We start from the raw sequence: 56,548 nt of genomic DNA, 5'->3' as shown, positions 1-56,548 counted from the left end.
AATATCCAGCTGCAATAATAGAAAATCGCCATCATCAAAACCGATATAGTCATTTTGAACAAAATAAGGATAACCGCCAATTCTGCTATCGCTACAATAACAATCATCACTCAGTTGCTCATATTCTACTTCCGATAGCTTATTCATAAAAATTTCTCGAAATAGATCTAATGAGGAGGACATAGGCATTTCCCTTGATTTAAAATACATTTTCCCACTGTGTAAAAAAGGAAGATTCATGTTATATTCTTCACTTTCATAAGGATGTTTCTTTACTAAATGTTCCTCATTTTCTTCATAATCTTCAATGTACTTTACTAGAATAGGTTCTTCCAGACCAAACATATCATCGTTTACAACAAAAAATTGCAATAATCCCTTTTCTGGTAATTCAACTAGATTTTCAAGCTCCGCCAGATTGATTTGCGCTAAAAACAACATAGGTTTTCCAAATTCATCAGTTGGAAAATCTTTACTGCTCTTCAAATAGGGACATCCACCTAATTTACTATCCCAAGGTTTTGTTTCTTCACGCTTAAAACTTATCTCATTACTATACCTATAGGTGTCTTTGATTAGGTCTTCATGTTCTGTTAAAAATTTAGGAATTTCGTATTTGATCAATGTAAACTCCCCCATTCTGCTAAACGACTCTTTTAATTAACCGATTTAACAAATATCATTATTTGATATTTCTCGGTACCCCTCCAAATATCTAATTTATCCGCCAAAGATGTAAGGATTCTTCAGCTTTGGACGAGTACTTACACCTTTCATACAAAAACAGCTCAGCTCCTTCCTTACCTCCTTGAGATCCTTAAACTTCTTGTTTCTCACTTGGACTATAAATAATACTTTGATAACCCAATACTAAATAAAATTATTTGGATTGGTGAGCTTTTTTACGTTATTTATATACACATGAAAAGGTATCCCTATAGCCATACTAACTTTGGGAGGTAGGTTACGTATGAAATTCATCTGGTTATCAGTATTATTATTGATAGGAAGTCATAACAATCTTCCTGACAATTTAGTCGTTAGTCATGAAGGAAAAACAATTGCAAATGTTAACCGAGTTTATTTTTCAAACCCAATAATAGATATTCCTCTTATTGATCAAAAAAACTACAATGAATTTATTCAAAAACTAGATAAGACCATATATAAACCACCAGTAAACGCTTCTCTGGATAACAATGGGAATATTGTTGCTGAAAAAGTAGGGTATAAACTAGACCATGAGGCATTCACACGTTTGTTTTATACATATTTTTTCAATAAAGGCTCCTCTTACGTAGAAGCTCCCGTGCATACAATATTTCCTACCGTGGATAGCGAACTGCTCTCACATATAAGTATAAATCGAATTGGACATTATGCTACCTATTTTAATTCAAATAACAGAGAGCGCTCCCATAATATTTTACTTGCAAGTGAAGCAATCAATAACCATGTTGTTTTTCCCGGTGAGACTTTTTCCTTTAATAAAGTGGTCGGAAAACGAACGAGGGAAAAGGGCTATAAGCGGGCACCGGTTATCGTAAAGGGGGAATTGTCAGAGGACATTGGTGGTGGGATATGTCAAATTTCTTCAACATTGTACAATGCGGTAGATAAAGCGGGGTTGACTATTACAGAACGATACTCCCATAGCAAACGAGTTGGCTATGTACCTTCAGGAAGAGACGCTACTGTTAGCTGGTATGGACCGGACTTCCGCTTTACGAACAAATATAACCAGCCTATATTGATTCGATCTAATGTTTACGGTGGAACCGTTAGAATATTGGTATATTCGTCAGATGTCATTAATAATGAGCCACGGAAAATCCCTAGTGCTTCGTATAAGCTTCCAGAAGAAGTACCTCTTGGGTCAGAGGTGAATCAGAGTCATTAAGTCTTTTCGCAAAAACCGAACTAAACTAAAAACGGCCCCACCAATAGGTGAGTCCGTTTTTGATATATATTTTCAGAAAGTTAGATAATAATTAAATCCATTGCTAAGAATTTTTCCTTAAAAATGGAGATTATTTCAAAGAACCCACTAGCGTATGTAATCATACCACAACAGCAAAACGAAAGGATTAAAGAGAATTTAGATTTTGTGATCATGTACTTTTTATCCTTTCATTTATACGTGTGCTCGCAAAATGAAAGGATTGGCTCTAATAAGAGATGATATTGACTTTGATGCTCGCTCTATTCGCTCTTTAACAAAACGTTATTTTTTCACAAGGATAAATCTCTCTTCCTACTGAACAAATGGCGTGTAGGGCAAAATGAAGCTTATTTAGCAGGTAAAGAGTATTTGGATAATAACAATGTTGTATTCGATAGGGATGGTGGATCTCCAATGTGGTTAGCTTATCCAAATGAAAAACTAGCTGCTTTAATTAAAAAACATAACCTAATACATGGAATACTTCATACCTATGCTTCCCTTTTGTTTGAAACGGGAGCGAGTATATAGAAAGTTCTGGAGCGGTTAGGACATCTGGATATCCAAATGACAATGCACATCTTACACATGTTACGGACTATTTGAAAGAACAAACGGCGGAAAAATTCCAAAGGTATATTGTGATCAAAAGCTATTTTTATGCATAAAAAAGACCCCCAAACCAAGCGGTCTGAGAGCCTTGAAATGTTGATAAATTAACGTTTTGAGAACTGTGGTGCACGACGTGCGCCTTTAAGTCCGTATTTCTTACGTTCTTTCATACGTGGGTCACGAGTTAGGAGACCTGCACGTTTTAGTGGGCTACGGAATTCAGGGTCTACTTGTAGTAGTGCACGAGCGATTCCATGACGGATAGCTCCTGCTTGTCCTGTGTAACCTCCACCATTTACGTTAACTAGGATATTATAGCTTCCAAGTGTTTCAGTTGCTGCAAGTGGTTGTTTGATCACTGCACGCAATGTTTCAAATGGAATGTAGTCTTCTACTTCACGATTGTTGATTACGATTCGGCCATCGCCAGGTACTAAACGTACGCGAGCTACGGAGCTCTTACGGCGACCTGTACCATAATATTGAACTTGTGCCAATCTATTTCCCTCCCTTTATTAACCGCGAAGCTCGTAAGTTTGCGGTTGTTGTGCTTGATGTGGATGCTCAGCTCCAGCATACACATGTAGTTTTTTAAACATTTGACGTCCAAGTGTTCCTTTTGGAAGCATGCCTTTTACAGCTAGTTCCAACATTTTCTCAGGATATTTTGTACGCATTTCTAATGCAGTTCTTGTTTTTAATCCACCAGCATATCCTGTATGACGGTAGTATAGTTTATCATTTAGTTTATTACCTGTTAGTTCGATCTTTTCAGCGTTGATTAAAATAACATGGTCACCTGTATCCACATGCGGTGTAAAAGTTGGTTTATGCTTACCGCGCAAGATGGACGCAACTTCAGTAGCAAGACGACCTAGTGTTTTACCTTCGGCGTCAATCACGTACCATTTACGTTCAATCTCGCTGGCTTTAGCCATATACGTAGTACGCATTCATTACCCTCCTAAATTAAAAATTCCAAGTTCGTATTTATTTTCATCATAATAAGTTTCCGGGGCTTATCATGGAATTGAAACAATACCATAGGATATTCTATCGTTTTTTAAGCATAAAGTCAAGAAAAAAATCAATACACCTGGTTAAGTTGTTAGATATTATCCAATTTTACTGAAAACAAGCTCATCTATCCATTATACTCGACTTTCCATAAATATAGTCCTTGTGGTGGTGCTGTTTTGCCAGCAAGTTGCCGATCACAGCCTTGCAAAATTCCAAGTATATCAGAAGCATTTCTTTTTCCAGAACCAACTTCTAATAGTGTGCCGACAATGATTCTCACCATATTATGCAAAAAGCCGCTTCCTGTTATGGTAAAGATAAGTTCATCTCTCATATTTTCAAGCTTAATCTCACGTACGGTTCGTACCTTATTCAATACTTCTGCCTTTGCAGAACAAAAACTTGTAAAATCATGGGTCCCTACCAAATAATTCGCTGCAAGTTCGATTTGATCCAAATTTAGCGAAAACGGATAATGTGTTGCATAATGATAACGGAAAGGATCTCTCGTCTTTTGCGTATATATCTTATAGACGTAAGTCTTCTCAGTTGCATCAAAACGGGCATGAAAGTTTGATGCCACCTTTTCTAGATTCATAATGACAAGTTCATGAGATAGTAATGCATTTAATCCCTTTTTCCATTGCTCTACGGAAATCTGCAAAGGAGAATCAAAGTGAATAACTTGTCCCTTTGCATGAACACCTGCATCAGTCCGCCCTGAACCTACAATCTTCACTATCTCACTCTTGTGCATCTTTGCTAAGGCTTTTTCCAATTCCGCTTGGATCGTGCGTCCATTTGGCTGAATTTGAAATCCCGAAAAAGCCGATCCATCATATGAAATTACTGCTTTATATCGTTGTAACTCTGCCATCCAATATCACGACCTTATTAAGACCAATAGAATTGCTAATACAATCAAAACGATTTCGATTAAAGTGTCTCTAGTTTGCCATTTCAAGACGCGATATTTCGTTCTACCTTCCCCACCCCGATAGCCTCTTGCTTCCATCGCTGTCGCTAGCTCCTCAGCACGTTTAAAAGCACTAACAAACAAAGGAACGAGTAAGGGAATAAAGGCCTGTATTCTTTGTTTCAGAGTTCCGCTCGAAAAGTCGACCCCTCTTGCCATTTGTGCCTTCATAATTTTGTCTGTTTCATCCATTAAAGTCGGGATAAAACGTAAAGATATGGACATCATCAAAGCAAGTTCATGAACCGGGAAACGAATTTTCTTCAAAGGGTGAAGCAAGCTTTCCAGCCCATCCGTCAAACTAATCGGTGTTGTTGTTAATGTTAATAATGACGTCATTAGAACAAGTAAAAAGAAGCGCAAGGAAATAAAGATACCCTGTCTAAGTCCTTCCTCATGAATCTTAATAAAACCAAGCAAAAATAGTACATCTCCCTCTTTATTAAAAAAGAGTTGTAAAAAGAAGGTAAACACGATTAAAAATAAAATCATTTTTAACCCATTAAATAAAAACCTAAGATTAATCTGTGATAAGAGAAGGATCGCTAAGACTAGTAATAAAAGTAATCCATATGTCGCAATATTATTCGCAAGAAAGATTATACATATAAAGCCAAAAACAAATAACAATTTTGCTCTGGGATCAAGAAGATGAAGCAGTGAGTTTCCCGGAATATATCTTCCAAATATCATCTTTTCCATCATGAGGAAGCACCACGTTTCTGATATTCCTTTATAGCCTCGGCTAGCTCCTCAATAGTCAAACATGTATGATCTAGCTTTTGACCTAATCTTTGTTCAAGCAAATATTGAAACTTCACAACTTCTGGTACATCTAATCCCAATTTTAATAATGCCTGGGGATCCGAAAAGGTTGTTCTTGGATCTGCTACTTGTTCAACTCTACCATGGTTCATGATGACAATTTCATCGGCAAACTTTGAGGCATCCTCCATGCTGTGTGTTACTAAAATGGTTGATAAGTCCTTTTCTTTATGCAATCGATAAAACATATCCATAATTTCCGTTCTGCCTCTTGGATCCAACCCTGCAGTCGGTTCATCTAGAACAAGAACATCCGGTTCCATTGCAAGTACACCAGCAATAGCAACGCGTCTCATTTGCCCCCCTGATAAATCAAAGGGAGACTTCTGTAAAGTTTCTTCTGGTAGTCCAACTTCCGTAATTAAGGTTCTAGCTCGTTGCTTTGCCTCTTCTTCAGACACACCAAAATTTAATGGGCCAAAACAAATATCTTTTTCAACGGTTTCTTCAAATAATTGATGTTCTGGAAATTGAAAAACGATTCCTACTTTTTGTCTAATTGACTTCAAGTTCTTTTCCTTTTTCTCAGCATCAATCACCCGATCGCCGATTATTACTTGTCCCTTTGTTGGTTGAATAAGTGCATTAAGATGTTGTAGAATAGTAGACTTTCCGGAACCTGTATGGCCAATAATCGCGACAAAAATTCCTTGGGGAATAGACAGATTAACATCCTGAATAGCAAGACGTTCGAATGGAGTATTGATCTGATATTTATATTCTACTTCTCGAAGTGTAATGTCCATAATTCCTCCACCAATTCCGCATCTGACAAATATTTCTCTGGTAAGGTAAAGCCTTTTTGACGTAATGTCTGCGCCATTTTAATCGAAAAGGGTAAATCCAAACCTAAATCAATTAATTCTCTATCTAACTGGAAGATATCATCAGGACTACCTTCCTTATATATTTCTCCCCTATTCATTACAATCATTCGATCAGCTTTTGCTGCTTCCTCTAAATCATGTGTAATAGAAATAACCGTTAAATCTTGTTCTTCTTTCAAAAGACGAATGGTATTTAGGACTTCTTCTCGTCCAAGCGGATCAAGCATAGAAGTCGCTTCATCAAGGATAATGACTCGAGGTTGCAAAGCAACCACTCCAGCAATCGCCACTCTTTGCTTTTGTCCTCCTGAGAGATGATGTGGCTCTTGGTCAAGAAATTCCCCCATGGAAACTCGCTCCAATGCATTTTGGACCCGTTTCTTCATTTCTGAAAATGGCACTCCATTGTTTTCCAGGCCAAAAGCCACATCATCTTGAACGGTTGAACCAACAAATTGATTATCGGGATTCTGGAACACCATACCAACTTGTCTCCGGACATCCCAAATTGTGTCACCATTTAATTCATGATTACCGACAATAACCTTACCTGACTCAGGGAATTGTAAACCATTTAAAATTTTAGCAAGCGTGGATTTGCCTGACCCATTATGACCGACGATTGCAAGCCATTCCCCTTCTTTTACCGAAAAGGAAACATCTCTTAATGCATAACTCTCTTGGTCGTCATATTTAAAAGAAATATTTTGAATCGAGATCACTGTATCCTTTTCATTCTCCATTCTCTTACTCCTCTCAACTCCGCTTAAAGCTAATAATCTAAAAGCCCTATTTGCTAAGCTTTGAAGCCATTAATATTTTCAAAAAATCTGGAAATAGAAAAAAAGCCTGCACCTCACTCCAGGAAACAGGATTCTCAGTTCCCCATTCCAAATTTTGAAGCACAGGGAGGAGGCGCATGAGCTAGACAGGACAAAGGCAGTTGCTCTGCCTATCGTAACGCTCCTTTTTAGCTTTAACAATTATTCGTAATTACCATACCAAATTAGGCATGATCCGTTTCATAACGGCAATAGTGTTTTTAGCTATATTGAGCAAAGTTAGACCATCTTAAAAAAGGGAGAGGGCCTATGTCTCTCCACTTTAATAGATGTACATTAAACTAACTCAATAATAACCATTGGTGCCCCATCGCCACGACGTGGTCCAAGTTTCATGATGCGTGTATAACCGCCTTGTCGATCTGCATAACGAGGTGCAATATCAGCAAATAGCTTTTGCACAGCATCTTGTTTTGTTTCTTGATCAGCAATTTCATGACGGACATATGCAGCAGCTTGTCTGCGTGCATGTAGATCACCGCGTTTGCCAAGTGTGATCATTTTTTCAGCAACAGAGCGAAGTTCTTTTGCACGTGCTTCCGTTGTTTCAACACGCTCACTAATAATTAAATCAGTCGTTAAATCACGAAGCATAGCTTTACGTTGTGAACTAGTTCGACCTAATTTTCTATAAGCCATCTCGTTTTCCCTCCTTTGTTGAGTTCATCCTGTTAGTATAAATTGGTCTGAAAAATTGGTATAAATCGATCAATCGTCTTTACGCAAGCCGAGACCTAAATCATCCAATTTTGCTTTTACTTCTTCTAAAGATTTTCTACCTAGATTCCGAACTTTCATCATATCTTCTTCAGACTTATTGGATAATTCCTGAACAGTGTTAATCCCAGCACGCTTTAGGCAGTTATAAGAACGAACAGAAAGATCAAGCTCTTCAATCGTCATTTCTAAGACTTTCTCTTTTTGATCCTCTTCCTTTTCAACCATAATTTCTGCATTTTGGGCTTCATCTGTTAGATTTACAAAGATATTTAAATGCTCAGTCAAAATCTTTGCACCTAAAGAAATAGATTCCTTCGGTCCAATACTACCGTCTGTCCAAACATCCAAAGTTAGTTTATCATAGTTTGTCATTTGACCAACACGTGTGTTCTCAACTTGATAATTCACTCTGGAAACCGGAGTAAAGATTGAATCTATTGGAATTACGCCAATTGGTAAATCTTCGCGCTTATTTTGATCAGCCGGTGTATAACCGCGTCCGCGTTTTGCAGACATACGTAAACGGAAATTAGCATTCTTTCCAAGTGTAGCAATGTGTAAATCTGGATTCAGAATTTCTACATCACTATCATGTAAAATATCTGAAGCTTTGACAACACCCTCACCTTGAGCATCAATTTCTAATGTTTTCTCTTCATCAGAATAGACTTTCATTGCGAGTTTCTTAATGTTCAGGATGATAGAGGTCACATCCTCCACTACCCCTTCAATTGTAGAGAATTCGTGTTGTACACCTTCCACTTGGATCGATGTTACGGCAGCACCTGGGAGAGAAGATAGCAGGATACGACGCAAGGAGTTACCCAAAGTTGTACCATATCCACGCTCTAGTGGTTCTACAACAAATTTTCCATATTTGGCATCATCGCTGATCTCAATCGTTTCAATTTTCGGCTTTTCCATTTCGATCATTCAAATATACCCTCCTTCAAAACGTCGAAATTTCGAAAGGTATTTTCGAAATTCCCCATGTTACATTCCCGTTTGTGCAACAACTGGATGAAGAATTGATTCTACTAGTCTAAATTCATATAGTACCCCAGTATAACCAAGGAACACATTATTTATACAGAATCAAACACGACGACGTTTTGGTGGACGGCATCCGTTATGTGGAACAGGTGTTACATCTCTAATCGCTGTTACTTCTAGTCCTGCGGCTTGCAATGCACGAATCGCAGCTTCACGACCAGCTCCAGGTCCTTTAACTGTTACTTCAAGGGATCTCATACCATGCTCCATTGAAACTTTGGCTGCAGTTTCAGCTGCCATTTGTGCTGCAAATGGAGTAGATTTACGAGAACCTTTAAAACCAAGTGCACCAGCTGAAGACCAAGAAATAGCATTCCCCTGTGCATCTGTAATTGTAACAATTGTATTGTTAAAAGTAGAACGAATGTGAGCAATACCTGATTCTATATGCTTTTTCACACGACGTTTACGAGTGTTAGTTTTTGTTTTACGAGCCATGTTAATCTGTTACCTCCTTTACAATCAATTATTTTTTCTTACCTGCTACAGTTTTACGTGGGCCTTTACGCGTACGAGCGTTGTTCTTTGTATTTTGTCCACGAACAGGAAGACCACGACGATGACGAAGACCACGATAAGAACCAATTTCCATTAGACGTTTCACGTTAAGGGAAACTTCACGACGAAGATCTCCTTCTACTTTCAAACGATCGACGATATCACGGATTTTACCAAGTTCATCATCGGTTAAGTCACGAACACGTGTATCTTCAGAAACACCTGCTTCAGCTAGAACTTTAGAAGCTGTGCTTTTTCCAATTCCAAAAATGTAAGTTAATGCGATGACTACACGCTTTTCACGTGGAATGTCTACACCAGCAATACGTGCCATTATATACTTGCACCTCCTTGTTATCCTTGTTTTTGTTTATGCTTTGGATTTTCACAAATCACCATGACCTTGCCTTTTCTGCGAATAACTTTACATTTCTCACAGATTGGTTTGACTGATGGTCTAACTTTCATTGTTTAAAACCTCCTTATGTTCGGAGTGCATGATTTATTTAAAACGGTATGTGATTCTTCCGCGTGTCAAATCATATGGGGAAAGCTCTACAGTTACCTTATCACCAGGCAATATGCGAATATAATTCATGCGGATCTTGCCCGAAACATGTGCAAGTACCGTATGGCCATTTTCCAACTCTACCTTAAACATTGCGTTTGGCAAAGTATCAACGACAGTTCCTTCCACTTCAATTACATCTTCTTTCGCCATCAAATCCGTCTCCCTTCTCTACAACATCCAGAATCTCTTCTACAAAATTGGTAAGTGCCCATCGCAATTTCCCGTTTGTAACTCTACCCGCCTCTGTTAAGCTGTCTCGAACTTCTGAAGAAACATAGTCGTAAAGTGTTAGATGTTGGATATTCTTCTTTTTGGGACGATCAAATTTCCTTCGATCGCCATCAGCAATAAGAACAAATTTCTCATCAGCCTCATTTATGATAATCGCGAATTGTCCTGCATCTCGACCCTTGTTAATAAGTACGATTTGACCTATTCGGGGTGTCGAATCAGAGTCATTCAACCAAATCACCTGCACTCAAATTTTTGTTAAAATCTCATAACCTGTTTCTGTGATGGCAATTGTATGTTCAAAATGGGTACATAATTTGCCATCTACTGTGACGACAGTCCAGTTATCCGCCAAAGTTTTGACGTAACGGGTTCCTGCGTTTACCATTGGTTCAACACAAAATACCATTCCGGGTTTCAAACGAGGGCCTTTATTGGGTGGCCCAAAGTGAGGGATGTCTGGGTCCTCATGTAAATCTTGGCCAATTCCGTGTCCAACATATTCACGAACAATGGAATAACCTTCAGATTCTACGCATTTTTGAATGGCATGAGATATATTGGAAAGACGAACCTCTGGCTTAGCTTCATTTAAGCCCATGCTTAAAGACTTTTCTGTAACATCAAGAAGTTTCTGGGTTTCATCATCAATTTCGCCAACTGCATAGGTCCAGGCTGAATCGCCATGATAGCCATTATATCGAGCCCCAATATCAAGACTGATTATATCGCCCTTTTCTAACACCCGTTTTCCTGGTATGCCATGCACTAATTCATCATTAACAGAAGTGCAAATACTACCTGGAAATCCGTTATATCCTTTGAAAGAAGGATAGGCATCATGTTCCTTAATAAACTTCTCAGCTATTGTATCCAATTCCTTCGTCGTAACTCCTGGCTGGATATATTTCTTAAGTTCTTGGAACGTAAGTGCAACAATCTTTCCAGCATCTCGCATAATATCAAGTTCACGAGGTGTTTTGCAAATAATCATTATACCAAACCTTTAAGCAAAGAATCAATATCTGCGAAAACTTGATCAATATGCTGTTGACCATTGATATTTTTCAAATAACCTTTTTCTTGATAAAAATCAAGTAGTGGTTGTGTTTGTTGAAGATTTACTTCAAGACGGTTTTGTACAGTTTCTGCATTATCATCTGCTCTTTGATAAAGCTTTCCACCACAACGGTCACAAACACCCTCTACCGCAGGTGGATTAAACACAAGATGATAAGCAGTTCCACAATTTTCACAAATGCGACGGCCTGTAAGGCGCTCCATTAGAATTTCTTTATCCACTTGAATGTTGATCACAAAGTCGATTTTTTTCCCGATTTTATCGAGAATTGCCTCAAGGGCTTCAGCTTGTGCAACAGTTCTAGGAAATCCATCCAAAAGAAAGCCATTCTCACAGTCCGGTTTATTCAAACGCTCTTGAACAATACCAATCGTCACTTCATCTGGTACAAGTGCACCTTGATCCATAAAGGACTTGGCTTTTAATCCAAGCTCAGTGCCTTCACTTATTGCTGCACGGAACATATCTCCAGTAGAAATATGTGGTGTCCCATATTTTTCTACAATTTTATCGGCCTGAGTACCTTTACCGGCACCCGGAAGACCCATTAAAACTAAATTCATCCGTAATTGCCCCCAAGCACCTAAATGGAGACAGGAACAAAGGAAGCCTTGTTCCTAAAACCATTTCGATTATTTAATGAAGCCTTTATAGTGACGCTTCACCAGCTGGGCTTCCAATTGTTTCATTGTATCAAGTGCCACCCCTACAACAATCAATAGACTAGTTCCGCCTATTTGAACAGATTGCGGTAATCCGGCAAATTTAATAAAGAAGACTGGTAATATAGAAACTGCTGCAAGGAAAATCGAACCTACAAAAGTCAAACGATATAAGACATTTGTTAGATAGGTTTGCGTATTTCTCCCTGGCCGTATCCCTGGTATATAACCACCTTGCTTTTTCAAATTTTCGGCTACTTTTTCAGGATTTACTTGAACAAATGCATAGAAATAAGTGAACGCAATGATGAGTGCGAAAAAGATGACCATCCCTACTGGCTTTGTATGGTCAAAAATATACTGAATGGTACCAGCTGTTTTTCCGGAAGAGAAAAAAGTAGCAATAGTTTGCGGTGTAACCATAAAAGCACTGGCAAAGATGACAGGAATTACACCGGCAGCATTAACTTTTAACGGCAAATGCGTATTTTGCCCTCCGACCGGATTGCGTCCATCTACTCTTTTTGCATATTGAATAGGAATCTTACGTAACGCTTGTTGAACGAAGACAACCCCCACTACAATAGCAATAATAACTAACACAAGCAGTAATAATACGATAATTCGTAAGAAAATCTGCTCGCCAGGATTTTCAAACTGCTGTGCATAAATTTGATTTACAGAAGTCGGAATCGCTGCAACAATCCCAGCAAAGATAATAATGGAAATTCCATTCCCAACACCTTTAGCCGTGATTTCCTCACCTAGCCACATCAAAAATGCAGTCCCAGCAGTGAGAACTATTGCAATGGTTGCGTAAGTCATAATACTTGGATCCTTAATCAACTGTAAACCCGTCATTCTATTGAATCCAAATGATAACCCAACAGCTTGAATAATCGCCAGAACAATTGTGAAATAGCGCGTAAACTGAGCTAGTTTACGTCGTCCCATTTCACCCTGTTTTGACCACTCTGTGAATTTGGGTACTACATCCATTTGTAGTAATTGAACAATGATAGAAGCTGTAATATACGGCATAATTCCCATTGCAAAGATAGAGAAGTTTTGCAGAGCTCCACCACCAAAGATGTTCATGAATCCAAATAGACTTGCTTGATCCTGGAGCTTTAATACTTCTGGATCAACACCGGGAACTGGAATAAAAGCTCCTAGGCGAAATACAACTAACATAAGCAAGGTGAATAAAATTTTTCTACGAATATCACCTACACGCATAAAGTTGGAGATTGTCTGAAACATGAATTAGATCACCTCAGTTTTACCGCCTGCAGCTTCAATTGCGTTTTTGGCAGCAGAGGAAAATTTATTCGCTTTAACTGTGAGCTTTTTCTCGATGTTGCCATTAGCAAGAATTTTAATACCTGACTTTTCATTTCGAACGATTCCCGATTCAATAAGAAGTTCCGGAGTTACTTCCGTTCCATCTTCAAAACGGTTAAGTGTATCCAAGTTTACAACGGCATACTCTTTGCGGTTGATATTAGTAAAACCGCGCTTTGGCAAACGCTGGAATAATGGAGTCTGACCACCTTCAAATCCCAAGCGAACACCACCGCCTGACCGAGAATTTTGTCCTTTTTGTCCTCTACCGGAAGTCTTTCCGTTACCAGAACCAATACCTCGACCAACACGATTACGTGTTTTACGGGAACCTTCAGCAGATTTCAATTCATGAAGTTTCATAGTTGGCACCTCCTTATCTTTAAAAAATAAGATTACTGTTCTTTAACAGAAACTAGATGAGAAACTTTGTGAACCATTCCGCGAATAGTTTCATTATCATCATGTTCAACTGTTTGGTTAACTTTTTTAAGCCCTAGTGCTTTAACAGTTTCACGTTGGCTTTCTGTACGACCAATAAGACTGCGAGTAAGGGTAATTGCCAATTTATTTGCCATAATTAATCCCCCCTTAACCTAACAGTTCTTCTACTGTTTTATTACGTAATTTCGCAACGTCCTCAGCACGTTTTAAATTTTTGATTCCCTCGATTGTAGCGCGAACCATATTGATTGGTGTGCTTGAGCCAAGAGATTTAGACGTAATGTCTGCAATTCCAGCAAGTTCAAGTACCGCACGAACAGGTCCACCGGCAATAACTCCAGTACCTTCGCTACCAGGTTTAAGTAAAATCTGACCGCCACCAAAACGTCCAATGATCTCGTGTGGGATTGTAGTACCAACTAGAGGTACTTCCACCATGTTTTTCTTAGCATCTTCAATGGCCTTACGAATTGCATCAGGAACTTCCTGTGCCTTTCCAGTACCAAAGCCAACATGTCCGTTTTTGTCTCCTACAACAACAAGTGCAGTAAAACGGAAGCGACGACCACCTTTAACAACTTTAGCTACACGGTTAACTGTTACAACACGTTCTTCTAGTTCAAGTTTGTTAGCATCGAATTGACGCATCTATCATTTCCCTCCTTCTTATTAAAATTCCAAGCCGTTTTCACGAGCAGCTTCGGCTAATGCTTTGATTCTTCCGTGATATAAATATCCGCCTCGATCAAATACAACTGATTTATAGCCTTTTTCAGAAGCACGTTTAGCAATAAGTGCCCCTACTTCTTTAGCACCATCCACATTCCCTGCAGACTTCAAATTAAGTTCCTTATCAAGGGTAGATGCACTTGCTAATGTTACGCCATTTTCATCGTCAATCAATTGTGCATAGATGTTCTGATTAGAACGATATACGTTCAAACGCGGACGCATTTCAGTACCACTCAATTTTGATCTTACGCGAGCATGTCTCTTTTTACGTACTTTGTTTTTATCTTGTTTGGTGATCAATATGAGTCACTCCTTTCAGTACCTAAGCGGCATTATTTACCGGTTTTACCCTCTTTACGACGAACCATTTCACCTTCGTAACGAATTCCTTTACCTTTATAAGGCTCAGGTGGACGAACGGCACGAATGTTTGAAGCTAATGCACCCACATTTTCTTTATTGTAGCCTTTAACAATGATTTTTGTGTTGCTTGGAACTTCAATTTCAGTTCCTTCCTCAGGTTCGAACTCAACTGGATGAGAGTAACCAACATTCAAAACAAGTTTGTTGCCTTGTTTTTGAGCACGGTAACCAACACCAACAAGCTCCAAGCTTTTTTCAAACCCTTTAGAAACACCATCAACCATGTTCGCAACTAAAGAACGAGTTGTTCCGTGCATAGAGCGGTGCTCTTTGGATTCAGATGGGCGAGTTACGTTAATAACATTACCATCAATATTAATATTAATATCTGAATTAAATGTGTTTGTTAATTCACCTTTTGGCCCTTTAACAATTAAAGTTTCTCCGTTCTGTTCAACTGTTACGCCAGAAGGAATTTCGATTGGTTTTTTCCCTATACGAGACATATTGTTGTCGCACCTCCGTTCTTCAGAAGATTATTACCATACATACGCAAGTATTTCTCCGCCTACTTGCTTAGCTCTTGCTTCTTTATCCGTTAAAACGCCCTGAGAAGTAGAGACTAATGCGATACCAAGACCATTAAGTACTTTTGGTACTTCATTCGCCTTTGCATAAACCCGTAGTCCAGGCTTACTAATACGCTTTAGACCTGTAATTACTCGCTCATTATTTGGACCGTATTTAAGGAAAATACGAATAATACCTTGCTTATTATCTTCGATGTATTCCACATCGCGAACAAATCCTTCTTGTTTAAGAATTTCAGCGACACCTTTTTTAATATTTGAAGCCGGAACTTCTAATTTTTCATGTCGTACCATATTCGCATTGCGGATACGTGTAAGCAAATCTGCAATTGGATCAGTCATAACCATTTACGTTTACCTCCTTCCCAGTATCGGTCTTACCAGCTGGCTTTCTTAACGCCAGGAATTTGACCTTTATATGCTAGTTCACGGAAACAAATACGACAAAGTTTAAATTTACGAATGACAGAATGCGGACGACCACATCTTTCACAGCGCGTATACTCTTGAACTTTAAACTTTGGTGTACGTTTCTGTTTTACGATCATTGATTTTTTAGCCACGTTTTCGCCTCCCTTATTTAGCGATTACTTTTGGAATGGCATTCCAAATGCAGTCAATAATTCACGAGCTTCTTCATCGGTATTCGCCGTAGTGACGATAACAATGTCCATACCGCGAACTTTGTTCACTTTATCATAGTCAATTTCAGGGAAGATCAACTGTTCTCTAACACCAAGTGTGTAGTTTCCGCGGCCATCAAATGCTTTTTTGGAAATTCCACGGAAGTCACGTACACGTGGAAGAGATACTGAAATTAATTTATCGAAGAAATCATACATACGCTCTCCACGAAGTGTAACTTTCGCTCCAATTGGCATACCTTCACGCAGACGGAAACCTGCGATAGAGTTTTTAGCTTTTGTTACAACTGGTTTTTGACCAGTGATAAGGCTTAGTTCCTCTACAGCATTGTCAAGTACTTTTGCATTTTGAACAGCATCCCCAACACCCATGTTAATAACAATCTTTTCAATCTTAGGGACTTCCATTACAGATTTATAATTAAACTTGCTCACTAGAGCTGGTGTAATATCTTTGTCAAATTTTTCCTTTAGGCGGTTCATGTCGTGTACCTCCCTTCATCTACTTACTTTATAATCTTTTTCTCAACATCTTTATCAAGGATTTCACCGGAACTTTTAGAAACACGGACGTTTACTTGTTTTTCAACGCCATCCTTGCCTTTAATGGTCACACGTTTTGAACCAATTCTAGTCGGTTCATTTGTCTTTGGATCGATTACCATAACATTAGAAACATGGATTGCAGCTTCACGAGAATCAATTCCACCTTGTGGGTTTTCTTGTGATGGCTTAGAGTGCTTCTTCACAATATTTACACCTTCAACAAGCACGCGGTCTTTTTGAGGGTAAGCAGCAAGCACTGTACCTGTTTTTCCTTTGTCTTTACCAGTGATAACCATTACTTTATCGCCAGACTTAATTTGCATTGCATCGCACCTCCTTGAGTAACCGTATCATGGATTTATTAAAGAACCTCTGGAGCCAGAGAGATGATTTTCATGAAATTCCTATCGCGCAGTTCACGTGCAACTGGTCCGAAGATACGTGTTCCACGAGGTGCTTTATCATCACGAATGATGACACAGGCATTTTCATCAAACTTAATATAAGATCCATCAGGACGACGTGCGCCACTCTTAGTGCGAACAATAACAGCTTTTACGATGTCACCTTTTTTAACAACGCCACCTGGTGTTGCATGTTTTACTGTGCAAACAATTACATCACCGATATTAGCTGTTTTACGACCTGAGCCACCTAGAACCTTAATGGTAAGTACTTCACGAGCACCAGAATTGTCAGCAACTTTCAATCTAGATTCTTGTTGAATCATCTAGTTTACCTCCCTTCGGAAAGCATGTATCCGAATCATGTCATTAAATAATGATTGCTTTCTCAACAACCTCTTCTAAACGAAAGCGTTTTGTAGCTGATAGTGGGCGAGTTTCCATAATCCGAACTACATCGCCAATTTTCGCTTCGTTGTGTTCATCATGAGCTTTGAATTTCTTAGAATACTTAACACGTTTACCGTACAAAGAATGCTTTTTGTAAGTTTCAACCATAACAGTGATGGTTTTATCCATTTTGTCGGAAACCACACGTCCTGTATAAACTTTACGCTGATTGCGTTCACTCATTTTCCGCTAACCTCCTCTCCGGTTATCAATTATTAACTTCAGCCTCTAATTCTCTTTCACGAACGACAGTTTTCAATCGAGCAATTGATTTGCGAACTTCGCGAAGGCGGGCAGTATTTTCTAATTGCCCAGTAGCTAGTTGGAAGCGAAGGTTAAATAATTCTTCCTTCAAGGATTTTACGTTCTGTTCTATTTCGGCAGTGGTTAGATCACGGATTTCTTTAGCCTTCATTTGGTTCACCACCAATTTCTTCTCGTTTTACAAATTTTGTTTTAATTGGAAGTTTATGTGCAGCTAGTCGAAGGGCTTCTCTAGCAACCTCTTCAGGAACACCAGCAATTTCAAACATAATCTTTCCAGGTTTTACAACAGCTACCCATCCTTCAGGTGCCCCTTTACCGGAACCCATCCGAACTTCTAGAGGTTTAGCTGTATATGGCTTGTGAGGGAAAATTTTAATCCACACCTTACCGCCACGTTTCATATAACGAGTCATCGCGATTCTGGCTGCTTCAATTTGACGGCTTGTAATCCAAGCAGCTTCTGTAGCTTGTAGACCGTAATCTCCAAAAGAAACTTCTGTTCCGCCTTTTGCACGGCCACGCATTTTTCCGCGATGTTCACGACGGTATTTTACACGTTTAGGCATTAACATGGTTATTTTCCTCCTTCCACAGATTTTTTCTTTTCTGGAAGGATCTCTCCACGATAAATCCATACTTTCACACCAAGTTTACCATAGGTAGTGTCTGCTTCAGCATGAGCATAGTCAATATCAGCACGAAGTGTATGAAGTGGAACAGTTCCTTCGCTGTAATGTTCAGCACGAGCTATATCGGCTCCACCAAGACGACCTGATACCATAGTTCTGATTCCATCTGCACCAGCACGCATTGTCCGTTGGATAGCTTGCTTTTGCGCACGACGGAAAGATACGCGGTTTTCTAGTTGGCGTGCAATGTTCTCTGCTACCAATTTTGCATCAAGGTCAGCCCTTTTAATTTCAATAATATTAATATGAACTCTTTTGTTTGTAAGTTTATTTAAAGCTTTACGCAAAGCTTCAACTTCACTACCACCTTTACCGATAACCATGCCAGGTTTGGCAGTGTGGACCGTGATGTTCACGCGATTTGCAGCACGCTCAATTTCAACACGTGATACAGAAGCATCAGCTAGGCGCTTTGTAATGTATTCGCGAATTTTAATATCCTCATGCAATAAAGTTGCATATTCTTTGTCTGCATACCATTTTGATTCCCAGTCACGAATGACACCGATACGCATACCAATTGGATTAACTTTTTGACCCACGTATTACCCCTCCTTCTTTTCAGATAGCACAATTGTGATATGGCTTGTGCGTTTGTTAATTTGGCTTGCACGACCTTGTGCACGTGGACGAAATCTCTTCATTGTTGGTCCTTCATCAACATAAGCTTGAGAAACCAACAAGTTATTAATGTCCATATCATAGTTATGTTCTGCATTTGCGATCGCAGATTTTAACAGTTTTTCTACGATTGGGGAGGCAGCTCTCGGAGTTAGTTTCAAAATGGAAACTGCTTCGCCCACTTGCTTTCCTCGAATAAGATCAACGACGAGACGTACTTTACGAGGAGCAATTCGTACTGTTTTAGCAACGGCTTTAGCTTGCATCATGTTGCCCTCCTCTCATTAGCGTTTAGTTTTTCTATCGTCTCCGGCATGACCTCTGTATGTGCGGCTTGGTGCAAATTCACCAAGTTTATGGCCTACCATATCTTCACTAATATATACAGGTACATGCTTACGACCATCGTAGACTGCAATTGTGTGTCCAACAAAGCTCGGGAAAATTGTTGAACGGCGAGACCAAGTTTTGACAACTTGCTTTTTATCACTTTCATTCAATTTCTCCACTTTTGTGAGCAAATGCTCATCTGCGAATGGGCCTTTTTTTAGGCTGCGTCCCATACTAGAACCTCCCTTCGTGATTGTGCTACGGCCCTATCTTCGAACCGTAGTTCAATCCCGTTATTTTTTACGACGACGTACAATAAATTTATCTGAAGTATTGTTTTTCTTACGAGTTTTATATCCAATAGTTGGTTTACCCCACGGTGTAACCGGAGATTTACGACCAATTGGTGTACGTCCTTCCCCACCACCATGTGGATGGTCATTCGGGTTCATTACAGATCCACGAACGTGTGGACGTTTGCCTTGCCAACGTGAGCGTCCGGCTTTCCCTACATTTACAAGTTCATGTTGTTCATTACCAACTTGCCCAACAGAAGCACGGCATGTAGCAAGAATCATACGAACTTCACCAGAGTTTAAACGAACTAGAACATATTTTGTTCCTTCTTTACCAAGAACTTGTGCAGAAGTTCCTGCAGAACGAACTAATTGTCCACCTCTACCTGGTTTTAACTCAATATTGTGTACAACTGTACCCACTGGAATATTAGCCAATGGAAGGGCATTTCCGATCTTAATATCTGCATCTGGACCAGACATTACTTCCATACCCACTTTAAGATTTTTCGGAGCAAGAATATAACGCTTCTCTCCATCATGATAATGAATTAATGCAATGTTTGCGGAACGGTTTGGATCATACTCAATTGTAGCAACGCGTCCTGGTATACCATCTTTGATTCGTTTGAAATCAATCACACGATATTGACGCTTATGTCCACCGCCGCGATGACGAACTGTCATTCTACCTTGATTGTTTCGGCCGCCTTTTCTATTAAGAGGCTCAAGCAAAGTTTTTTCTGGTTTATCAGTAGTAATCTCAGAAAAATCCAAACTTGTCATATTACGACGTCCGTTTGAGGTAGGTTTGTATTTTTTGATCGCCATTTTGTTCCCTCCTCTTTCTATAATTTATGCCGTATTACACTTCGAAAAATTCAATTTCATTGCTATCTTCAGTAAGAGTAACAACTGCTTTACGGCGCTTGTTTGTATATCCAACAAAACGGCCCATGCGCTTGAATTTCCCTTTATAATTAAGGACATTTACTTTTTCAACTTTAACATCAAAAATTTGCTCTACAGCAGTTTTGATTAGTGTTTTATTCGCCTTAACATCTACTTCAAAAGTGTACTTTTTGTCAGCAGTTTGTTCCATAGAACGTTCTGTAATGATGGGGCGCTTAATAACATCACGTACATCCATTACCCAAGCACCTCCTCTACTTTTTCAACTGCAGCTTTCGTTAAGATCAGTGTTTGATGGTTGCTAACATCTAGAACATTTAGGTTAGATGCGTCAATAACTGTTACGCCAGGAATGTTTCTTCCGGATAACTCAACATTTTCATTCACAGTATCTGTAACAACTAAAGCTTTTTTACCAACAGGAAGATTTGCTAATACTTTAACAAATTCTTTTGTTTTTGGTGTGTCAAAGTTAAGTGATTCTAGTACAACTAGACTTTCCTCACGAACCTTTGTGGATAATGCCGATTTAATCGCTAAACGGCGAACTTTCTTCGGAAGTTTGTAACTGTAGCTACGTGGAACAGGACCAAATACAGTACCACCGCCACGCCATTGTGGGGAACGGATAGATCCTTGACGAGCACGACCAGTTCCTTTTTGGCGCCAAGGTTTAGCACCGCCGCCACGTACTTCTGAACGATTTTTTACTTTTGCAGTTCCTTGTCTTAAGGAAGCTCTTTGCATAACAATTGCTTCAAACAATACACTATTGTTTGGTTCAATTCCAAAAACAGATTCATTTAGGTCAATATCACCAACCTTAGAGCCTGCTTGACTGTATAATGCTACTTTCGGCATTCTAATTTCCTCCTTTCTTTGAATGTATTACTTCACTTTAATTCCTGTTTTAACTTCCAATAATGCTTTCTTAGGTCCAGGTACGTTCCCTTTAACTAAGATAAGATTGCGTTCTGCATCAACCTTAACAATTGGAAGGTTTTGAATTGTAATTCTTTCGCCACCCATGCGACCAGGTAATGCTTTTTGTTTGAACACACGTGCAGGGTCAACAGCACCCATTGAACCAGGTCTTCTATGATAACGAGAACCATGAGACATTGGTCCACGAGATTGGCCATGGCGTTTAATAGCGCCTTGGAAACCTTTCCCTTTCGAAATTCCTGATACATCTACTAGATCGCCTTCTGCGAATATATCAACTTTGACTTCTTGACCAACTTCATATTCATTTATGTTTACTCCGTTAAATTCACGGACGAAGCGCTTAGGTGCAGTATTTGCTTTCGCAACATGTCCCTTTTCTGGTTTATTTGAAAGAATATCACGTTTTTCTTCAAAACCAAGTTGTACAGCTTCATATCCATCTGTTTCAATAGTCTTCTTTTGAAGCACTACGTTTGGGGCAGCTTCAATGACTGTAACAGGGATCAATTCACCATTTTCAGCAAAAACCTGCGTCATACCAATTTTTCTACCCAAGATTCCTTTGGTCATAAGTCACACCTCCTAATTTTCCATTAAAAATTTATTATTTATAGTTTAATTTCAATATCAACGCCTGATGGCAAGTCTAGTCTCATTAGTGAATCTACTGTTTGTGGAGTAGGATTATTAATATCGATTAGACGTTTATGCGTACGCATTTCAAATTGTTCACGAGAATCCTTATATTTGTGCACCGCACGAAGAATTGTGTAAACAGTTTTCTCAGTTGGCAATGGAATCGGCCCTGAGACAGTTGCTCCTGAACGTTTTGCAGTTTCAACAATTTTTTCAGCTGATTGATCCAAAATTCTATGATCATAAGCTTTTAATCTGATACGAATTTTTTGTTTTGCCATTACTTTCCCTCCTTTTTCGCCTATTTTTAAAATAGACTTACTCCGTGAAAATTTCCCACACACTCGCCATGGCAAAGCGGCCGGGTGTGTCAGCAACCTTCCACATCATCGCAGTCAAAGACCAACATTATTCATTATACAGAAATTCAAGCCTAGATGCAATAACAATCTATATAATTTCTACAATGATTTACCTAAATGATTATACAAAGATTTCACTCCAGATTCAAGTTCATAAATAATGGAAGAATCGCAGTGTGATTTTATGCAATAAAAAAGAAAAGGAGCAAACAGAAACTTTCTGTTTGCTCCATAATCTAATTATTTTTGGATGCTACTTACAACACCAGAACCAACAGTACGTCCACCTTCACGAATTGAGAAACGAGTTCCGTCTTCAATCGCAATTGGAGAAATCAATTCAACTGTCATTTCGATGTTATCGCCAGGCATAACCATTTCAGTACCTTCTGGTAGAGTAACAATTCCTGTTACGTCTGTAGTACGGAAATAGAATTGTGGACGATAGTTAGAGAAGAATGGAGTATGACGTCCACCTTCTTCTTTTGAAAGAACATAAACTTCAGCTTTGAAGTTTGTATGTGGTGTAATGGAACCAGGCTTAGCCAATACTTGCCCACGTTGGATATCTTCACGAGCTACACCACGAAGTAGTGCACCGATGTTGTCTCCAGCTTCAGCATAGTCAAGAAGCTTACGGAACATTTCAACACCAGTTACAGTTGTTTTACCAGCTTCTTCAGCTAGACCGATAATTTCAACTTCGTCACCAACTTTAACTTGACCACGTTCAACACGGCCAGTTGCAACTGTTCCACGTCCTGTAATTGAGAATACATCCTCAACAGGCATCATGAATGGTTTGTCAGTATCACGCTCTGGAGTTGGAATATATTCGTCAACAGCAGCCATCAATTCATCAATTTTTTCTTCCCATTCTGCTACTCCTTCAAGAGCTTTAAGAGCAGAACCTTTAATTACAGGAATATCGTCTCCTGGGAAGTCATATTCAGAAAGAAGGTCACGAATTTCCATTTCTACTAATTCAAGCAATTCTTCGTCATCTACCATATCGCATTTGTTCATAAATACAACGATGTAAGGAACACCTACGTTACGAGATAGAAGGATATGCTCACGAGTTTGTGGCATAGGGCCGTCAGCAGCGGACACAACAAGGATTGCACCGTCCATTTGAGCAGCACCTGTAATCATGTTTTTAACATAGTCGGCGTGTCCTGGGCAGTCAACGTGTGCATAGTGACGAGTTTCAGTTTCATATTCAACGTGTGAAGTAGAGATTGTAATTCCACGCTCACGCTCTTCTGGAGCGTTATCGATCATGTCATAACCTTTTGCTTCTGCGCCACCACGTTTTGCCATAACAGTTGTAATAGCAGCAGTAAGAGTAGTTTTACCATGGTCAACGTGACCAATTGTACCAATATTAGCATGTGATTTGGAACGATCAAATTTTTCCTTAGCCATTAGGAAATCCTCCTTTTAATTAGAAAATAGTAAGTATGAGAGACGCTATAAAAACTAGTAAGCATTTTCTAGCGACTCTATGCATATCTATTAGTAGTTATACTTGATTGTACAAATAAAATCAATTATTCGCCGTTATTTTTTTTCATAATTTCTTCAGCAATGGACTTTGGTACTTCTTCATAGTGATCAAAGAACATTGTATAAACTCCACGACCTTGTGTATTAGAACGTAGGGATGTAGCATAACCGAACATCTCTGAAAGTGGAACAAAGGCTTTAACTACCTGTGCGTTTCCACGAGCTTCCATTCCCTCAACACGACCACGACGAGAAGTGATATCTCCCATAATATCACCAAGATATTCTTCAGGGATAACAACTTCAACTTTCATAAGTGGTTCTAATAGAACTGGATCACATTTTTTAGCGGCATTTTTAAGAGCCATTGATGCAGCAATTCTAAAGGCCATCTCGTTAGAGTCAACATCATGATAAGATCCATCATAAAGTTTTGCTTTAATATCAATTAAAGGATAGCCGGCAATAACACCGTTGTCCATTGAATCTTCAAGGCCCGCTTGTACAGCTGGAATATATTCACGAGGAACAACCCCACCGACAATCGCATTTTCAAATTCAAAGCCTTTACCTTCTTCATTTGGACTGAATTCAATCCATACATGACCAAACTGACCACGTCCACCAGATTGACGGATAAATTTACCCTCAACTTGTGCAGTAGAACGGAAAGTTTCGCGGTAAGAAACTTGTGGTGCACCCACATTAGCTTCAACCTTGAATTCACGTTTCATACGGTCAACAAGTACGTCTAGGTGAAGCTCACCCATACCAGAGATAACAACCTGACCTGTTTCAGGATTTGTTTCTGCACGGAATGTTGGATCTTCTTCTTGCAACTTAGCAAGAGCAGTACCCATTTTATCCTGATCAGCTTTTGATTTCGGCTCAACCGCAACACTAATAACTGGTTCTGGGAATTCCATTGATTCAAGAATAACAAGATTTTTCTCATCACATAAAGTATCCCCAGTTGCCGTATCTTTCAAGCCGACAGCTGCAGCGATATCACCACTATAAACAGTGTTGATTTCCTCACGGTGGTTAGCATGCATCAAAAGAATACGTCCAACACGCTCACGCTTGCCTTTTGTTGAGTTTTGGACATAAGAACCTGAGTTCAATTGTCCAGAATACACACGGAAGAACGTAAGACGACCAACATAAGGGTCAGTCATTACTTTAAATGCCAACGCTGAGAATGGTTCATTATCATCAGCATGACGAGCAATTTCCTCATCAGTGTCTGGAACAATCCCTTTAATAGATTCAATATCTGTTGGTGCTGGCAAATAATCAACAACTGCATCCAAAACTTTTTGGACACCTTTGTTTTTAAAAGCTGTACCGCAAAGAACTGGGTAGAATTCTACTTTCAATGTTGCTACACGAATTGCAGCTTTTAGTTCTTCAACGGAAATTTCTTCACCTTCAAGATATTTCATCATTAGATCTTCATCAAGTTCTGCGACAGCTTCAATCAAACTTGTACGCAATTCTTCTGCTTTATCTTGAAGATCTGCAGGAATTTCTCCCTCGATTGGATCTTGGGGATCATCACTTTCATAATACCAAGCTTTCATTTCGATAAGATCGATCATACCTTTAAAAGTGTCTTCCGCACCGATTGGTAATTGAATCGGATGTGCATTCGCTTGTAGACGCTCACGAATCGTACCAACAGAATAAAGGAAGTCAGCACCGATCTTATCCATTTTATTAACGAAAACAATACGTGGTACTCCATATGTTGTTGCTTGGCGCCAAACTGTTTCAGTTTGTGGTTCCACACCAGATTGAGCGTCAAGCACGGTAACCGCACCATCAAGTACTCTTAGGGAACGTTCAACTTCAACAGTGAAGTCTACGTGTCCAGGAGTATCAATAATGTTAACACGATGTCCTTTCCATTGTGCAGTGGTTGCAGCAGATGTAATCGTAATACCGCGTTCTTGCTCTTGCTCCATCCAGTCCATTTGTGAAGCACCTTCATGTGTTTCACCAATTTTGTGAATGCGCCCTGTATAGAAAAGAATACGCTCTGTTGTGGTTGTTTTACCGGCATCAATATGAGCCATAATCCCAATATTACGTGTCTTTTCTAAGGAGAAGTCTCTTGGCATATCATATTTCTCCTTCCTAGGATGATTAGATTTACTATTATAGGATGTTCAATGAGGGCGGTAAAAATGGCTTTTTAACCCCTCAGTCCTTTTTACCGTCTGTTGAACATTCACTATAAAATTTAGTAATTGGTTGATCTTACCAACGATAATGAGCAAATGCTTTGTTTGCTTCTGCCATTTTATGAGTTTCTTCACGTTTCTTCACAGAAGCCCCAGTATTGTTGGCAGCATCCATGATTTCGTTAGCTAAACGCTCTTCCATTGTTTTTTCCCCACGAAGACGAGCGTAGTTTACTAACCAACGTAGTCCAAGAGTTGAACGGCGCTCTGGGCGAACTTCAACTGGTACTTGGTAGTTAGCACCACCTACACGGCGAGCTCTAACTTCTAAAACTGGCATAATATTTTTCAAGGCTTGATCAAATACTTCCATTGGATCTTTGCCTGTACGTTCTTGAATAAGGTCAAAAGCAGAATAAAGAATGCTTTGCGCTTTTCCTTTCTTACCATCAACCATTAGCTTGTTTACCAAACGTGTTACAAGCTTTGAGTTGTGAAGCGGATCAGGCAATACATCTCTTTTTGCTACAGGTCCTTTACGTGGCATGCTATTTCCTCCTTTCGATTTCTTCGTTCATAATTCTATTTCATTCTTACATATTACTTTTTAGCTTTTGGCTTCTTTGTTCCATATTTTGAACGGCTTTGAGCGCGGTTTTCAACACCAGCAGTATCTAGAGCCCCACGGACGATATGGTAACGAACACCCGGTAAGTCTTTTACACGTCCACCACGGATAAGAACAACACTGTGTTCTTGTAGGTTATGACCAATCCCTGGAATATAAGCTGTTACCTCGATTCCATTTGTAAGACGCACACGAGCATATTTACGTAATGCTGAGTTTGGCTTTTTCGGTGTCATTGTACCTACACGTGTACATACCCCACGCTTTTGTGGAGAAGATAAATCTGTATTGATCTTTTTAAAACTGTTATAGCCTTTATTAAGAGCTGGTGAGTCAGAAGTCGTAACTTTTGACTTTCTACGTTTACGTACTAATTGGTTAATTGTAGGCATTGATGGTTCCTCCTTTCATAGTTTGTTAAGCCCACACATCCAGGTGGTTCTTTTTAAAGCAAAAAACAAGTTTTTGCAGTTCTGTACCTGCAAAAACATCTTAAATTAAGATCGCAGCAGCTGTTGCTCCAACATCTATACCGCACACTTTACCAAGTTCCCTCATAGAGTCGACCATAGTAATCGGTACGTTCGCTTCTTCTGCAGCCCGAATAATAGGATGAATAATTCGCGACTCTGCATCTGATGCGATTAAAACTTCAAGGACATCCCCTGATTTAAGAGCTCTCACTGTCTGTTTTGTTCCAATGATTACATTCTCAGCCTGTGACACTTTTTCATAAGACATTTGGCAAATCCTCCAAAGTAACAGGTTAATGTAAGTTCACCTTGAATATATTATCATTTGATATTTTCATTGTCAACTACAAATAATAAAATATCCTAAAAAGTGTTCCCGTCGAGTTAAATTAGACCTAAAGTAATCTTTTAGTCATTGTTTGCCCTAAGTCAATTACCCCTATAGGATACCTAAGCTTTTAACAACTCGACGGGCCACCAGTTCAAAAAGTTATTCTGCAGATTCTAGTTGTTCTTCTTCTGCCTTCGCTGTCACAGCGATCTTACGATAACGTTGCATCCCTGTTCCAGCAGGAACTAATTTACCAATAATAACATTTTCCTTCAGCCCTAGAAGTTCATCTGTCTTACCTTTAATCGCTGCATCCGTAAGAACGCGAGTCGTTTCTTGGAAGGATGCCGCAGATAGGAATGAGTCTGTCTCCAACGAAGCCTTCGTGATACCAAGTAGAACCGGACGCCCAATTGCAGGTTGGTTTCCTTCCATAAGCGTCTTTTTATTTGCTTCTGTAAACTGGTGGATATCAAGAAGCGTTCCTGGTAATACATCAGTATCCCCAGCATCTGTAACTCTAACCTTCCTAAGCATCTGACGAACCATTACTTCTACGTGTTTGTCCCCGATTTCTACCCCTTGCATGCGGTAAACCTTCTGAACCTCACGCAACAAGTATTCTTGAACAGCTGTTACATCGAGAATACGTAATAGTTCTTTCGGATCGACTGAACCCTCTGTTAGTTCTTGGCCTCGTTTCACCTCATCATTTACCGCTACTTTAAGGCGAGATGTGTAAGGTGCAGTGTATGTCCGATTTTCAATCTTTCCTTGGATGACAATCTCTTGCTGACGGTCACGACCTTCAGAGATCGAGGTTACGACTCCACCAATTTCAGTAATGATGGATTGTCCCTTAGGATTACGTGCTTCAAATAACTCTTGAATACGTGGAAGACCTTGGGTGATATCGTCACCTGCAACACCACCAGTGTGGAAGGTTCTCATTGTTAACTGAGTACCTGGCTCACCAATAGATTGAGCTGCTATAATACCGACTGCTTCCCCAACATTCACGATCGTTCCTGTAGCAAGGTTGCGGCCATAACATTTCTTACAAACACCGTGACGAGTATTACATGTAAAGGCAGAACGAATCCAAGCTTCTTCAACGCCTGCATTTTCAATTTCCCTCGCCATGTCTTCGTTAATCAATTCATTTTCATGAGCAAGGATTTCACCTGTTTCCGGATGAACAATTTTACTTCTAGCAAATCGACCAATCAAACGTTCCTCTAGTGTCTCAATGACTTCAGTGCCATCTTTTAGTGCCGCTACATGAAGACCACGATCTGTACCACAATCGTCTTCGCGAATAATGACATCCTGTGCTACATCGACAAGACGACGAGTCAAGTAACCAGAGTCAGCTGTTTTTAAGGCGGTATCTGCTAGACCTTTACGAGCTCCGTGAGTGGAAATAAAGTACTCTAGTACAGTTAAGCCTTCGCGGAAGCTTGACTTAATCGGCAACTCAATAATTCTTCCAGCCGGGTTAGCCATCAATCCACGCATACCAGCTAACTGTGTAAAGTTAGAAGCATTACCCCTTGCACCCGAATCACTCATCATAAAGATAGGATTCAATCTCTCCAAGGAGTTCATCAACTTATCTTGGATCGTATCCTTCGCTGCACTCCAAATTGAGATTACACGATCATAACGTTCTTCTTCTGTAATCAGACCACGTCTGAACTGTTTCATCACGTTATCTACTTTTGTTTGAGCTTCTTGCAAGATAACTTCCTTTTCACCAAGTACAACGATATCTGAAACCCCTACTGTAATACCTGCTTTAGTAGAGTATTTAAAACCAAGATTCTTCATACGGTCTAGCATTTTAGATGTTTCCGTCACTTGGAATCTCTTGAATATTTCAGAAATGATATTACCTAGTATTTTTTTCTTAAAAGGAAGAACAAGTGGTTGCTTCTTAATATGTTCTTTTACATTTTCGTTTGTTTCAATAAAGTAGCGATCAGGCGTATTTCCAACTAAATTTTCATCTGTTGGTTCATTAATGAACGGGAATGATGGTGGAAGAATTTCATTAAAGATAATCTTACCAACCGTAGTTACGAGTAACCTTTTCCTTTGTTCATCTGTAAAAGTTTCATTTACTAGTGAGTTTGCATGAATCGCAATACGTGAGTGTAAATGTACATAACCAGTTTGATAGGCAATTAACGCCTCGTTTGTGTCCTTAAAGACCATTCCTTCTCCATCGGCATTTTCACGTTCTAATGTTAAATAATAGTTACCTAACACCATATCCTGAGAAGGTGTAACAACTGGCTTACCATCCCTAGGGTTTAGAATGTTTTGTGCTGCTAACATTAATATCCGTGCCTCAGCTTGTGCTTCTGCAGACAACGGAACGTGAACAGCCATTTGGTCCCCATCAAAGTCTGCATTGTATGCAGTACAAACTAATGGATGCAAACGAATTGCTCTACCTTCGACAAGGGTTGGTTCAAATGCTTGAATCCCAAGTCTATGGAGAGTTGGTGCTCTGTTCAATAATACAGGATGTTCACGGATGACATCTTCTAGTACATCCCAGACTTCCGGATGGACACGTTCAATCTTCCTTTTGGCACTCTTAATATTATGAGCAAGATTTTTTTCAACCAATTCTTTCATGACAAATGGTTTGAATAACTCTAATGCCATTTCCTTCGGTAAACCACATTGATACATTTTCAAATTCGGTCCAACAATAATAACAGAACGGCCTGAGTAGTCTACCCGCTTACCAAGCAAGTTTTGACGGAAACGTCCTTGCTTACCCTTTAGCATATGTGACAATGATTTTAATGGTCGATTACCAGGTCCTGTAACAGGTCTTCCTCTTCTTCCATTATCAATCAAAGCATCAACGGCTTCTTGAAGCATACGTTTCTCGTTTTGCACGATAATGCTTGGAGCTCCAAGATCTAATAATCTTTTAAGTCGATTATTACGGTTAATCACACGACGATACAGATCATTTAAATCTGAAGTAGCAAAGCGACCACCTTCTAGCTGTACCATTGGACGTAATTCTGGCGGAATAACGGGAAGGACATCTAAAATCATCCAATCAGGATTATTTCCAGAATGACGGAAGGCTTCTAAAACCTCAAGACGTTTAATAGCACGTGTACGACGTTGTCCTTGTGCAGTTTTTAGCTCTTCTTTCAAATGGTCTACTTCTTTTTCCAAGTCAATATCTTGTAGAAGCTTTTTAATGGCTTCCGCTCCCATGGAAGCTTGGAACTTCGTACCATACTTTTCACGATATAAGCGATATTCCTTTTCAGACAAAAGCTGCTTTTTATCGAGTGTTGTATCTCCTACGTCTGTTACAACGTAAGATGCAAAGTAGATAATTTCTTCAAGGGCACGAGGGGACATGTCTAAAACAAGTCCCATCCTACTTGGTATCCCCTTAAAGTACCAAATGTGAGAAACAGGAGCCGCTAATTCAATATGCCCCATTCTTTCTCTTCTTACTTTCGTACGTGTTACTTCGACGCCACACCGATCACAGACTACGCCTTTGTAACGAACTCGTTTATATTTACCGCAATGACATTCCCAATCTTTAGAAGGTCCAAAAATTCGTTCACAAAACAAACCGTCTTTTTCGGGCTTCAATGTACGATAATTAATCGTTTCTGGTTTCTTGACTTCTCCGTATGACCAAGAACGAATTTTGTCCGGTGAAGCAAGGCCTATTTTCATATACTCAAAATTATTAACATCCAGCAAGGGGCCTACCTCCCTTTTCGTCTACAGGTTTTTACCCTTTTTGCTAAACCTAAGAAATTATTCTCTTGATGCTGCAGTTTCTTCAACTTTTGTGTCCGGGGCAATATTTAATGTATCAGCTTGTTGTGTATCTTCTTCTTCGTCTAAATCTCGCATTTCGATCTCTTCTTCATCACCAGATAGAATTTTAACATCCATCCCTAAGCTCTGAAGCTCTTTTATAAGAACCTTGAAGGATTCTGGCACACCAGGATCAGGAACATTGTCACCTTTCACGATGGCTTCATAAGTTTTCACACGACCGACAACATCATCGGATTTAACAGTTAGTATCTCTTGAAGTGTATAAGCTGCCCCATAGGCCTCTAATGCCCACACTTCCATCTCACCAAACCGTTGACCACCGAATTGGGCTTTACCACCAAGCGGTTGCTGTGTAACAAGTGAATAAGGACCTGTTGAACGTGCATGCAATTTGTCATCAACCATGTGCGCTAATTTAATCATGTACATGACACCAACGGATACTCTATTATCAAATGGTTCACCTGTTCGACCATCGTAAAGTACTGTCTTAGCGTCTCTCGCCATTCCTGCCTCTTCAATCGTTTCCCAAACATCTTCTTCAGTCGCTCCATCAAAAACAGGTGAAGCCATATGAAGCTTAAGTCCTCTTGCAGCCATTCCAAGATGCAACTCAAGAACTTGACCAATGTTCATACGGGAAGGAACACCTAACGGGTTCAACATGACATCAACAGGAGTACCATCTGGCATGTAAGGCATATCTTCTTCAGGAAGAATACGAGAGATTACCCCTTTGTTACCATGTCGTCCAGCCATCTTGTCACCTTCGGAAATTTTCCGTTTTTGGACAATATACACACGAACGAGTTGGTTCACACCTGGTGGTAGTTCATCTCCATCTTCACGATTAAAAATCTTCACATCTAGAACGATCCCTTCTCCACCATGTGGAACACGAAGAGAAGTATCTCGAACTTCACGTGCCTTTTCACCGAAGATAGCATGCAATAATCTTTCTTCAGCTGTAAGCTCTGTAACGCCTTTAGGTGTTACTTTCCCTACAAGCAGATCACCGTCTTTTACTTCTGCTCCAACTCTGATAATACCTCGTTCATCTAAATTACGCAGGGCATCTTCCCCTACATTTGGGATGTCACGAGTCATTTCTTCTGGTCCGAGCTTTGTGTCACGGGCTTCTGATTCATACTCTTCTATGTGAATAGATGTGTAAACATCATCTTTTACTAAACGTTCACTCATAATAATCGCGTCTTCATAGTTGTAACCTTCCCATGTCATAAAGGCAACAAGTACGTTTCTACCTAACGCTAACTCACCTAGATCCATGGAAGGTCCATCACCTAGGATTTCTCCTTTAGTTACGCGATCTCCAACACTTACGATTGGACGCTGATTATAACAAGTTCCTTGGTTAGAACGGATAAACTTCTGCATCCGATATTTTTGCAAGTCACCTTTTATTTCTTGACCGTCCACTTCTTGCGTATTTCGAACCCATACTTCACGAGCCTCAACATGTTCAACAATTCCATTATGCTTACAAATTACTGCTGCACCAGAGTCTTTAGCTGAGACATACTCCATCCCAGTTCCAACTAAAGGTGCTTCTGGTTTCATAAGTGGAACAGCTTGTCGCTGCATGTTTGCTCCCATCAATGCACGGTTTGAGTCATCATTTTCAAGGAACGGAATACAAGCAGTAGCAGCTGAAACTACTTGTTTTGGTGAGACATCCATATAGTCAATGCGTTCTCTTTTCACTACTGTGTTTTCACCACGGAAACGAGCGATAACTTCTTCATTGATAAATGCACCTTCATCGGAAAGTGGAGCATTTGCTTGTGCAACGACATAATTATCTTCTTCATCAGCAGTAAGATAATCAATTCGATCTGTGAGTAATCCTGTTTCAGGATCGACCCGACGATATGGTGTTTCAATAAAACCAAATCGATTCACTTTTGCAAATGTCGATAAAGAGTTAATTAATCCAATGTTTGGTCCTTCCGGTGTTTCAATTGGACACATACGTCCATAGTGAGAATAGTGAACGTCACGCACTTCCATTCCAGCTCTTTCACGAGTTAAACCACCAGGTCCTAATGCTGATAAACGGCGCTTATGCGTTAATTCAGCGAGTGGATTGGTTTGGTCCATAAATTGAGAAAGCTGAGAACTACCAAAGAACTCCTTAATAGATGCAATTACTGGACGAATATTAATTAATTGTTGTGGAGTGATCGTATTCACATCCTGGATGGACATACGCTCTTTTACAACTCTCTCCATTCGAGAAAGCCCAATTCTAAATTGGTTTTGTAACAATTCTCCAACTGAACGAAGACGACGATTTCCTAAATGATCAATATCATCTGTATTACCCACATCATATAACAAGTCAAAGAAATAACTAATAGAAGAGATAATATCAGCAGGTGTAATGTTCTTAACCTCTTCTTCTACATAGGCATTTCCGATTACGTTAATGACTTTATCATCATCTTCATTAGGTGCATAAATTTTGATCGACTGTACAACAATATCTTCATCTAAAACACCAGATTGCTGACTACATGTCTTAAATCCGGCTCCACTTTCAAGCGCTGGAAGGATTTTGTCTAAAGTCCGTCGATCTAAGATCGTACCTTTTTCCGCAATAATTTCGCCTGTTTCAGGATCAGCTAGTGATTCTGCTAATCTTTGACCGAATAAACGGTTCTTAATATGCAACTTTTTATTTATTTTGTACCGACCTACATTTGCAAGGTCATAGCGTTTTGGATCAAAGAAACGTGATATTAGTAAATTACGTGCGTTCTCCACAGTTGGAGGTTCCCCCGGACGAAGACGCTCGTATATTTCTAATAGAGCTTTCTCAATACTTTCTGTATTATCTTTTTCAAGTGTATTTCTAAGATATTCATTGTCACCAATTAAATCGATGATTTCTTGATCAGAGCCAAAACCAAGTGCTCGCAATAACACTGTTACTGGCAATTTCCTTGTGCGATCAATTCGAACGTATACAACGTCCTTCGCATCTGTTTCGTATTCTAGCCAAGCTCCTCTGTTTGGGATAACAGTAGCAGTAAATCCTTTTTTACCGTTTTTATCAAACTTCCCACTATAGTAAACACTCGGTGAGCGTACTAATTGTGAAACGATGACACGTTCGGCGCCGTTAATAATAAATGTGCCCATTTCTGTCATCAATGGGAAATCTCCCATGAAAACGTCTTGATCTTTTACTTCCCCTGTTTCCTTATTAACAAGGCGTAATTTCACTCGAAGCGGAGCAGAATATGTTGCATCACGCTCTTTTGACTCTTCAACAGAATACTTGGGATCACCTAAACTGTAATCAATAAATTCCAATGATAGATTTCCTGCAAAATCTTCAATTGGAGAAATATCTTGGAACATTTCCTTTAAACCCTCATCAAGAAACCATTGATAAGAAGAAGTTTGGATTTCGATAAGGTTCGGCAGCTCCAATACTTCACTAATACGAGCAAAGCTCCTACGCTGGCGGTGCCGTCCGTACTGAACAAGTTGACCTGTCAACTGATTCACCCCTCAAAATAGTGCATTTTAATAGTGACATTTTCTCATGTGAATTCAGAAAAGCACAAGCTCCTTGGTTACCCCTAATAAACAAATGTTCCGAGACAAGAAAAGTACGGTTATGACTTTTATTGGATCAGGGTATTTGACCTCAGGGGCTAGGCGCTGGAGTTAGACCCAGCATTAGCCGAAATTTAAACTTTTCTATCTTCCCAGAAAAAATGCAATATCCTTAGACAAAAAGAAAAAGGGTTTTGCTTTGAAAACCACATTTTTCATATTACGAACTATTATTTTATAATCTTTTCCAACTTAGCCAAAATCCATACTTCTATTCAGTAATTAGGCAATAAATTAGAAAACACTATATTAGCATTATACAACGTTACCACAAAAGTCAATAGAGGTCAATCATTTTCTTGCTTTCAAAATATAATACCCTTTTCTTTTCGCTTGGATTTCCACATGGTGGAATAACTCTTCCAATTTGGCTTTTGCAGATGGTGCTCCCTGTTTCTTCTGAATGACAACCCAAAGCTCACCGTCTACCTTTAAATGTTGAAAACTGTCTTCGAGAATTCGATGCACAATCTGTTTCCCCGCACGAATTGGCGGATTAGTTAAAATCGCAGCAAAACTCGCTTCTTTCACATTTGAGAGCCCATCACTTTCATAGATATTAACATTGTGCACTTCATTGATTTCGGCATTTTCTTTTGCCAACTCTAGCGCCCTTTGATTAATATCTACCATGTGAATCTGTCGATCAGGGTATTCCTTTGCCAAGGTGAGACCAATCGGCCCATAGCCACAACCGATATCTAAAACCATTCCTTCCATCGGCGTTTGAAAAGTCTCGATTAAAAACCGCGATCCAAAATCAACTTCTTTTTTCGAAAAGACCCCCTGGTCTGTTTTGAAATGTAACAAGTGATTCCGCAAGGTCGTATCCCAATAAATTGGATTACTCGTAATTTCTGGTTGTCGAGAAAAATAATGATCCACCATTAATCGCAGCCTCCTTTTTTAAACCTTAGAGATGAATAGGAGTACAAGACTATTTCAGTGACATGATCCCCTTAAAGAAAAACTTAGGCAAAAAAGCCCGCCGTTAAAGAGCGAGCTTTTTATTTAGGTAAGTATTCAAAAGGGAGGATAAAAAGGACGAAGAAATTCGAAGTGTCATTTTTACCGAGACCTGCAGGACGCAGGTCACAAAGGCGTTGCGACAGGATGTCGTGAACTTAGCCTTTGATTCTTACCTTTTGAACACTTTTTTAGCAGATTCTTACTTAACTTCGACTTCTGCTCCAACTTCTTCAAGTTTACCTTTGATTTCTTCTGCCTCTTCTTTAGAAGCACCTTCTTTGATTGGCTTAGGAGCATTATCAACAAGCTCTTTCGCTTCTTTCAAACCAAGTCCTGTTACTTCACGTACAACTTTGATAACTTTGATTTTTTGACCGCCTGCACCAGCAAGGATTACGTCAAATTCAGTTTGTTCTGCAGCAGCTTCGCCACCAGCAGCGCCACCAGCTACAGCTACAGGAGCAGCTGCTGTTACGCCAAATTCTTCTTCAATTGCTTTAACAAGATCGTTTAGTTCAAGAACTGTCATTTCTTTGACAGCATCGATGATTTGTTCTTTAGTCATGATTTGTTTCCTCCATTTATTGTTTTTTATTAATCTATACGTTTTTTATAGCATTGCACTGTTTAGACAAGCCGTAAATTACTCGTTTACCTATTAAGCACCTTGTTCCTCTTTTTGATCAGCAACTGCTTTTGTAGCAAGAGCCAAATTGCGCATTGGCGCTTGAAGAACACTAAGCAACATAGAAAGTAAACCTTCGCGAGATGGAAGTTCAGCAAGTGCCTTCACTTCTTCAACAGAAGCGATATTACCTTCGATCACTCCAGCTTTAATTTCTAGTGCTTCATTCTTTTTCGCAAATTCGTTAAGAATTTTCGCAGGAGCTACAACATCATCCGCACTAAATGCAATAGCATTCGGTCCTGTAAGGGCATCATTAAGTCCTTCTAGGTTAGCTGCTTCTGCCGCACGGCGAGTCATTGTGTTTTTGTAAACTTTGAAGTCAATGCCTGCTTCACGAAGTTGTTTACGAAGTTCTGTAACTTGTCCTACAGTTAAACCACGGTAATCAACTACAACTGTTGAAACACTTGATTGGAGTTTCTCTTTAATTTCATCTACAAGTTGTTTCTTTTGTTCGATAATTGCGCTCATTCTTACACCTCCCTGATTCAAAATGACATTTATACCCGTATATATGAAGCAAAAAACCTCCATACATAGACATGGAGGTTTTTTGCCCTCAATTCAAATAATTGAGTTTATCGCAAGAACCTCGGCGGGAAATTAAGCTAGATATGCGTCGATACTAGCACCTGCTGTCTACGGTACAAATGTAATATTATATTTTCAACAGCTAATATCTTAACAGATTATATCGCTGAAAGTCAATGTTTTTTTACAAAGAAACAGATTCTACGCGTAAGCCAGGACCCATTGTTGTAGAAACAGTGATGTTTTTAAAGTATTTACCTTTTGATGAAGCTGGTTTTGCTTTTGTTAATGTATCAAGGATAGTATTGTAATTTTCAACTAGTTTTTCATCGTCGAAAGAAGCTTTTCCGATTGGCACATGAACAATACCTGCTTTATCTGCACGATATTCTACTTTACCTGCTTTGATTTCATTTACAGCTTTTTCTACATCAAATGTAACTGTGCCTGTTTTAGGGTTCGGCATTAAACCTTTTGGTCCAAGAGTACGACCAAGTTTACCAACTTCCCCCATCATGTCTGGAGTCGCAACTACTACATCAAATTCGAACCAACCTTGGTTGATTTTATTAATGTATTCTGCATCCCCAACATAATCAGCTCCAGCAGCTTCTGCTTCCTTCGCTTTTTCCCCTTTCGCAAATACAAGCACGCGTTGTGTTTTACCCGTACCATTCGGTAGAACAACAGCACCACGAATTTGTTGGTCAGCTTTTTTCGTATCAATTCCTAAACGGAAAGATACATCAACTGTTGCATCAAATTTAGTAAAGTCTACCTTTTTCGCAAGTTCAATTGCCTCTGCGATTGGATAAGAAGTTGAACGATCAATTTGTTTTAAAGCTTCAATATATTTTTTGCCTTTTTTAGCCATTTTATTTCCTCCTGTAATGTGGTTTTAGCGGAATGACCTCCCACGTAAGAAAAGCGCTAGTGCTCGATAATTAACCATCGCACTAGGAATCCCGTCTTTTACAGACAGTTTTGCAAAACCTCGCTACATAGCTTAGTTTTAAGCAATAAAGGAAGGCTGAACGGTCCCAGCCTTCCCTCTACAGTAACCTTGTTTATGCACTGGAAATCGATCAATCTTCGATTTTGATACCCATGCTACGTGCCGTACCTTCAACCATTTGCATAGCAGCTTCGACGCTGGCAGCATTTAAGTCAGGCATTTTTGTTTCTGCAATTTCGCGCACTTTGTCACGTTTTACAACAGCAACTGTTTTTTTGTTTGGTTCACCAGAACCTGAATCAATTCCAGCCGCTTTCTTTAGAAGAACTGCAGCGGGTGGAGTTTTGGTGATAAATGTAAATGAACGATCCTCAAATACTGTGATTTCAACAGGAATAATTAGTCCTGCTTGATCTGCAGTACGAGCATTGAATTCTTTACAGAATCCCATAATATTTACACCTGCTTGACCGAGTGCCGGTCCTACTGGTGGAGCTGGATTCGCTTTACCTGCAGGAATTTGTAATTTTACAAGTTTGATTACTTTTTTAGCCACGAGACGCACCTCCTTAAAGTCCGTGATGTGGTAATGGGGTTTTGACACCCTCCCACTCATTATAAAAATAGTCAATAATTAACATCTTTTAATAAATACTTAAGATACCATTGACCTAAAAGATTCTACCACTTTTCACAAGCAATTTCAAGCTGTTGTTAGTTTAATTTATCAATTTGTCCAAAGTCGAGTTCAACAGGGGTTTCTCGGCCGAACATATTAACCATAACTTTTACTTTTCCTTTGGTTGCATCTAAATCTTCCACTTTTCCGGAGAAATTAGCAAATGGTCCTTCTTTCACTGTAACTGTTTCTCCAATTTCAAAGTGAACTTCTAGATTTTTATCTTCTAATCCCATGCGCTTTAGAATAAAGTCTATTTCTTCTGGAAGTAAAGGCGTTGGCTTTGATCCTGATCCTGAAGAGCCAACAAATCCCGTTACGCCTGGAGTATTTCGAACGACATACCAGGAATCATCTGTCATAATAATTTCCACTAATACATAGCCTGGAAAAACCTTCTTTTTGACAACTTTCTTTTTACCATTCTTTATATCTGTCTCTTCATCCTCAGGAACAATGACCCTGAAAATTTTATCTTGCATTCCCATTGTCTCAACGCGCTTTTCGAGATTGGTTTTTACTTTATTTTCGTAACCGGAATACGTATGGACAACATACCAGTTTTTTTCCATAGATTAGGACGCTTGTCCTTCCCTCCCTATCACTAATAATTCTCTAGTTTTTTAGTTCAATCCTTTATATTACAGGCCCCAAAAATGAATAAAGCGTAAAATCATGCCTATTTACCATTAATATCGTTTTGTACATTTGGTCTTCTTAATAAAACCTTGCTTTCATTGCGAACTGGCATCATCGCTTTTCTTTGGCTAGCTCTTTCTTTTTCTCGCCACAACTCAAAAAACCCGGGAACCGGGCTTGATAAAAGTAATATATAATTCCATTATATCATGAGTTCTTAAAAGTTATACAAATATCTAGATATCTATTTTAATTTCCAATAATAAAACGCATAAAATATGAAATAATAAAGTCTACTCCCGCAAAGAATAGCGCTAATAAGACAACAGTGGAAATAACAGTAATGGTATAACTAGTTAATTCCTTTCGACGTGGCCAACTAACCTTTCTCATTTCCGAGCGAACATTGCGAAAGAATTGCATTACGCTTGACATGATCGTACCTCCAAAGTTTTCCTAATATATGAAAATGATTATTTTGTTTCTTTATGAATGGTATGAGCTTGACAGTTCTTACAAAATTTCTTCAATTCCAAGCGCTCAGTGGTCGCTTGAGTATTTTTATTAGTGGAGTAATTACGTGATCCACAATCCGCACAGGCTAATGCGACTTTATTTTTCACTTTTCGCACCCGCTCTCTAGGCATTCTTATATCTTTTAAAAAATATCACGTAAGCTAATATCTGTCAATATAAGCTCTCTCACCAAACCCCGAATTCTCGCAGTTCCAGATAACGCTCCAGTTTCCTTTTCACTCTTTGTAAAGCGTTATCAATTGATTTGACGTGACGATCTAACTCGTCAGAAATCTCTTGATATGATCTGCCATCTAAGTAGAGTGCTAACACTTTTCTCTCTAAATCACTTAATAGTTCCATCACTTTGGATTCTATATTATTAATTTTTTCCCGATTGATTAAAAGCTCTTCGGGATCCAAAATCTTCGCTCCCGAGATCACATCCATTAATGTTCGGTCAGATTCTTCATCATAAATAGGCTTGTCCAAAGAAACATAAGAATTAAGCGGGATATGCTTTTGGCGGGTCGCTGTCTTAATAGCCGTAATAATTTGCCTCGTGATACAAAGCTCTGCAAAAGCTTTAAAAGAAGCCAATTTATCTTCCTTAAAATCACGAATAGCCTTATAAAGCCCGATCATGCCTTCTTGTACAATGTCCTCGCGGTCAGCACCTATTAAAAAGTAGGCCCTTGCCTTTGCTCTAACAAAATTACGGTATTTTTTTATGAGGTAGTCTAGTGCTTCACTTTCTCCTTCTTGAATCAGTTCGATCAACTCTTCATCTTCCAGTAAATCATAATTGATGCCGCTGTCTAACCTGATATTTGAGGTCACTCTATCCCCCACCCTTAGATCCATAGATAGAATCATTATACATAACAGAATTTTCATACGTCAACCTTATTTTAAACCACGCCGCCACTTCTCAAAGATTTCAGCAACTTCTGCACTTAAAGGAATTTTGGCAGCGGGAACCTTTTCCCGCGTGCTTTTTAGGCTTTTACCAATGCTGTTATCGATAGCTTGAACCTCTATCAAAAGCTCTCGGGCTGATAGTCTTAATGCCCCTTGGCCAAAAATCGCCCATTGTTCCGTATAATCAGATGTAGCAACATAGATTTGTGTGCGCCTATTACTTAATTCAATGGCCAACTTTTCAATTCTTTCATCTGCTGTTTCTTCTATCTTTGTAAAAATTACTTCTACCTTATGGTTTTTATATCTCTTTTCAATCCCTTTAACTTCGTAGGCATCAAAAACGATGATCACCTTATGTCCAGTAAATCCCTGATAATCTGCCATAATTTCAATAAGACGATCACGGGCTGAAGCAAGGTCATTCATCTTGAGTTCGATTAATTCTGGCCATGCTCCAATGATGTTATAGCCATCCACAATCAAGATATTCATAATTTAACCCTCATCAATAGGCGAGCGTTTCCGCAACACTTCATACATCAACAACGAGGCTGCTACAGATGCATTCAGTGAAGTGACATGTCCCACCATCGGTAAATGGATTAAGAAATCGCATTTATCGCGAACTAATCGCCCCATTCCCTTGCCTTCATTTCCAATGACCAATGCTAAAGGCATTGTCGCATCCATTTTTCGGTAGTCCTCACTACCTTTTGCTTCTGTTCCAAAAATCCAAACACCACGTGTTTTTAATTCATCGATCGTTCTTGCAATGTTCGTTACTCTTGCAACAGGTACATATTCGATTGCTCCTGTTGAAAGCTTAGCAACAGTCGCTGTGAGTCCTACAGAGCGATGTTTTGGAATAATAATTCCGTGAACTCCTGCCGCATCCGCTGTTCGTAAAATAGAACCAAGATTATGAGGATCCTCCAATTCATCTAGAATTAAAAAAAATGGGTCTTCCCCTCTCTTACTAGCGAGTTCAAATAGATCGTCTAACTCAGCATATTGATGTGCAGCAACTTGTGCCACGACCCCTTGGTGATTGGTACTAACTAATTGGTCTATCTTCTGCTTCGGAACAAATTGCACCAATATATTCCGTTCCTTTGCAAGCTTCATGATTAGTTGCATTTGTCCCTTTTGGGAACCATCAGCTATCCAAATTTTGTGAATCCCTCGCTCTGATTTTAAAGCTTCCAAAACCGGATTTTTGCCCGCAATCCACTCTTTACTCACGTTTGTTTCACTCCTTGTTTTCAACTTTCCGTATTGATTCTTCAATGATTTCATCTAACCGCTCTTGGTCATTAGATAAATAAGTCCAACCAACTACTGCCTCAAAAGCAGTGCTATGTCGGTAAGTTTGCACATCTGTATTTTTGGGAGTCGTTCCGGATTTTGCATTTCTCCCTCTTCTCATGACTGCTAATTCTTCTTCAGTTAAAAAATTATCATCCAACAATTGTTTTAATATAGCGGCCTGTGCTTTTGCCGATACGAAATGGGTCGCTTCGATATGAAGCTTATGTGGCTTTGTTTTCCCCTTTTGTAAGAGGTGATGCCGAATATAAACCTCAAATACGGCATCACCCATGTAGGCAAGTGCTAACCCATTCAATTGTCGATAGTCCTTCACATTGGGCTCCATTCCCGTTATCCTCTTTTCCATCTTGTACCTTGTCGGGTATCCTCTAAAATAATATTCATTTCTTTCAACTTATCCCTGATTTGGTCCGCTAAGGCAAAATCTCGATTTTTCCTAGCTTCTAATCTTTGTTCTATTAGTTGATCTACTTCATCATCTAGAAGTTCATCTTGGTTGATTTTCAAGCCGAGTACAGAAAAAAGTTCCTCAAATGTATTTAAAAATGACTTTATAACTTTTGCTGATGTATTCTCTTCCCGTAAATATACATTCCCTTGTTTTGCCAAATCAAATAGCACCGTAATTCCATCGGCTGTATTAAAATCATCATCCATTTCTTTTTCAAACTTTTCCACATGTTGGCTAATCTTCTCTAGCCAAGCCTGATCATTGTCCACTAAATTCGCACTGACTTCTAAACGATGCTTTAAATTCTGATAAGATGTGCGGAGCCGTTCGAGTGCAACTCCCGCATTTTCAAGAAGTTCATTATTGAAATTAATTGGATTACGATAATGAACGGATAGCATGAAGAAACGGAGAACTTGTGGGTCAACTTTTTTGAGAATATCATGGACTAATACAAAATTACCTAGTGATTTTGACATTTTCTCATTATTAATATTGATATAACCATTATGCATCCAATAGTTGGCAAATGGTTCTCCTGTCAAAGCTTCTGATTGTGCAATTTCATTTTCGTGATGCGGGAATGCTAAATCTTGCCCACCAGCATGAATATCAATCGTATCTCCAAGGTATTTCTTCGCCATTGCCGAACATTCAATATGCCACCCAGGTCTCCCTTTGCCCCATGGACTATCCCAAGCGATTTCTCCTTCCTTCGCCATCTTCCAAAGGGCAAAATCTAAAGCATCTTCCTTTTTCTCGCCTACTTGTATCCGTGCACCTACTTTTAAATCATCAATCGACTGGTGAGAAAGTTTTCCGTAACCGTCAAACTTCCTTGTTCGGTAGTATACATCTCCGTCTGATTCATAGGCATAACCTTTTTGCACTAATGTATCAATAAACTCGATAATTTCATCCATATTTTCTGTAACACGCGGATGTACATCTGCTTCCTTACAACCTAGAGCTGAAACATCTGCAAAATAAGCTTGAATAAACTTCTCAGCAATCGCTGGAACGTCTGATTCAAGTTCCTTGGCCACTTTAATTAATTTATCATCAACATCCGTAAAATTAGAGACGAACTGGACTTCGTATCCTCTATATTCTAAATAGCGGCGGACACTATCAAATACAATAGCAGGTCTTGCGTTTCCAATATGAATATAATTATAAACAGTTGGACCGCAGACATACATTTTTACCTTTCCTGCTTCCAATGGTTGAAATGTTTCCTTTTTTCTTGTTAATGTATTATAAATTTGAATGGTCATGTAACGAAGACTCCTTTCGATTTGTTAAATCCTCTGTTCTTAACCGCGTTAATTGCTCTTGCATTTTTTTTATTTCCCGTTCCATTTCTGTCACCTTATCTAACATTGGATCTGGCAGATCACAATGATTTAAGTCCTGTTTTAACTTCATCCCATCCTGGACTACAACTCTTCCTGGAATTCCTACTACTGTAGAATTGGAAGGGACATCCTTTAAAACAACTGAGCCTGCCCCTATTTTGGAATTCTCCCCAATGAGAATATTGCCAAGTACTTTAGCTCCAGTTGCAATTAAAGCATTATTTTCAATGGTGGGATGTCGCTTTCCCTTTTCTTTTCCGGTTCCCCCTAATGTTACACCTTGATAAACAATAACATCATCACCGATCTCACATGTTTCTCCAATGACAATCCCCATACCATGATCCATAAAGAAGCGACGACCAATGACAGCACCTGGGTGAATCTCAATCCCAGTAAAGAAACGACTAACTTGTGAAATCATTCTTGCTAGAAAAAACAATTTTCGTTTATACAAAGCATGTGCAAGACGATGAGCCCATATCGCATGCAACCCTGAGTATGTTAGGAGAACTTCAAATGTGCTACGAGCCGCAGGATCCTGGTCAAACACTGTCTTAATATCTTCTTTCATCCGTTTGAACATGCGTGATGACCCCTTTCTAAAGTGAACCGATTTTTCTTTTTAAAACGAAAGATACATTCTGACCTTAAGGAAAATACTCAGTGCCTTTATATAGGAAGGCAGCAGGCTAAAGTCGGTGTTATTAAACATTTAGGTTCACTCTATTCCCTATACCAAAAAGTAATCGTAATTACTTCATTAATAAAAGGTAGGGAAGGTGTTAGCTCTATGCTCTAGCCCCTAACATTCTGAAGACAAAGAAAGGCGTCCCTGAATCAATCAGAGACGCCTTGGCGCGGTTCCACTCTGCTTAGATGTAAAGATCCTTACATCCCGGCTTAATCTTGATAACGACAAGTGGACCGCTTATGCCTAGTGAGAATACTCTGTTCAGCATAAGACTCAGAGGGGCATTTTCAAAAAACGAGAGGCCGCAACCACTCTCAGCCAATGGTGGTTTTCTCTGATCAGCTTCGTTCTTTTACTTTTCCTCTTCAACGTTCTTAATTATATCCTTTAATATATTATATTTTATTCATTTTGTTAACCCAGCAAACGCTCAATTCGTCGAATTACTTTTTCTTTGCCAAGTAATTCAATTGAATTTGGTAGTTCAGGTCCATGAGATTGGCCTGATACAGCAATTCGGATTGGCATAAATAACTTTTTCCCTTTATGCCCAGTTTCTTTTTGAACAGCCTTGATAGCCTTTTTAATCTCAGGAGCTGCAAATGGTTCAAGGTCCTGGATAATATTCTTGAAAGAAGTCAATACTTCCGGTACTTGCTCTTCTTCTAAAACGGCTTTTGCTGCTTCATCATATTCAATTTCGTCTTGGAAGAACATGTGAGAAAGTTCTACAATTTCTGCACCATAACTCATTTGTTCTTGATACAACGCAATTAAATTTCGCACCCATTTTTCTTCTTCTTCGCTCATTTCCTCGCTCACTAAACCAGCTTTTAGAAGATGTGGTAACGATAATTCCACCACTTTATCCAGATTTAATTCCTTCATGTATTGATTATTCATCCAAAGAAGCTTTTGCTTATCAAATAAAGCAGGAGACTTTGACAAACGATGAGCATCAAATATCTCAATAAATTCTTCTTTTGAAAAGATTTCTTCTTCTCCTTGCGGCGACCAACCAAGAAGCGTAATGAAGTTAAACAAAGCTTCCGGTAAGTAGCCCAGGTCTGCGTATTGTTCGATAAATTGGATGATTGATTCATCTCGTTTACTTAATTTTTTGCGATTTTCGTTAACAATCAAAGTCATATGTCCAAAGATAGGAGGAGTCCAGTCGAACGCTTCAAAAATCATTAATTGCTTAGGTGTATTGGAAATATGGTCATCACCACGAAGTATATGAGTCATTTCCATAAGATGATCATCAATAGCAACAGCAAAGTTATATGTTGGTACACCGTCTTTTTTCACAATGACAAAATCGCCAATCCCATCTGAATCAAAAGAAACGTCATCTTTTACCATATCTTTGAAAGTATAAGTTTTCCCCGCAGGTACTTTAAAACGAATGCTTGGCTTTCTTCCTTCTAACTCAAGCTTTTTATGATCTTCCGCAGTTAAATGGACACATTTCCCTGAATATCTTGGCATTTCTCCACGTGCCAATTGAGCTTCTCTTTCAGCTTCAAGTTCATCTTCTGTACAGTAACATTTATATGCTAAGCCACGATCCAATAAATCATCATAATATTTTTTATAGATAGGGTTTCGTTCAGACTGACGATAAGGTCCAAAACCTCCATCCTTATCTATGCTTTCATCCCAGTCTATACCTAACCATTTTAAATAGGCTAATTGGCTCTCTTCTCCACCTTCAATATTTCGCTTTTGATCTGTATCTTCAATTCGTATAATAAACTTCCCGCCTGTGTGCCGGGCAAATAAATAATTGAATAATGCTGTGCGCGCATTCCCAATATGTAAATGGCCTGTAGGGCTCGGCGCATAACGCACTCTTACTTCACTTGACATCCTGCATGCCTCCTAAAGACTAAATTTCACAAATTCATTTTTGGGCCAACAAGGTGTTAGCCTAAGATCCTTTTTTATTTTATGACTTTCTTTGTAGAAGAGCAACCGCCATGGTAGCAATCCCTTCTTCTCTTCCAACAAATCCAAGTGTTTCCGTTGTAGTAGCTTTGACATTAATTTGTTCTTCACGAGCTTCTAGCAATTGAGCAATTCGCTTTTTCATCTTCCCAATATGAGGCGCCATCTTTGGCTTTTGCGCCATAATTGTACAATCAAGATTGACGAGTGTATACCCGTGATCAGTCACAATCTTCCATACCTGCTCCAACAATTTTGCCGAATCCGCATCCTTAAAATTCGGGTCCGTATCAGGAAAGTGATGGCCAATATCCCCTTCACCAATTGCGCCTAAACACGCATCCGCTATTGTATGTAATAAAACGTCAGCATCTGAATGACCTATTAGCCCTTTTTCATGTGGAATAGTGATGCCCCCGATAATAAGTGGGCGATCCTCCGCGAATTGATGGACATCAAATCCTTGTCCGATTCTAAACATGTCTTCTCCCTCTTCCTTTATCCATTAACTTTTACGAAATTTGTCAATAATTGCCTTGGCAAAAAAAAGATCCTCTGGTGTAGTCAATTTAATATTATCATAATCGCTCTGAACAATTTGAACGGAATGCCCCATTCGCTCCACAAGGGAAGCGTCATCTGTACCAAGGAACTGATCATTTTGGGCCTGCATATGTGCTTGATATAGAAGTGAAAAACGAAAAGCTTGTGGGGTTTGAACTTGCCACAAGCTAGAGCGATCAATGGTTTCAACCACATGAAGACCTTCCGTTTTTTTAATCGTATCTTTGACCGGAACGGCCGCTATAGCCGCTCCGTTCTGAACAGCAGATTGTACCAACCGAGCAATAACAGCCTTTTTAACAAAGGGGCGGGCTCCATCATGAACAAGAATTACGCCTTCGGGATCCGCTACTTTTAAGCCGTTTAAGACGCTATACTGGCGTTCTTCTCCCCCATCAGCAAGGATAATCTTCTTCCACTGGTCCTTTTGCAAATGACGATCAAAAAACTTTTGGTCACTTGGATTGATCACTAATATAATCCTTTTGCACTTCGAATCCTGAATAAATAGATCTAATGTATGCAAAATTATGGGTTGACCTTCTAATTCTAGAAGAAGTTTATTAATCTCAGCACCCATTCTCTTTCCTAATCCAGCAGCTGGAATGATTACTTGATAATTCATCGCTTTATAATCCCCTGTCTTACAATGCCGTCTCCATTAATTTTGGCTTTGCAAAAATCATTCTCCCTGCGGAAGTTTGCAAAACACTTGTGACAATTACATCTATTCTTTTTCCGATATAATTTCTACCTTCTTCGACAACAATCATGGTGCCATCATCTAAATAAGCAACACCTTGGTTATACTCTTTTCCGTCTTTAATCACTTGAACATTTAATTCTTCTCCAGGAAGTACGACGGGTTTTACAGCATTAGCTAAATCATTAATATTTAATACTTTCACATTTTGAAATTCACAGACTTTGTTTAGATTGAAATCATTAGTTACAACTGTTCCATCCATAAGCTTCGCAAGTTTAACTAATTTGCTGTCCACTTCCTGGATATCTTCAAAGTCTCCCTCATACATTTCCACATTGATATTAACTTCTTTTTGGATGCGATTTAATATATCTAGACCACGTCTTCCCCGATTGCGTTTTAGTGAATCCGATGAATCCGCAATATGCTGTAATTCTTCTAATACAAAAAGAGGAATCACAATAATACCGTCTAAAAAGCCTGTTTGGCAAATATCTGCAATCCTTCCATCGATTATAACACTTGTATCCAAAATTTTCATACGACTGGAAGATTGTTCATTTTTTGCTTCTTGGTTTTCCTCTCCTCGTTTTTTCGCTCCCCGGTTCTGAGAGAAGAAACTAGTCAATTCATCGCGTTTCTTAAAACCAACTTGAAAACCGAGATACCCAAGTAATAAAGTTAATAGGATTGGAACAAACGTATCAAGAATAGGAATTTGCATTTGATTAATCGCAAGACCCATCAAAAAAGCAAGTAATAAGCCAGAACCCAGACCGAGACTACCGAATAATATATCCGTAATTGGGGCCTTTACAAGCACATCCTCAATTCGCTTTACAAAATTTACAATCGGATTGACTGTCCAAAAAGTAATAAGATAAAAAATAATAGCACCAAGTAAAGCTGTTATATACGGATTATTAATTAAAACGACATGATCCAAATTGATTAAATTTAGTAATAAGGGCAACAGGAAAATTCCCAGTGTCCCACCTAACAGTAAAATGCAGGCTTGCACGATTCTCTTTAACATAAATTCACCTCCTTTTAATCATTATAAACAATAAGCACGCTTTAAAACCCAAAAGTTCTGTATTCCTCCCATGAACCCCATCCATTCCTTCCGTTTTCTATAAAACAAAGATTTCAACGCCTAAAATATTCTTTGTAAAGCCTCTCCGACCGTCTTCACACCGATAACTTCCACTCCACTCGGAATGGTCCAACCACCTAAATTATTTTCAGGGATAATAATTCGTTCAAAGCCTAATTTTGCTGCTTCTTGCACCCTTTGTTCAATTCTCGAAACACGACGGACTTCCCCTGTTAAACCAACCTCTCCTATCATACAATCTGTTGCCTTAGTAGGTTGATCACGAAAACTAGAAGCAATGCTAATCGCAACTGCTAAATCAATCGCAGGTTCATCCAATTTCACACCACCGGCCGCTTTTAAATAGGCATCTTGATTTTGCAATAATAATCCTACCCGTTTTTCTAACACAGCCATTAATAACGAGACACGATTATGATCAATCCCTGTTGCCATTCGGCGCGGATTCCCAAAACTAGTTGGTGAAATCAGAGCTTGAATCTCAACTAATACTGGTCTTGTGCCTTCCATAGAAGCGACTACTGTCGAGCCTGATGCTCCTTTTGAGCGTTCTTCAAGGAAAATTTCCGAAGGATTTTCCACTTCCGTAAGTCCAGATTCTTTCATTTCAAAAATGCCCATTTCATTTGTAGATCCAAAGCGATTCTTCACAGCCCGTAAAATTCTATATGTGTGATGCCGCTCACCCTCAAAGTATAAAACAGTATCAACCATATGTTCTAGCAATCGTGGTCCTGCTATAGCTCCCTCTTTTGTTACATGTCCAACTATGAAAATGGCAATCCCTTTTGTCTTCGCGATTCTCATCAACTCTGACGTACATTCACGTACTTGAGATACACTTCCTGGAGCAGATGTTACCTCAGGATGATAGACGGTTTGAATCGAGTCTATCACTACAAATTGCGGTGAAATTTCATCAATAGTTAAATGAATCGCTTCTAAGTTAGTTTCTGCATAAATATAAAGTTCTGGCGAAGAAACGTGCAATCGGTCTGCTCGCAATTTTGTTTGCCTAATTGATTCTTCCCCAGAAATATACAATACCTTTTGTTCTGTTTTTGCTAGCTGAGCGGATACTTGAAGCAGTAAAGTTGACTTACCGATCCCTGGGTCACCACCGATTAAAACAAGGGATCCTGCAACAACTCCCCCACCCAAAACACGATTTAATTCTTTCATTTCCGTCGTAACCCTTGGTTCTCTTTTCGTTTCAATGGAAGTAATCGCAGTCGCCTTCGATTGATGACTTGGATCTGTATGCTGAAATGAGTGCCTTGGTTGCTTACCAACTATATCGACTTCTTCAACCATCTGATTCCATTCCCCACACCCTGGGCAACGCCCCATCCACTTTGCAGATTCGTATCCACAAGATTGACATATATACTTTGTTTTTTTCTTGGCCATCCATTTCCCCTTCTCTATAATCTAAATTTTAAAGGATAGCTGGAGTCTGTTTTTACCAACATCCTGTTGAGATTTACGTATGCTAAAAACTGAGCATTCTCATGTTCCCGAGCCAGGCTCTGCAACTGTATGATACTCTTCTATTCTAAAAGAAGGGCCATAAGCCTTTAGATTTTAAATAGGATGCTTTAAGTTTTTCATAATAGATACCATTTAGTATGTTTTCGTATTACATAAGTAATAAAACCTATAAAGAAACGGGGTACTTTCAACGTACTGTACCCCGTTTTTTGGTAATATCGGGAGCGGTGTGCAAACTACTTTTTGTGAATGAAACTGTTATTAGCTTCTAAGAAACAGTTTTTTCTGTTGTTTTAACCGTTAATTCTCCATTTTCTACATCCACTAAAACATGTTGTCCTGGAGCTATTGCTCCTTTTAGTAATTCTTCCGATAAACGATCTTCAACTAATTTCTGAATTGCTCTTCTTAACGGTCTTGCACCGTATTCAGGATCAAATCCTTCCTCAGTTATCTTATCTTTTGCTGCTTCTGTTATCTCAAGATGCATATTTTGTTCTTCCAAACGCTTGACGAGTTGATCTGCCAGTAAAGTGACAATTTCTTTTAACTGTGGCTTTTCTAAAGCATGGAAGACGATCGTTTCATCAATCCGATTTAAAAATTCTGGACGGAAAGCCCTTTTCAGTTCTTCCATCACCTTATTTTTCATATCCTTATAGTCTTGCTCTCCGTCTTGGATACTAAAACCGACATATTTATTTCCTCTTAACGCTTCTGCTCCAACATTCGAAGTTAGAATTAAAATTGTATTACGGAAGTCAACCGTTCTTCCCTTTGAATCAGTTAACCGCCCATCCTCAAGGACTTGAAGTAAAATATTAAATACATCAGGATGTGCCTTCTCAATTTCGTCGAGCAATATGACCGAGTATGGTTTTCTTCTAACCTTCTCCGTTAGCTGGCCTCCCTCTTCAAATCCAACATATCCTGGAGGTGAACCGACAAGTCGCGAAGTCGAATGCTTCTCCATATATTCCGACATATCAATACGGATCATCGCATCCTCATCACCAAACATGGCTTCAGCAAGGGTTCTTCCTAACTCTGTCTTTCCGACACCTGTAGGTCCTAAGAAAATAAAAGAACCAATTGGTCTTTTTGGATCCTTTAAGCCAGCTCTTGCCCGTCTAACAGCTTTCGCTACAGCTTTCACTGCCTCTTCTTGCCCAATCACTCTAGAGTGGAGGATTTCTTCAAGTTTCAGAAGTTTTTCCGTTTCAGTAGCAGCAATTTTTGAAACAGGCACCCCCGTCCAACTGGATACAACTTGGGCTATATCTTCCACCGTTACTTCACTGTTTTCTTGGCCCTGCTTTTCCTTCCAGGTTTTCTTCGTTTTATCGAGCTTTTCACGAAGTCGCTGTTCTGTATCACGTAGGGAAGCGGCCTTTTCAAATTCCTGACTTTGAACAGCTGCATCTTTTTCTTTACGAGTTGTTTCAAGTTTTATTTCAAGTTCTTTAAGATTTGGCGGCGTTGTATAAGAACGAAGTCTTACTTTGGAGCCAGCCTCATCAATCAGATCAATTGCTTTATCTGGTAAGAATCGATCAGAAATGTAACGATCAGATAGTTGAACAGCTGCTTCAATCGCCTCATCTGTAATCGTAACACGATGATGGGCTTCATAACGATCGCGAAGACCTTCCAATATTTGGATAGACTCTTCAATAGTCGGTTCATCAACTTGAATAGGTTGGAATCGTCTTTCCAGAGCCGCATCCTTTTCGATATATTTGCGGTATTCGTCTAGTGTGGTAGCACCAATACATTGTAGTTCCCCACGGGCAAGGGATGGTTTCAGAATATTTGAAGCATCAATAGCCCCTTCTGCTCCCCCCGCACCGATTAACGTATGAAGTTCGTCAATGAATAAAATAATATTACCTGCCTGGCGAATTTCATCCATCACCTTTTTTAAACGATCTTCAAATTCACCTCGATATTTGGTACCAGCTACTACCGTACCCATATCTAAAGTCATGACACGTTTCTCTCTAAGAATTTCCGGTACTTCATTTTGAATAATTTGTTGGGCAAGCCCCTCAGCAATGGCTGTCTTACCTACACCTGGCTCTCCTATAAGTACTGGATTATTCTTTGTTCTTCTACTTAAGACTTCAATGACTCTTTGGATTTCCTTACTTCGGCCTATAACCGGGTCAAGCGTTCCCTCTTTTGCGATTGCAGTTAGATCACGGGCCAAACTATCAAGTGTTGGGGTATTCGCACTAGAAGAAGAACTGGTACCATGAGCATTGGCTTCATTATTTCCTAGTAATTGCAGAACTTGTTGCCGAGCCTTATTTAAGCTGACACCTAAATTAGTCAATACTCGAGCTGCTACACCTTCTCCTTCTCGAATCAAGCCTAACAATATATGTTCTGTTCCTACATAGGAGTGACCTAATTTTCTGGCCTCATCCATCGATAATTCAATTACTTTTTTTGCGCGGGGTGTATAGTGCAAGTTTTGAGATTGTTCATTTCCCCTACCAATTAGATTCTCCACTTCCTTTTGAATCTTTTCAGGGCTTAATGCAAGTCCATACAATGCCTTAGCTGCAATCCCTTCCCCTTCTCTGACTAAACCTAACAATATATGTTCCGTTCCAATATTGCTATGTCCAAGACGTAATGCCTCCTCTTGGGATAAAGCTAATACCTTCTGTGCTCTTTCTGTGAAACGCCCAAACATCATATAATCTCCTCCTAACTATCCTTCTCTTCCATTTTTAATCGTTCTCTGATAAAGGAAGCCCTTTTCATATCTCGTTCAATAGGTCGTAATGGGCCACCTTCATATTGTTGAAGAAAGCCTGGTTGTGTTAAAATCATTAATTCATTTAATATATTTCTTGATAAATGTTTAATATATCCTAAATCTATGCCCAATCGTACATCAGATAAACGTTCACTCGCTTCTTTTGTTTCAATTACCCGACTATTTGCCAAAATTCCATAGGAGCGAAACACTCTATCCTCTAATTGTATGTTTGATGTTTTGAGTAATGCTTTCCTAGCAGCCCTTTCCTGTGTAATAATTTGCTGAACAATGCTTACTAAATCATCTACAATATCTTCCTCTGATTTACCTAATGTAATTTGATTGGAAATTTGGAATATGTTTCCTAATGCTTCTGTTCCTTCCCCATAAATCCCTCTTACAACGAGGCCAAGTTGGTTGATAGCTGGCACAATTCGAGACATCTGCCTTGTTAAAACTAAAGCAGGTAAGTGTACCATTACGGATGCTCGCAAACCTGTGCCTACATTTGTTGGACAACTAGTCAAATACCCGAGTTTTTCATCAAAAGCATAATCAAATTGCTCTTCTAATATGTCATCCACCACATTGGCCTTATCTAGAGCTTCCTTAATTTGAAGTCCTGAGAATAAGCACTGAATTCTGATATGATCTTCCTCATTGATCATAATGCTCAGATCTTCTTTTTCTGATAAAATAACTGCCCCATGAGGTGAATCGCCAGCTAAACGGGGACTAATCAAGTGCTTTTCCACTAGTACCTTTTTTTCTAATTGTTTTAATTGCTCTATTGGTAGATATTCTACACCCTCATAAGCTTGGAGGTAACCGGAGTGAACCATTTCTGCTAATCTACTTGCTATTTCCCTAGCCTCTTCATTTTCAAACAAAGTAGGAAATTTATAATTTCTTAAGTTTCTTGCAAGCCGAATACGGGAACTAAGAACAATATCTGCCTCCGGTCCTTCTGCACTCATCCAAGAGCTGACGGCCTTATTAAGAAATCTTTCTAGACTCATCCTTGATTTCCCTCCTCGTCTTGATATTTTTTTTCTAGGGAACGGATTTGATCCCGTATTTTAGCCGCCTGTTCAAATTCCTCATCCGTAATTAGGGATTGTAATTCTGCTTTAAGTTTTTGCACCTGCTTTTTGATATGAAGGGAACCACCAATTCTTTTTGGCAGCTTGCCTCCATGTTCTATATTCCCAGTATGAAGTCTCTTTAATATGGGGGCTAATTGTTCTCTGAATGTTTCATAGCAGTGAGCACAGCCAAATCGACCAATTTTAATAAATTGTTGATAAGTCATTTTACAAACATCACATTGAAGAATGGAACCAGGAGGAGAAGTATTTGGCTTAGCCTGTTTTACAGCTGAATCAAAATTTAACAGACCTGCCAATAAATCATTGAATGAAAAGGCCCCTGAGCCTTCATTCATAAATAACTCTCCTTTTTCTTGAGCACACCTTTCACAGAGCTGAATGGTCGTTTTTTCCCCGTTTACAACTCTTGTAAAATGCAATGTAGCTGGTCTCTCTTTACATTCCTGGCAAATCATTGCGCTCACCTTCCTTCATCTATTCATATTTTATAGCTTGAAGCATCGCTTTTAGCATTCTAGCTCTTAACTGATCACGAAGTGGAAGTTCCACGTAGATAACAGAGCGATCAACAACACTTAACATCAACCTTGCTTCTTTCTCCGTCACAATTCCTTCTTCTAATAGGCGAAGAATTATATCATGAGCACTTGACTGAGAAATTTGGCTTTCTGTTAATGCAGATAGTTGATCAATTAAATGGGATTTATCATGTGAACGGACTTTAGAAATGCGAATGTAGCCGCCTCCCCCCCGCTTACTCTCTACAAGATATCCACGTTCAATTGTAAAACGTGTATTAATTACATAATTAATCTGGGAAGGGACACATTGAAATTTATCGGCAACCTCACTTCTTTTAATTTCAACGATTTCTTTCTCACTCAATTCCAAAACTTTTTTTAAATAATTTTCAATAATATCCGATATATTCCTCACTGTCACGCCTCCTTCCCTAGGTTATTATCTCATCGTCTCATTGACTTTGACTATATTTGACTTAATTATACATGAAAAGATAATAAAAAGGCAACGGTCTTCTTTTATCAATATTTTAGCCACAATTATAAAGATCAAAACATCCTCCACAAAGCAAAGAAGTATAGATCACCCGCTAAGCGGGCGACACACATATTAATAAAACGTCTTCATGTATAATTCTAATTTATAAAAAGCATTCTAGAACTTTAGTGCCCTATGTCACCGATAGAATAACAGTGCCGAACTTTTACTACTACTAAATCTAAACGCTGCTCACTGAGCATCACATTAACAATATAACGCATAAAAGCACATAAAAAAGACACACTCTTCACAAGGGTGTCTACTGTTTTTTTCTTTTAAAATAGAGATAAAGCTAAAAAGGTTGATTTCCGCTGCGAGCGGACGCTTTCCGCTCCAATCAACGGTGTTTCCTATTAACTGAATGAAGTGATAGATATGATGACGAAGAATCAAATTAATGAACGCGAACCTGGAAATGCTGACAATTGAGCAGTTGGTTTCTCACGACCATCTGGTGCGCAAACTGGATGCGGCTATTGATTTCTCCTTTATCTATCCATTAAGTGATCAGCCAATGCACAGAGAGTATGAATCACCAAAAGATGATTCAACGTCATATCAGGCAAGATTACTTGGATGTAGCTGAGGAGTTACGTCACAATCATAAAATCAAAGAAATAGAAGGGAAGCGTAAAGAGACAATTGAGCGTGTCTTTGCCGATGCAAAAGAAAAGCAAGGCCTACGATGGACAACCCTCAGGGGACTTAAAAAAATGTCCATCCAGGCGATGCTGACTTTTGCTGCCTAAATCTTGAGAAGCTGGCCAGCTGGACATGGAAAACGCCAACCATGGCGTAATAGAAACGATAAGGAGAGTATTTATGGCTCTTTTTCATAGAATTATCCTGTATGAATAGCAAAAGGGTTGGAAATCATTTTGATTTCCATGTCTTTCGCTTGCCTGGCAACGTCCTGCTCTCACAAGGGGAAGCCCCTTATTACCATCGGCGCGCGAGCTTAACTGCCCTGTTCGGGCTTCGGAACACGATGAC

At 39.2% G+C, this 56,548-nt stretch carries 70 protein-coding genes, 1 pseudogene and 2 other annotated features (1 of these 73 cut by a window edge); of the genes and pseudogenes, 3 read left to right on the top strand and 68 right to left on the bottom strand.

The features are described 5' to 3' along the window. Positions 1-624: the 5' portion of a YwqG family protein gene (locus J2Z23_RS06475; RefSeq protein ID WP_057995606.1), read on the bottom strand. 117 nt of this gene lie to the left of the window's left edge; 624 of the gene's 741 nt are visible here — the first part of the coding sequence; its start codon is at positions 622-624; its stop codon lies off the left edge, out of view. Positions 625-970: 346 nt separating this feature from the next. Here J2Z23_RS06475 and J2Z23_RS06470 point away from each other — a divergent pair, with 346 nt between their 5' ends. Next, the gene (locus tag J2Z23_RS06470) at positions 971-1,900 is read left to right on the top strand and encodes a VanW family protein (protein ID WP_057985605.1); all 930 of its coding nucleotides are present in this window, start codon (positions 971-973) and stop codon (positions 1,898-1,900) included. Between the two features lie 758 nt (positions 1,901-2,658). Here J2Z23_RS06470 and rpsI read toward each other — a convergent pair. The 67 genes from rpsI to J2Z23_RS06135 form a co-directional block, all read right to left on the bottom strand. Continuing rightward, on the bottom strand, positions 2,659-3,051 hold the full coding sequence (gene rpsI, locus J2Z23_RS06465) for a 30S ribosomal protein S9 (RefSeq protein WP_057985603.1): 393 nt from the start codon (positions 3,049-3,051) through the stop codon (positions 2,659-2,661). A gap of 18 nt (positions 3,052-3,069) precedes the next feature. Continuing rightward, positions 3,070-3,507, bottom strand: coding sequence for a 50S ribosomal protein L13 (rplM, locus tag J2Z23_RS06460; protein ID WP_057985601.1), 438 nt, complete (start codon positions 3,505-3,507; stop codon positions 3,070-3,072). A gap of 191 nt (positions 3,508-3,698) precedes the next feature. Further along, entirely contained in the window at positions 3,699-4,451 is a 753-nt protein-coding gene (truA, locus tag J2Z23_RS06455; protein ID WP_209973503.1) for a tRNA pseudouridine(38-40) synthase TruA, read from the bottom strand. 6 nt (positions 4,452-4,457) lie between these two features. Then, positions 4,458-5,255 (bottom strand): energy-coupling factor transporter transmembrane component T family protein, encoded by a 798-nt coding sequence (locus J2Z23_RS06450; RefSeq protein ID WP_209973501.1) that lies wholly within the window; start codon positions 5,253-5,255, stop codon positions 4,458-4,460. Then, on the bottom strand, positions 5,252-6,121 hold the full coding sequence (locus J2Z23_RS06445) for an energy-coupling factor ABC transporter ATP-binding protein (protein WP_057995604.1): 870 nt from the start codon (positions 6,119-6,121) through the stop codon (positions 5,252-5,254). Before J2Z23_RS06445 ends, J2Z23_RS06450 begins: the two co-directional genes overlap by 4 nt. Beyond that, a complete protein-coding gene (locus tag J2Z23_RS06440) occupies positions 6,097-6,945 on the bottom strand; it encodes an energy-coupling factor ABC transporter ATP-binding protein (RefSeq protein WP_057985592.1) in 849 nt (282 codons plus the stop codon). Before J2Z23_RS06440 ends, J2Z23_RS06445 begins: the two co-directional genes overlap by 25 nt. Positions 6,946-7,320: 375 nt before the next feature. Continuing rightward, positions 7,321-7,683, bottom strand: coding sequence for a 50S ribosomal protein L17 (rplQ, locus tag J2Z23_RS06435; protein WP_057985591.1), 363 nt, complete (start codon positions 7,681-7,683; stop codon positions 7,321-7,323). 69 nt (positions 7,684-7,752) lie between these two features. Then, positions 7,753-8,697, bottom strand: a complete 945-nt coding sequence (locus J2Z23_RS06430; RefSeq protein WP_057985590.1) for a DNA-directed RNA polymerase subunit alpha — start codon at positions 8,695-8,697, stop codon at positions 7,753-7,755. A gap of 162 nt (positions 8,698-8,859) precedes the next feature. After that, positions 8,860-9,255, bottom strand: a complete 396-nt coding sequence (gene rpsK / locus J2Z23_RS06425) for a 30S ribosomal protein S11 (RefSeq protein WP_057985588.1) — start codon at positions 9,253-9,255, stop codon at positions 8,860-8,862. 28 nt (positions 9,256-9,283) lie between these two features. Next, positions 9,284-9,649 carry a 30S ribosomal protein S13 gene (rpsM, locus tag J2Z23_RS06420; protein ID WP_057985586.1) on the bottom strand — a complete coding sequence of 122 codons (366 nt, stop codon included), beginning with the start codon at positions 9,647-9,649 and terminating at the stop codon, positions 9,284-9,286. A gap of 20 nt (positions 9,650-9,669) precedes the next feature. Next, positions 9,670-9,783, bottom strand: coding sequence for a 50S ribosomal protein L36 (rpmJ, locus tag J2Z23_RS06415; RefSeq protein ID WP_003156543.1), 114 nt, complete (start codon positions 9,781-9,783; stop codon positions 9,670-9,672). A gap of 34 nt (positions 9,784-9,817) precedes the next feature. Further along, the gene (gene infA, locus J2Z23_RS06410) at positions 9,818-10,036 is read right to left on the bottom strand and encodes a translation initiation factor IF-1 (RefSeq protein ID WP_057985584.1); all 219 of its coding nucleotides are present in this window, start codon (positions 10,034-10,036) and stop codon (positions 9,818-9,820) included. Continuing rightward, complete coding sequence (locus tag J2Z23_RS06405; RefSeq protein ID WP_057985582.1) at positions 10,014-10,349, bottom strand: KOW domain-containing RNA-binding protein; 336 nt, start codon at positions 10,347-10,349, stop codon at positions 10,014-10,016. The genes infA and J2Z23_RS06405 overlap by 23 nt, the downstream gene beginning before the upstream one ends. Positions 10,350-10,364: 15 nt before the next feature. Beyond that, a complete protein-coding gene (map, locus tag J2Z23_RS06400; protein WP_057985579.1) occupies positions 10,365-11,111 on the bottom strand; it encodes a type I methionyl aminopeptidase in 747 nt (248 codons plus the stop codon). Further along, positions 11,111-11,761, bottom strand: a complete 651-nt coding sequence (locus J2Z23_RS06395; RefSeq protein ID WP_209973499.1) for an adenylate kinase — start codon at positions 11,759-11,761, stop codon at positions 11,111-11,113. The genes map and J2Z23_RS06395 overlap by 1 nt, the downstream gene beginning before the upstream one ends. 69 nt (positions 11,762-11,830) lie before the next feature. After that, positions 11,831-13,123: a preprotein translocase subunit SecY gene (secY, locus tag J2Z23_RS06390; RefSeq protein ID WP_057985575.1), complete on the bottom strand. Its 1,293-nt coding sequence runs from the start codon at positions 13,121-13,123 to the stop codon at positions 11,831-11,833. Positions 13,124-13,126: 3 nt separating this feature from the next. After that, entirely contained in the window at positions 13,127-13,567 is a 441-nt protein-coding gene (gene rplO, locus J2Z23_RS06385) for a 50S ribosomal protein L15 (protein WP_057985573.1), read from the bottom strand. A gap of 32 nt (positions 13,568-13,599) precedes the next feature. Then, positions 13,600-13,782, bottom strand: coding sequence for a 50S ribosomal protein L30 (gene rpmD / locus J2Z23_RS06380; RefSeq protein WP_057985572.1), 183 nt, complete (start codon positions 13,780-13,782; stop codon positions 13,600-13,602). Positions 13,783-13,795: 13 nt separating this feature from the next. Beyond that, positions 13,796-14,296 carry a 30S ribosomal protein S5 gene (rpsE, locus tag J2Z23_RS06375; protein WP_057985570.1) on the bottom strand — a complete coding sequence of 167 codons (501 nt, stop codon included), beginning with the start codon at positions 14,294-14,296 and terminating at the stop codon, positions 13,796-13,798. A gap of 21 nt (positions 14,297-14,317) precedes the next feature. Then, positions 14,318-14,680: a 50S ribosomal protein L18 gene (gene rplR / locus J2Z23_RS06370; RefSeq protein ID WP_057985568.1), complete on the bottom strand. Its 363-nt coding sequence runs from the start codon at positions 14,678-14,680 to the stop codon at positions 14,318-14,320. Between the two features lie 32 nt (positions 14,681-14,712). Then, a complete protein-coding gene (gene rplF / locus J2Z23_RS06365; RefSeq protein WP_057985566.1) occupies positions 14,713-15,249 on the bottom strand; it encodes a 50S ribosomal protein L6 in 537 nt (178 codons plus the stop codon). A 33-nt stretch (positions 15,250-15,282) separates the two neighbouring features. Then, positions 15,283-15,681 carry a 30S ribosomal protein S8 gene (rpsH, locus tag J2Z23_RS06360; RefSeq protein WP_057985565.1) on the bottom strand — a complete coding sequence of 133 codons (399 nt, stop codon included), beginning with the start codon at positions 15,679-15,681 and terminating at the stop codon, positions 15,283-15,285. A 29-nt stretch (positions 15,682-15,710) separates the two neighbouring features. Beyond that, positions 15,711-15,896: a 30S ribosomal protein S14 gene (gene rpsN, locus J2Z23_RS06355; protein WP_057985563.1), complete on the bottom strand. Its 186-nt coding sequence runs from the start codon at positions 15,894-15,896 to the stop codon at positions 15,711-15,713. A gap of 24 nt (positions 15,897-15,920) precedes the next feature. Next, entirely contained in the window at positions 15,921-16,460 is a 540-nt protein-coding gene (gene rplE, locus J2Z23_RS06350; protein ID WP_057985561.1) for a 50S ribosomal protein L5, read from the bottom strand. Between the two features lie 23 nt (positions 16,461-16,483). Continuing rightward, entirely contained in the window at positions 16,484-16,846 is a 363-nt protein-coding gene (gene rplX, locus J2Z23_RS06345) for a 50S ribosomal protein L24 (protein WP_057985559.1), read from the bottom strand. A gap of 38 nt (positions 16,847-16,884) precedes the next feature. Beyond that, a complete protein-coding gene (rplN, locus tag J2Z23_RS06340; protein ID WP_057985557.1) occupies positions 16,885-17,253 on the bottom strand; it encodes a 50S ribosomal protein L14 in 369 nt (122 codons plus the stop codon). 43 nt (positions 17,254-17,296) lie between these two features. Next, positions 17,297-17,560 (bottom strand): 30S ribosomal protein S17, encoded by a 264-nt coding sequence (gene rpsQ / locus J2Z23_RS06335; RefSeq protein WP_057985555.1) that lies wholly within the window; start codon positions 17,558-17,560, stop codon positions 17,297-17,299. Between the two features lie 25 nt (positions 17,561-17,585). After that, entirely contained in the window at positions 17,586-17,792 is a 207-nt protein-coding gene (gene rpmC, locus J2Z23_RS06330) for a 50S ribosomal protein L29 (RefSeq protein WP_057985553.1), read from the bottom strand. Then, positions 17,782-18,216, bottom strand: a complete 435-nt coding sequence (gene rplP, locus J2Z23_RS06325; protein WP_057985551.1) for a 50S ribosomal protein L16 — start codon at positions 18,214-18,216, stop codon at positions 17,782-17,784. Before rplP ends, rpmC begins: the two co-directional genes overlap by 11 nt. A 2-nt stretch (positions 18,217-18,218) precedes the next feature. Beyond that, positions 18,219-18,875, bottom strand: a complete 657-nt coding sequence (rpsC, locus tag J2Z23_RS06320; protein ID WP_057985549.1) for a 30S ribosomal protein S3 — start codon at positions 18,873-18,875, stop codon at positions 18,219-18,221. Between the two features lie 3 nt (positions 18,876-18,878). After that, the gene (gene rplV / locus J2Z23_RS06315; RefSeq protein WP_209973497.1) at positions 18,879-19,220 is read right to left on the bottom strand and encodes a 50S ribosomal protein L22; all 342 of its coding nucleotides are present in this window, start codon (positions 19,218-19,220) and stop codon (positions 18,879-18,881) included. 18 nt (positions 19,221-19,238) lie between these two features. Next, on the bottom strand, positions 19,239-19,517 hold the full coding sequence (rpsS, locus tag J2Z23_RS06310) for a 30S ribosomal protein S19 (protein ID WP_057985545.1): 279 nt from the start codon (positions 19,515-19,517) through the stop codon (positions 19,239-19,241). Between the two features lie 60 nt (positions 19,518-19,577). Further along, on the bottom strand, positions 19,578-20,411 hold the full coding sequence (gene rplB / locus J2Z23_RS06305) for a 50S ribosomal protein L2 (RefSeq protein ID WP_057985542.1): 834 nt from the start codon (positions 20,409-20,411) through the stop codon (positions 19,578-19,580). A 34-nt stretch (positions 20,412-20,445) separates the two neighbouring features. Further along, entirely contained in the window at positions 20,446-20,730 is a 285-nt protein-coding gene (rplW, locus tag J2Z23_RS06300; protein ID WP_057985541.1) for a 50S ribosomal protein L23, read from the bottom strand. Beyond that, a complete protein-coding gene (gene rplD, locus J2Z23_RS06295; RefSeq protein WP_057985539.1) occupies positions 20,730-21,353 on the bottom strand; it encodes a 50S ribosomal protein L4 in 624 nt (207 codons plus the stop codon). Before rplD ends, rplW begins: the two co-directional genes overlap by 1 nt. Before the next feature lie 27 nt (positions 21,354-21,380). Continuing rightward, complete coding sequence (gene rplC, locus J2Z23_RS06290; RefSeq protein ID WP_057985537.1) at positions 21,381-22,010, bottom strand: 50S ribosomal protein L3; 630 nt, start codon at positions 22,008-22,010, stop codon at positions 21,381-21,383. Between the two features lie 38 nt (positions 22,011-22,048). Further along, positions 22,049-22,357, bottom strand: coding sequence for a 30S ribosomal protein S10 (gene rpsJ, locus J2Z23_RS06285; RefSeq protein ID WP_057985535.1), 309 nt, complete (start codon positions 22,355-22,357; stop codon positions 22,049-22,051). 321 nt (positions 22,358-22,678) lie between these two features. Next, positions 22,679-23,866 (bottom strand): elongation factor Tu, encoded by a 1,188-nt coding sequence (tuf, locus tag J2Z23_RS06280; RefSeq protein ID WP_057985533.1) that lies wholly within the window; start codon positions 23,864-23,866, stop codon positions 22,679-22,681. 125 nt (positions 23,867-23,991) lie between these two features. Then, positions 23,992-26,070 carry an elongation factor G gene (fusA, locus tag J2Z23_RS06275; RefSeq protein ID WP_057985531.1) on the bottom strand — a complete coding sequence of 693 codons (2,079 nt, stop codon included), beginning with the start codon at positions 26,068-26,070 and terminating at the stop codon, positions 23,992-23,994. 139 nt (positions 26,071-26,209) lie between these two features. After that, positions 26,210-26,680, bottom strand: a complete 471-nt coding sequence (rpsG, locus tag J2Z23_RS06270; RefSeq protein ID WP_057985529.1) for a 30S ribosomal protein S7 — start codon at positions 26,678-26,680, stop codon at positions 26,210-26,212. Between the two features lie 53 nt (positions 26,681-26,733). After that, positions 26,734-27,153 (bottom strand): 30S ribosomal protein S12, encoded by a 420-nt coding sequence (gene rpsL, locus J2Z23_RS06265; RefSeq protein WP_057985527.1) that lies wholly within the window; start codon positions 27,151-27,153, stop codon positions 26,734-26,736. 100 nt (positions 27,154-27,253) lie between these two features. Continuing rightward, positions 27,254-27,502 (bottom strand): 50S ribosomal protein L7ae-like protein, encoded by a 249-nt coding sequence (locus tag J2Z23_RS06260; protein WP_057985525.1) that lies wholly within the window; start codon positions 27,500-27,502, stop codon positions 27,254-27,256. Positions 27,503-27,724: 222 nt separating this feature from the next. After that, a complete protein-coding gene (gene rpoC / locus J2Z23_RS06255) occupies positions 27,725-31,321 on the bottom strand; it encodes a DNA-directed RNA polymerase subunit beta' (protein WP_209973496.1) in 3,597 nt (1,198 codons plus the stop codon). A 57-nt stretch (positions 31,322-31,378) separates the two neighbouring features. Beyond that, the gene (gene rpoB / locus J2Z23_RS06250; RefSeq protein ID WP_064467471.1) at positions 31,379-34,933 is read right to left on the bottom strand and encodes a DNA-directed RNA polymerase subunit beta; all 3,555 of its coding nucleotides are present in this window, start codon (positions 34,931-34,933) and stop codon (positions 31,379-31,381) included. A 411-nt stretch (positions 34,934-35,344) separates the two neighbouring features. Continuing rightward, complete coding sequence (locus tag J2Z23_RS06245) at positions 35,345-35,941, bottom strand: class I SAM-dependent methyltransferase (RefSeq protein WP_057985519.1); 597 nt, start codon at positions 35,939-35,941, stop codon at positions 35,345-35,347. Positions 35,942-36,221: 280 nt separating this feature from the next. After that, positions 36,222-36,587 carry a 50S ribosomal protein L7/L12 gene (rplL, locus tag J2Z23_RS06240; protein ID WP_057985517.1) on the bottom strand — a complete coding sequence of 122 codons (366 nt, stop codon included), beginning with the start codon at positions 36,585-36,587 and terminating at the stop codon, positions 36,222-36,224. A gap of 93 nt (positions 36,588-36,680) precedes the next feature. Next, on the bottom strand, positions 36,681-37,181 hold the full coding sequence (rplJ, locus tag J2Z23_RS06235; protein WP_057985515.1) for a 50S ribosomal protein L10: 501 nt from the start codon (positions 37,179-37,181) through the stop codon (positions 36,681-36,683). A gap of 41 nt (positions 37,182-37,222) precedes the next feature. Continuing rightward, positions 37,223-37,373, bottom strand: a sequence feature (ribosomal protein L10 leader region). Between the two features lie 52 nt (positions 37,374-37,425). Then, entirely contained in the window at positions 37,426-38,115 is a 690-nt protein-coding gene (gene rplA / locus J2Z23_RS06230) for a 50S ribosomal protein L1 (RefSeq protein WP_057985512.1), read from the bottom strand. A 211-nt stretch (positions 38,116-38,326) separates the two neighbouring features. Next, positions 38,327-38,752: a 50S ribosomal protein L11 gene (rplK, locus tag J2Z23_RS06225; protein WP_057985510.1), complete on the bottom strand. Its 426-nt coding sequence runs from the start codon at positions 38,750-38,752 to the stop codon at positions 38,327-38,329. A 158-nt stretch (positions 38,753-38,910) separates the two neighbouring features. Further along, positions 38,911-39,447, bottom strand: coding sequence for a transcription termination/antitermination protein NusG (gene nusG, locus J2Z23_RS06220; RefSeq protein WP_057985508.1), 537 nt, complete (start codon positions 39,445-39,447; stop codon positions 38,911-38,913). Positions 39,448-39,763: 316 nt separating this feature from the next. Then, positions 39,764-39,949 carry a preprotein translocase subunit SecE gene (gene secE / locus J2Z23_RS06215; protein ID WP_057985505.1) on the bottom strand — a complete coding sequence of 62 codons (186 nt, stop codon included), beginning with the start codon at positions 39,947-39,949 and terminating at the stop codon, positions 39,764-39,766. 38 nt (positions 39,950-39,987) lie between these two features. Next, positions 39,988-40,137 carry a 50S ribosomal protein L33 gene (gene rpmG / locus J2Z23_RS06210; RefSeq protein ID WP_057995629.1) on the bottom strand — a complete coding sequence of 50 codons (150 nt, stop codon included), beginning with the start codon at positions 40,135-40,137 and terminating at the stop codon, positions 39,988-39,990. Between the two features lie 79 nt (positions 40,138-40,216). Continuing rightward, on the bottom strand, positions 40,217-40,894 hold the full coding sequence (gene sigH / locus J2Z23_RS06205; protein WP_420795691.1) for an RNA polymerase sporulation sigma factor SigH: 678 nt from the start codon (positions 40,892-40,894) through the stop codon (positions 40,217-40,219). A gap of 42 nt (positions 40,895-40,936) precedes the next feature. Further along, on the bottom strand, positions 40,937-41,446 hold the full coding sequence (locus tag J2Z23_RS06200; RefSeq protein WP_064467469.1) for an NYN domain-containing protein: 510 nt from the start codon (positions 41,444-41,446) through the stop codon (positions 40,937-40,939). A 3-nt stretch (positions 41,447-41,449) separates the two neighbouring features. Then, positions 41,450-42,196: a 23S rRNA (guanosine(2251)-2'-O)-methyltransferase RlmB gene (gene rlmB, locus J2Z23_RS06195; RefSeq protein ID WP_057985499.1), complete on the bottom strand. Its 747-nt coding sequence runs from the start codon at positions 42,194-42,196 to the stop codon at positions 41,450-41,452. Between the two features lie 7 nt (positions 42,197-42,203). Continuing rightward, on the bottom strand, positions 42,204-42,596 hold the full coding sequence (locus tag J2Z23_RS06190) for a Mini-ribonuclease 3 (protein WP_057985659.1): 393 nt from the start codon (positions 42,594-42,596) through the stop codon (positions 42,204-42,206). 17 nt (positions 42,597-42,613) lie between these two features. Next, complete coding sequence (gene cysS, locus J2Z23_RS06185) at positions 42,614-44,011, bottom strand: cysteine--tRNA ligase (protein WP_064467468.1); 1,398 nt, start codon at positions 44,009-44,011, stop codon at positions 42,614-42,616. Further along, positions 43,992-44,678 (bottom strand): serine O-acetyltransferase, encoded by a 687-nt coding sequence (gene cysE / locus J2Z23_RS06180; protein WP_057985495.1) that lies wholly within the window; start codon positions 44,676-44,678, stop codon positions 43,992-43,994. Before cysE ends, cysS begins: the two co-directional genes overlap by 20 nt. Positions 44,679-44,935: 257 nt before the next feature. Next, positions 44,936-45,164, bottom strand: a binding site (T-box leader). 36 nt (positions 45,165-45,200) lie between these two features. Beyond that, positions 45,201-46,658, bottom strand: coding sequence for a glutamate--tRNA ligase (gene gltX / locus J2Z23_RS06175; RefSeq protein ID WP_057985493.1), 1,458 nt, complete (start codon positions 46,656-46,658; stop codon positions 45,201-45,203). 79 nt (positions 46,659-46,737) lie between these two features. Continuing rightward, positions 46,738-47,217: a 2-C-methyl-D-erythritol 2,4-cyclodiphosphate synthase gene (gene ispF, locus J2Z23_RS06170; protein WP_057985490.1), complete on the bottom strand. Its 480-nt coding sequence runs from the start codon at positions 47,215-47,217 to the stop codon at positions 46,738-46,740. A 24-nt stretch (positions 47,218-47,241) separates the two neighbouring features. Beyond that, a complete protein-coding gene (gene ispD / locus J2Z23_RS06165; protein WP_057985487.1) occupies positions 47,242-47,925 on the bottom strand; it encodes a 2-C-methyl-D-erythritol 4-phosphate cytidylyltransferase in 684 nt (227 codons plus the stop codon). 19 nt (positions 47,926-47,944) lie between these two features. Then, a complete protein-coding gene (locus J2Z23_RS06160) occupies positions 47,945-49,042 on the bottom strand; it encodes a PIN/TRAM domain-containing protein (protein WP_057985485.1) in 1,098 nt (365 codons plus the stop codon). A gap of 120 nt (positions 49,043-49,162) precedes the next feature. Continuing rightward, on the bottom strand, positions 49,163-50,533 hold the full coding sequence (gene radA / locus J2Z23_RS06155) for a DNA repair protein RadA (protein WP_057985484.1): 1,371 nt from the start codon (positions 50,531-50,533) through the stop codon (positions 49,163-49,165). 349 nt (positions 50,534-50,882) lie between these two features. After that, complete coding sequence (clpC, locus tag J2Z23_RS06150; protein WP_209973494.1) at positions 50,883-53,318, bottom strand: ATP-dependent protease ATP-binding subunit ClpC; 2,436 nt, start codon at positions 53,316-53,318, stop codon at positions 50,883-50,885. An 11-nt stretch (positions 53,319-53,329) separates the two neighbouring features. Next, complete coding sequence (locus J2Z23_RS06145; RefSeq protein ID WP_057985479.1) at positions 53,330-54,403, bottom strand: protein-arginine kinase McsB; 1,074 nt, start codon at positions 54,401-54,403, stop codon at positions 53,330-53,332. Continuing rightward, complete coding sequence (locus tag J2Z23_RS06140) at positions 54,400-54,948, bottom strand: protein-arginine kinase activator protein McsA (RefSeq protein ID WP_057985477.1); 549 nt, start codon at positions 54,946-54,948, stop codon at positions 54,400-54,402. The genes J2Z23_RS06145 and J2Z23_RS06140 overlap by 4 nt, the downstream gene beginning before the upstream one ends. Before the next feature lie 19 nt (positions 54,949-54,967). Then, positions 54,968-55,429 carry a CtsR family transcriptional regulator gene (locus J2Z23_RS06135; RefSeq protein ID WP_057985475.1) on the bottom strand — a complete coding sequence of 154 codons (462 nt, stop codon included), beginning with the start codon at positions 55,427-55,429 and terminating at the stop codon, positions 54,968-54,970. 523 nt (positions 55,430-55,952) lie between these two features. Between J2Z23_RS06135 and J2Z23_RS06130 the strand changes: the two genes are divergently transcribed. After that, complete coding sequence (locus J2Z23_RS06130; RefSeq protein ID WP_165589615.1) at positions 55,953-56,141, top strand: hypothetical protein; 189 nt, start codon at positions 55,953-55,955, stop codon at positions 56,139-56,141. Next, positions 56,062-56,354: pseudogene (locus J2Z23_RS06125) on the top strand (transposase); the annotation flags it as partial. The gene J2Z23_RS06130 and the pseudogene J2Z23_RS06125, both read left to right, overlap by 80 nt. Between the last annotated feature and the right edge of the window lie 194 nt (positions 56,355-56,548).

Source organism: Lederbergia galactosidilytica, assembly GCF_017873565.1.
Classification (GTDB): domain Bacteria; phylum Bacillota; class Bacilli; order Bacillales; family Bacillaceae_C; genus Lederbergia; species Lederbergia galactosidilytica.
The sequence above is the reverse complement of the archived record's forward strand: the minus strand, read 5'-3'. Positions and strand labels throughout refer to the sequence as shown.

What these genes read in the sequence shown, in the direction of transcription:
- J2Z23_RS06470 (WP_057985605.1), top strand. Translation starts at nt 971, where the DNA reads ATGAAATTCATCTGGTTATCAGTATTATTATTGATAGGAAGTCATAAC.
- rplM (WP_057985601.1), bottom strand. Translation starts at nt 3,507, where the DNA reads ATGCGTACTACGTATATGGCTAAAGCCAGCGAGATTGAACGTAAATGG.
- truA (WP_209973503.1), bottom strand. Translation starts at nt 4,451, where the DNA reads ATGGCAGAGTTACAACGATATAAAGCAGTAATTTCATATGATGGATCG.
- J2Z23_RS06450 (WP_209973501.1), bottom strand. Translation starts at nt 5,255, where the DNA reads ATGATGGAAAAGATGATATTTGGAAGATATATTCCGGGAAACTCACTG.
- J2Z23_RS06445 (WP_057995604.1), bottom strand. Translation starts at nt 6,121, where the DNA reads ATGGACATTACACTTCGAGAAGTAGAATATAAATATCAGATCAATACT.
- J2Z23_RS06440 (WP_057985592.1), bottom strand. Translation starts at nt 6,945, where the DNA reads ATGGAGAATGAAAAGGATACAGTGATCTCGATTCAAAATATTTCTTTT.
- rplQ (WP_057985591.1), bottom strand. Translation starts at nt 7,683, where the DNA reads ATGGCTTATAGAAAATTAGGTCGAACTAGTTCACAACGTAAAGCTATG.
- J2Z23_RS06430 (WP_057985590.1), bottom strand. Translation starts at nt 8,697, where the DNA reads ATGATCGAAATGGAAAAGCCGAAAATTGAAACGATTGAGATCAGCGAT.
- rpsK (WP_057985588.1), bottom strand. Translation starts at nt 9,255, where the DNA reads ATGGCTCGTAAAACAAAAACTAACACTCGTAAACGTCGTGTGAAAAAG.
- rpsM (WP_057985586.1), bottom strand. Translation starts at nt 9,649, where the DNA reads ATGGCACGTATTGCTGGTGTAGACATTCCACGTGAAAAGCGTGTAGTC.
- rpmJ (WP_003156543.1), bottom strand. Translation starts at nt 9,783, where the DNA reads ATGAAAGTTAGACCATCAGTCAAACCAATCTGTGAGAAATGTAAAGTT.
- infA (WP_057985584.1), bottom strand. Translation starts at nt 10,036, where the DNA reads ATGGCGAAAGAAGATGTAATTGAAGTGGAAGGAACTGTCGTTGATACT.
- map (WP_057985579.1), bottom strand. Translation starts at nt 11,111, where the DNA reads ATGATTATTTGCAAAACACCTCGTGAACTTGATATTATGCGAGATGCT.
- J2Z23_RS06395 (WP_209973499.1), bottom strand. Translation starts at nt 11,761, where the DNA reads ATGAATTTAGTTTTAATGGGTCTTCCGGGTGCCGGTAAAGGTACTCAG.
- secY (WP_057985575.1), bottom strand. Translation starts at nt 13,123, where the DNA reads ATGTTTCAGACAATCTCCAACTTTATGCGTGTAGGTGATATTCGTAGA.
- rplO (WP_057985573.1), bottom strand. Translation starts at nt 13,567, where the DNA reads ATGAAACTTCATGAATTGAAATCTGCTGAAGGTTCCCGTAAAACACGT.
- rpmD (WP_057985572.1), bottom strand. Translation starts at nt 13,782, where the DNA reads ATGGCAAATAAATTGGCAATTACCCTTACTCGCAGTCTTATTGGTCGT.
- rpsE (WP_057985570.1), bottom strand. Translation starts at nt 14,296, where the DNA reads ATGCGTCAATTCGATGCTAACAAACTTGAACTAGAAGAACGTGTTGTA.
- rplF (WP_057985566.1), bottom strand. Translation starts at nt 15,249, where the DNA reads ATGTCTCGTATAGGGAAAAAACCAATCGAAATTCCTTCTGGCGTAACA.
- rpsH (WP_057985565.1), bottom strand. Translation starts at nt 15,681, where the DNA reads ATGGTTATGACTGATCCAATTGCAGATTTGCTTACACGTATCCGCAAT.
- rplE (WP_057985561.1), bottom strand. Translation starts at nt 16,460, where the DNA reads ATGAACCGCCTAAAGGAAAAATTTGACAAAGATATTACACCAGCTCTA.
- rplX (WP_057985559.1), bottom strand. Translation starts at nt 16,846, where the DNA reads ATGCAAATTAAGTCTGGCGATAAAGTAATGGTTATCACTGGTAAAGAC.
- rplN (WP_057985557.1), bottom strand. Translation starts at nt 17,253, where the DNA reads ATGATTCAACAAGAATCTAGATTGAAAGTTGCTGACAATTCTGGTGCT.
- rpsQ (WP_057985555.1), bottom strand. Translation starts at nt 17,560, where the DNA reads ATGAGTGAACGCAATCAGCGTAAAGTTTATACAGGACGTGTGGTTTCC.
- rpmC (WP_057985553.1), bottom strand. Translation starts at nt 17,792, where the DNA reads ATGAAGGCTAAAGAAATCCGTGATCTAACCACTGCCGAAATAGAACAG.
- rplP (WP_057985551.1), bottom strand. Translation starts at nt 18,216, where the DNA reads ATGTTAATGCCTAAACGTGTAAAATACCGTCGTGAACATCGCGGAAAA.
- rplV (WP_209973497.1), bottom strand. Translation starts at nt 19,220, where the DNA reads ATGCAAGCTAAAGCCGTTGCTAAAACAGTACGAATTGCTCCTCGTAAA.
- rpsS (WP_057985545.1), bottom strand. Translation starts at nt 19,517, where the DNA reads ATGGGACGCAGCCTAAAAAAAGGCCCATTCGCAGATGAGCATTTGCTC.
- rplB (WP_057985542.1), bottom strand. Translation starts at nt 20,411, where the DNA reads ATGGCGATCAAAAAATACAAACCTACCTCAAACGGACGTCGTAATATG.
- rplW (WP_057985541.1), bottom strand. Translation starts at nt 20,730, where the DNA reads ATGGATGTACGTGATGTTATTAAGCGCCCCATCATTACAGAACGTTCT.
- rplD (WP_057985539.1), bottom strand. Translation starts at nt 21,353, where the DNA reads ATGCCGAAAGTAGCATTATACAGTCAAGCAGGCTCTAAGGTTGGTGAT.
- rplC (WP_057985537.1), bottom strand. Translation starts at nt 22,010, where the DNA reads ATGACCAAAGGAATCTTGGGTAGAAAAATTGGTATGACGCAGGTTTTT.
- rpsJ (WP_057985535.1), bottom strand. Translation starts at nt 22,357, where the DNA reads ATGGCAAAACAAAAAATTCGTATCAGATTAAAAGCTTATGATCATAGA.
- tuf (WP_057985533.1), bottom strand. Translation starts at nt 23,866, where the DNA reads ATGGCTAAGGAAAAATTTGATCGTTCCAAATCACATGCTAATATTGGT.
- fusA (WP_057985531.1), bottom strand. Translation starts at nt 26,070, where the DNA reads ATGCCAAGAGACTTCTCCTTAGAAAAGACACGTAATATTGGGATTATG.
- rpsG (WP_057985529.1), bottom strand. Translation starts at nt 26,680, where the DNA reads ATGCCACGTAAAGGACCTGTAGCAAAAAGAGATGTATTGCCTGATCCG.
- rpsL (WP_057985527.1), bottom strand. Translation starts at nt 27,153, where the DNA reads ATGCCTACAATTAACCAATTAGTACGTAAACGTAGAAAGTCAAAAGTT.
- J2Z23_RS06260 (WP_057985525.1), bottom strand. Translation starts at nt 27,502, where the DNA reads ATGTCTTATGAAAAAGTGTCACAGGCTGAGAATGTAATCATTGGAACA.
- J2Z23_RS06245 (WP_057985519.1), bottom strand. Translation starts at nt 35,941, where the DNA reads ATGGTGGATCATTATTTTTCTCGACAACCAGAAATTACGAGTAATCCA.
- rplL (WP_057985517.1), bottom strand. Translation starts at nt 36,587, where the DNA reads ATGACTAAAGAACAAATCATCGATGCTGTCAAAGAAATGACAGTTCTT.
- rplJ (WP_057985515.1), bottom strand. Translation starts at nt 37,181, where the DNA reads ATGAGCGCAATTATCGAACAAAAGAAACAACTTGTAGATGAAATTAAA.
- rplA (WP_057985512.1), bottom strand. Translation starts at nt 38,115, where the DNA reads ATGGCTAAAAAAGGCAAAAAATATATTGAAGCTTTAAAACAAATTGAT.
- nusG (WP_057985508.1), bottom strand. Translation starts at nt 39,447, where the DNA reads ATGGAAAAAAACTGGTATGTTGTCCATACGTATTCCGGTTACGAAAAT.
- secE (WP_057985505.1), bottom strand. Translation starts at nt 39,949, where the DNA reads ATGTCAAGCGTAATGCAATTCTTTCGCAATGTTCGCTCGGAAATGAGA.
- sigH (WP_420795691.1), bottom strand. Translation starts at nt 40,894, where the DNA reads ATGGATCTAAGGGTGGGGGATAGAGTGACCTCAAATATCAGGTTAGAC.
- J2Z23_RS06200 (WP_064467469.1), bottom strand. Translation starts at nt 41,446, where the DNA reads ATGAATATCTTGATTGTGGATGGCTATAACATCATTGGAGCATGGCCA.
- cysS (WP_064467468.1), bottom strand. Translation starts at nt 44,011, where the DNA reads ATGACCATTCAAATTTATAATACATTAACAAGAAAAAAGGAAACATTT.
- cysE (WP_057985495.1), bottom strand. Translation starts at nt 44,678, where the DNA reads ATGTTCAAACGGATGAAAGAAGATATTAAGACAGTGTTTGACCAGGAT.
- gltX (WP_057985493.1), bottom strand. Translation starts at nt 46,658, where the DNA reads ATGTCAAGTGAAGTAAGAGTGCGTTATGCGCCGAGCCCTACAGGCCAT.
- ispF (WP_057985490.1), bottom strand. Translation starts at nt 47,217, where the DNA reads ATGTTTAGAATCGGACAAGGATTTGATGTCCATCAATTCGCGGAGGAT.
- ispD (WP_057985487.1), bottom strand. Translation starts at nt 47,925, where the DNA reads ATGAATTATCAAGTAATCATTCCAGCTGCTGGATTAGGAAAGAGAATG.
- J2Z23_RS06160 (WP_057985485.1), bottom strand. Translation starts at nt 49,042, where the DNA reads ATGTTAAAGAGAATCGTGCAAGCCTGCATTTTACTGTTAGGTGGGACA.
- radA (WP_057985484.1), bottom strand. Translation starts at nt 50,533, where the DNA reads ATGGCCAAGAAAAAAACAAAGTATATATGTCAATCTTGTGGATACGAA.
- clpC (WP_209973494.1), bottom strand. Translation starts at nt 53,318, where the DNA reads ATGATGTTTGGGCGTTTCACAGAAAGAGCACAGAAGGTATTAGCTTTA.
- J2Z23_RS06145 (WP_057985479.1), bottom strand. Translation starts at nt 54,403, where the DNA reads ATGAGTCTAGAAAGATTTCTTAATAAGGCCGTCAGCTCTTGGATGAGT.
- J2Z23_RS06140 (WP_057985477.1), bottom strand. Translation starts at nt 54,948, where the DNA reads ATGATTTGCCAGGAATGTAAAGAGAGACCAGCTACATTGCATTTTACA.
- J2Z23_RS06130 (WP_165589615.1), top strand. Translation starts at nt 55,953, where the DNA reads ATGAACGCGAACCTGGAAATGCTGACAATTGAGCAGTTGGTTTCTCAC.